53 protein-coding genes and 1 tRNA gene (2 of these 54 running past the window's edge) are annotated in these 57,671 nt (G+C 40.0%); 20 read left to right on the top strand and 34 right to left on the bottom strand.

Going from position 1 to position 57,671, the window contains the following annotated elements; all coding sequences use genetic code 11:
- Nucleotides 1–506, bottom strand: partial view of a transglycosylase SLT domain-containing protein gene (locus tag AN391_RS03140; RefSeq protein ID WP_055014039.1) — the 5' portion only. Its footprint begins 106 nt before the window's first position; only the first 506 of its 612 coding nucleotides appear in the window; its start codon is at nt 504–506; its stop codon lies off the left edge, out of view.
- Nucleotides 507–639: 133 nt separating this feature from the next.
- A complete protein-coding gene (gene gshA / locus AN391_RS03145) occupies nt 640–2,226 on the bottom strand; it encodes a glutamate--cysteine ligase (RefSeq protein ID WP_055014040.1) in 1,587 nt (528 codons plus the stop codon).
- Nucleotides 2,227–2,613: 387 nt separating this feature from the next.
- On the opposite strand from gshA, the gene AN391_RS03150 reads away from it, so the two are divergent.
- Nucleotides 2,614–4,161: a methyl-accepting chemotaxis protein gene (locus AN391_RS03150; protein ID WP_055014041.1), complete on the top strand. Its 1,548-nt coding sequence runs from the start codon at nt 2,614–2,616 to the stop codon at nt 4,159–4,161.
- A gap of 41 nt (nt 4,162–4,202) precedes the next feature.
- On the opposite strand, the gene clpB is transcribed toward AN391_RS03150, so the two are convergent.
- The 3 genes from clpB to rluD all read right to left on the bottom strand — a co-directional run bounded on the left by clpB (nt 4,203) and on the right by rluD (nt 8,584).
- On the bottom strand, nt 4,203–6,779 hold the full coding sequence (clpB, locus tag AN391_RS03155) for an ATP-dependent chaperone ClpB (RefSeq protein ID WP_055014042.1): 2,577 nt from the start codon (nt 6,777–6,779) through the stop codon (nt 4,203–4,205).
- A gap of 96 nt (nt 6,780–6,875) precedes the next feature.
- The gene (gene pgeF / locus AN391_RS03160; RefSeq protein ID WP_055014043.1) at nt 6,876–7,607 is read right to left on the bottom strand and encodes a peptidoglycan editing factor PgeF; all 732 of its coding nucleotides are present in this window, start codon (nt 7,605–7,607) and stop codon (nt 6,876–6,878) included.
- On the bottom strand, nt 7,607–8,584 hold the full coding sequence (gene rluD, locus AN391_RS03165) for a 23S rRNA pseudouridine(1911/1915/1917) synthase RluD (RefSeq protein ID WP_055014044.1): 978 nt from the start codon (nt 8,582–8,584) through the stop codon (nt 7,607–7,609). Before rluD ends, pgeF begins: the two co-directional genes overlap by 1 nt.
- Nucleotides 8,585–8,725: 141 nt before the next feature.
- Here rluD and AN391_RS03170 point away from each other — a divergent pair, with 141 nt between their 5' ends.
- Nucleotides 8,726–9,490: an outer membrane protein assembly factor BamD gene (locus tag AN391_RS03170; protein ID WP_055014045.1), complete on the top strand. Its 765-nt coding sequence runs from the start codon at nt 8,726–8,728 to the stop codon at nt 9,488–9,490.
- Nucleotides 9,491–9,757: 267 nt separating this feature from the next.
- Here the strand turns inward: AN391_RS03170 and AN391_RS03175 are convergent, their stop codons facing one another.
- Nucleotides 9,758–11,980 carry a TonB-dependent receptor gene (locus AN391_RS03175; RefSeq protein WP_055014046.1) on the bottom strand — a complete coding sequence of 741 codons (2,223 nt, stop codon included), beginning with the start codon at nt 11,978–11,980 and terminating at the stop codon, nt 9,758–9,760.
- Between the two features lie 412 nt (nt 11,981–12,392).
- On the opposite strand from AN391_RS03175, the gene AN391_RS03180 reads away from it, so the two are divergent.
- The gene (locus AN391_RS03180) at nt 12,393–12,983 is read left to right on the top strand and encodes a LuxR C-terminal-related transcriptional regulator (protein WP_055014047.1); all 591 of its coding nucleotides are present in this window, start codon (nt 12,393–12,395) and stop codon (nt 12,981–12,983) included.
- Here AN391_RS03180 and AN391_RS03185 read toward each other — a convergent pair.
- Genes AN391_RS03185 through AN391_RS03210 form a run of 6 tightly spaced genes read right to left on the bottom strand, consistent with a single transcriptional unit; the run spans nt 12,973 to nt 18,702 of the window.
- Nucleotides 12,973–13,818: a hypothetical protein gene (locus AN391_RS03185; protein WP_055014048.1), complete on the bottom strand. Its 846-nt coding sequence runs from the start codon at nt 13,816–13,818 to the stop codon at nt 12,973–12,975. The genes AN391_RS03180 and AN391_RS03185 overlap by 11 nt on opposite strands.
- Complete coding sequence (locus AN391_RS03190; protein ID WP_055014049.1) at nt 13,808–16,219, bottom strand: fimbria/pilus outer membrane usher protein; 2,412 nt, start codon at nt 16,217–16,219, stop codon at nt 13,808–13,810. Before AN391_RS03190 ends, AN391_RS03185 begins: the two co-directional genes overlap by 11 nt.
- Nucleotides 16,216–16,944 carry a hypothetical protein gene (locus AN391_RS03195; protein WP_235575937.1) on the bottom strand — a complete coding sequence of 243 codons (729 nt, stop codon included), beginning with the start codon at nt 16,942–16,944 and terminating at the stop codon, nt 16,216–16,218. Before AN391_RS03195 ends, AN391_RS03190 begins: the two co-directional genes overlap by 4 nt.
- Nucleotides 16,944–17,642 carry a molecular chaperone gene (locus AN391_RS03200; protein ID WP_055014050.1) on the bottom strand — a complete coding sequence of 233 codons (699 nt, stop codon included), beginning with the start codon at nt 17,640–17,642 and terminating at the stop codon, nt 16,944–16,946. Before AN391_RS03200 ends, AN391_RS03195 begins: the two co-directional genes overlap by 1 nt.
- Before the next feature lie 54 nt (nt 17,643–17,696).
- The gene (locus tag AN391_RS03205) at nt 17,697–18,173 is read right to left on the bottom strand and encodes a hypothetical protein (protein ID WP_055014051.1); all 477 of its coding nucleotides are present in this window, start codon (nt 18,171–18,173) and stop codon (nt 17,697–17,699) included.
- A gap of 55 nt (nt 18,174–18,228) precedes the next feature.
- Nucleotides 18,229–18,702 carry a hypothetical protein gene (locus AN391_RS03210; protein ID WP_235575936.1) on the bottom strand — a complete coding sequence of 158 codons (474 nt, stop codon included), beginning with the start codon at nt 18,700–18,702 and terminating at the stop codon, nt 18,229–18,231.
- A 511-nt stretch (nt 18,703–19,213) separates the two neighbouring features.
- Between AN391_RS03210 and AN391_RS03215 the strand changes: the two genes are divergently transcribed.
- Both AN391_RS03215 and AN391_RS03220 read left to right on the top strand, forming a co-directional pair.
- Nucleotides 19,214–20,362, top strand: coding sequence for a porin (locus AN391_RS03215; protein ID WP_055014052.1), 1,149 nt, complete (start codon nt 19,214–19,216; stop codon nt 20,360–20,362).
- A 12-nt stretch (nt 20,363–20,374) separates the two neighbouring features.
- Entirely contained in the window at nt 20,375–20,782 is a 408-nt protein-coding gene (locus AN391_RS03220; RefSeq protein ID WP_055014053.1) for a hypothetical protein, read from the top strand.
- A 226-nt stretch (nt 20,783–21,008) separates the two neighbouring features.
- Here AN391_RS03220 and AN391_RS03225 read toward each other — a convergent pair whose 3' ends face one another.
- From AN391_RS03225 to rlmE, 8 genes are all read right to left on the bottom strand, one after another.
- On the bottom strand, nt 21,009–22,634 hold the full coding sequence (locus tag AN391_RS03225; protein ID WP_055014054.1) for a methyl-accepting chemotaxis protein: 1,626 nt from the start codon (nt 22,632–22,634) through the stop codon (nt 21,009–21,011).
- A gap of 209 nt (nt 22,635–22,843) precedes the next feature.
- Nucleotides 22,844–22,928 (bottom strand) — tRNA-Leu (locus AN391_RS03230).
- A gap of 81 nt (nt 22,929–23,009) precedes the next feature.
- Nucleotides 23,010–23,357: a preprotein translocase subunit SecG gene (gene secG / locus AN391_RS03235; RefSeq protein ID WP_004587340.1), complete on the bottom strand. Its 348-nt coding sequence runs from the start codon at nt 23,355–23,357 to the stop codon at nt 23,010–23,012.
- Nucleotide 23,358: 1 nt separating this feature from the next.
- Nucleotides 23,359–24,108, bottom strand: a complete 750-nt coding sequence (gene tpiA / locus AN391_RS03240) for a triose-phosphate isomerase (RefSeq protein ID WP_055014055.1) — start codon at nt 24,106–24,108, stop codon at nt 23,359–23,361.
- A gap of 80 nt (nt 24,109–24,188) precedes the next feature.
- Nucleotides 24,189–25,529 (bottom strand): phosphoglucosamine mutase, encoded by a 1,341-nt coding sequence (gene glmM, locus AN391_RS03245; RefSeq protein WP_055014056.1) that lies wholly within the window; start codon nt 25,527–25,529, stop codon nt 24,189–24,191.
- Nucleotides 25,529–26,374: a dihydropteroate synthase gene (gene folP / locus AN391_RS03250; protein ID WP_055014057.1), complete on the bottom strand. Its 846-nt coding sequence runs from the start codon at nt 26,372–26,374 to the stop codon at nt 25,529–25,531. Before folP ends, glmM begins: the two co-directional genes overlap by 1 nt.
- A gap of 70 nt (nt 26,375–26,444) precedes the next feature.
- Nucleotides 26,445–28,388 (bottom strand): ATP-dependent zinc metalloprotease FtsH, encoded by a 1,944-nt coding sequence (gene ftsH, locus AN391_RS03255; RefSeq protein WP_004587344.1) that lies wholly within the window; start codon nt 28,386–28,388, stop codon nt 26,445–26,447.
- A 66-nt stretch (nt 28,389–28,454) separates the two neighbouring features.
- Nucleotides 28,455–29,084 (bottom strand): 23S rRNA (uridine(2552)-2'-O)-methyltransferase RlmE, encoded by a 630-nt coding sequence (gene rlmE / locus AN391_RS03260; RefSeq protein WP_004587345.1) that lies wholly within the window; start codon nt 29,082–29,084, stop codon nt 28,455–28,457.
- 88 nt (nt 29,085–29,172) lie between these two features.
- On the opposite strand from rlmE, the gene yhbY reads away from it, so the two are divergent.
- Nucleotides 29,173–29,469 (top strand): ribosome assembly RNA-binding protein YhbY, encoded by a 297-nt coding sequence (gene yhbY, locus AN391_RS03265; protein WP_004587346.1) that lies wholly within the window; start codon nt 29,173–29,175, stop codon nt 29,467–29,469.
- A gap of 135 nt (nt 29,470–29,604) precedes the next feature.
- On the opposite strand, the gene AN391_RS03270 is transcribed toward yhbY, so the two are convergent.
- A complete protein-coding gene (locus tag AN391_RS03270; RefSeq protein ID WP_055014058.1) occupies nt 29,605–30,750 on the bottom strand; it encodes a serine hydrolase in 1,146 nt (381 codons plus the stop codon).
- A 115-nt stretch (nt 30,751–30,865) separates the two neighbouring features.
- Between AN391_RS03270 and AN391_RS03275 the strand changes: the two genes are divergently transcribed.
- The 6 genes from AN391_RS03275 to AN391_RS03300 all read left to right on the top strand — a co-directional run bounded on the left by AN391_RS03275 (nt 30,866) and on the right by AN391_RS03300 (nt 36,843).
- Nucleotides 30,866–31,669 (top strand): hypothetical protein, encoded by an 804-nt coding sequence (locus AN391_RS03275; RefSeq protein ID WP_055014059.1) that lies wholly within the window; start codon nt 30,866–30,868, stop codon nt 31,667–31,669.
- An 87-nt stretch (nt 31,670–31,756) separates the two neighbouring features.
- Nucleotides 31,757–32,614 (top strand): MipA/OmpV family protein, encoded by an 858-nt coding sequence (locus tag AN391_RS03280; protein ID WP_055014060.1) that lies wholly within the window; start codon nt 31,757–31,759, stop codon nt 32,612–32,614.
- Nucleotides 32,604–32,987 (top strand): DUF3019 domain-containing protein, encoded by a 384-nt coding sequence (locus AN391_RS03285; protein ID WP_055014061.1) that lies wholly within the window; start codon nt 32,604–32,606, stop codon nt 32,985–32,987. The genes AN391_RS03280 and AN391_RS03285 overlap by 11 nt, the downstream gene beginning before the upstream one ends.
- Nucleotides 32,988–33,004: 17 nt before the next feature.
- On the top strand, nt 33,005–33,712 hold the full coding sequence (locus AN391_RS03290) for a response regulator transcription factor (RefSeq protein ID WP_055014062.1): 708 nt from the start codon (nt 33,005–33,007) through the stop codon (nt 33,710–33,712).
- A gap of 14 nt (nt 33,713–33,726) precedes the next feature.
- Nucleotides 33,727–35,019, top strand: coding sequence for a HAMP domain-containing sensor histidine kinase (locus AN391_RS03295; protein WP_055014063.1), 1,293 nt, complete (start codon nt 33,727–33,729; stop codon nt 35,017–35,019).
- Nucleotides 35,020–35,490: 471 nt separating this feature from the next.
- On the top strand, nt 35,491–36,843 hold the full coding sequence (locus tag AN391_RS03300; protein ID WP_055014064.1) for a sodium-dependent transporter: 1,353 nt from the start codon (nt 35,491–35,493) through the stop codon (nt 36,841–36,843).
- 100 nt (nt 36,844–36,943) lie between these two features.
- Here AN391_RS03300 and AN391_RS03305 read toward each other — a convergent pair whose 3' ends face one another.
- Complete coding sequence (locus AN391_RS03305; protein ID WP_055014065.1) at nt 36,944–37,393, bottom strand: GNAT family N-acetyltransferase; 450 nt, start codon at nt 37,391–37,393, stop codon at nt 36,944–36,946.
- Between the two features lie 59 nt (nt 37,394–37,452).
- Entirely contained in the window at nt 37,453–38,196 is a 744-nt protein-coding gene (locus AN391_RS03310) for a sporulation protein (protein ID WP_055014066.1), read from the bottom strand.
- Nucleotides 38,197–38,462: 266 nt separating this feature from the next.
- On the opposite strand from AN391_RS03310, the gene AN391_RS03315 reads away from it, so the two are divergent.
- Both AN391_RS03315 and AN391_RS03320 read left to right on the top strand, forming a co-directional pair.
- The gene (locus AN391_RS03315; protein ID WP_055014067.1) at nt 38,463–40,037 is read left to right on the top strand and encodes a cation:proton antiporter family protein; all 1,575 of its coding nucleotides are present in this window, start codon (nt 38,463–38,465) and stop codon (nt 40,035–40,037) included.
- Between the two features lie 405 nt (nt 40,038–40,442).
- Complete coding sequence (locus AN391_RS03320; RefSeq protein WP_055014068.1) at nt 40,443–40,667, top strand: DUF3820 family protein; 225 nt, start codon at nt 40,443–40,445, stop codon at nt 40,665–40,667.
- Nucleotides 40,668–40,976: 309 nt separating this feature from the next.
- Here AN391_RS03320 and AN391_RS03325 read toward each other — a convergent pair whose 3' ends face one another.
- The 6 genes from AN391_RS03325 to ilvY form a co-directional block, all read right to left on the bottom strand.
- The gene (locus tag AN391_RS03325) at nt 40,977–42,224 is read right to left on the bottom strand and encodes an ATP-binding protein (protein ID WP_055014069.1); all 1,248 of its coding nucleotides are present in this window, start codon (nt 42,222–42,224) and stop codon (nt 40,977–40,979) included.
- A gap of 23 nt (nt 42,225–42,247) precedes the next feature.
- On the bottom strand, nt 42,248–42,940 hold the full coding sequence (locus AN391_RS03330) for a response regulator transcription factor (protein ID WP_055014070.1): 693 nt from the start codon (nt 42,938–42,940) through the stop codon (nt 42,248–42,250).
- Between the two features lie 14 nt (nt 42,941–42,954).
- Nucleotides 42,955–43,335 (bottom strand): DUF3019 domain-containing protein, encoded by a 381-nt coding sequence (locus AN391_RS03335; protein WP_171042066.1) that lies wholly within the window; start codon nt 43,333–43,335, stop codon nt 42,955–42,957.
- A gap of 1 nt (nt 43,336) precedes the next feature.
- Complete coding sequence (locus tag AN391_RS03340; RefSeq protein ID WP_055014071.1) at nt 43,337–44,152, bottom strand: MipA/OmpV family protein; 816 nt, start codon at nt 44,150–44,152, stop codon at nt 43,337–43,339.
- A gap of 166 nt (nt 44,153–44,318) precedes the next feature.
- On the bottom strand, nt 44,319–45,365 hold the full coding sequence (locus tag AN391_RS03345; protein ID WP_171037626.1) for a GGDEF domain-containing protein: 1,047 nt from the start codon (nt 45,363–45,365) through the stop codon (nt 44,319–44,321).
- A 121-nt stretch (nt 45,366–45,486) separates the two neighbouring features.
- The gene (ilvY, locus tag AN391_RS03350; protein WP_055014073.1) at nt 45,487–46,392 is read right to left on the bottom strand and encodes an HTH-type transcriptional activator IlvY; all 906 of its coding nucleotides are present in this window, start codon (nt 46,390–46,392) and stop codon (nt 45,487–45,489) included.
- Nucleotides 46,393–46,530: 138 nt separating this feature from the next.
- On the opposite strand from ilvY, the gene ilvC reads away from it, so the two are divergent.
- The 3 genes from ilvC (at nt 46,531) to AN391_RS03365 (ending at nt 51,345) form a co-directional block, all read left to right on the top strand.
- Nucleotides 46,531–48,003, top strand: coding sequence for a ketol-acid reductoisomerase (gene ilvC / locus AN391_RS03355; RefSeq protein WP_055014074.1), 1,473 nt, complete (start codon nt 46,531–46,533; stop codon nt 48,001–48,003).
- Nucleotides 48,004–48,167: 164 nt separating this feature from the next.
- Nucleotides 48,168–50,087, top strand: a complete 1,920-nt coding sequence (locus tag AN391_RS03360; RefSeq protein ID WP_055014134.1) for a methyl-accepting chemotaxis protein — start codon at nt 48,168–48,170, stop codon at nt 50,085–50,087.
- Between the two features lie 79 nt (nt 50,088–50,166).
- Nucleotides 50,167–51,345, top strand: a complete 1,179-nt coding sequence (locus tag AN391_RS03365) for a tetratricopeptide repeat protein (RefSeq protein WP_055014075.1) — start codon at nt 50,167–50,169, stop codon at nt 51,343–51,345.
- Here AN391_RS03365 and AN391_RS03370 read toward each other — a convergent pair.
- Complete coding sequence (locus tag AN391_RS03370; RefSeq protein ID WP_055014076.1) at nt 51,331–51,645, bottom strand: GIY-YIG nuclease family protein; 315 nt, start codon at nt 51,643–51,645, stop codon at nt 51,331–51,333. The genes AN391_RS03365 and AN391_RS03370 overlap by 15 nt on opposite strands.
- Nucleotides 51,646–51,752: 107 nt before the next feature.
- Here AN391_RS03370 and AN391_RS03375 point away from each other — a divergent pair, with 107 nt between their 5' ends.
- A complete protein-coding gene (locus AN391_RS03375) occupies nt 51,753–52,112 on the top strand; it encodes an outer membrane protein assembly factor BamE (protein WP_055014077.1) in 360 nt (119 codons plus the stop codon).
- Nucleotides 52,113–52,173: 61 nt separating this feature from the next.
- Here AN391_RS03375 and AN391_RS03380 read toward each other — a convergent pair whose 3' ends face one another.
- Complete coding sequence (locus tag AN391_RS03380; protein ID WP_055014078.1) at nt 52,174–52,491, bottom strand: RnfH family protein; 318 nt, start codon at nt 52,489–52,491, stop codon at nt 52,174–52,176.
- On the bottom strand, nt 52,491–52,928 hold the full coding sequence (locus AN391_RS03385) for a type II toxin-antitoxin system RatA family toxin (RefSeq protein WP_055014079.1): 438 nt from the start codon (nt 52,926–52,928) through the stop codon (nt 52,491–52,493). The genes AN391_RS03380 and AN391_RS03385 overlap by 1 nt, the downstream gene beginning before the upstream one ends.
- A 145-nt stretch (nt 52,929–53,073) precedes the next feature.
- On the opposite strand from AN391_RS03385, the gene smpB reads away from it, so the two are divergent.
- Nucleotides 53,074–53,553, top strand: a complete 480-nt coding sequence (smpB, locus tag AN391_RS03390) for an SsrA-binding protein SmpB (RefSeq protein WP_055014080.1) — start codon at nt 53,074–53,076, stop codon at nt 53,551–53,553.
- 540 nt (nt 53,554–54,093) lie between these two features.
- Nucleotides 54,094–56,685, top strand: coding sequence for a TonB-dependent receptor (locus tag AN391_RS03395; protein ID WP_055014081.1), 2,592 nt, complete (start codon nt 54,094–54,096; stop codon nt 56,683–56,685).
- Between the two features lie 85 nt (nt 56,686–56,770).
- Here the strand turns inward: AN391_RS03395 and AN391_RS03400 are convergent, their stop codons facing one another.
- Together AN391_RS03400 and fadR are read right to left on the bottom strand one after the other, a co-directional pair.
- Nucleotides 56,771–57,376 (bottom strand): peroxiredoxin, encoded by a 606-nt coding sequence (locus AN391_RS03400; RefSeq protein WP_055014082.1) that lies wholly within the window; start codon nt 57,374–57,376, stop codon nt 56,771–56,773.
- 235 nt (nt 57,377–57,611) lie between these two features.
- A protein-coding gene (fadR, locus tag AN391_RS03405; RefSeq protein WP_055014083.1) for a fatty acid metabolism transcriptional regulator FadR crosses the window boundary here: on the bottom strand, nt 57,612–57,671 show its 3' end. 654 nt of this gene lie beyond the right edge of the window; the window shows 60 of its 714 coding nt (coding positions 655–714); its start codon lies off the right edge, out of view — the gene reads right to left on this strand; it ends in the stop codon at nt 57,612–57,614.

The following is a 57,671-nucleotide window of genomic DNA, read 5'->3' on the forward strand; positions in this document are numbered from 1 at the left end:
CTCATCAGCCACTTTTTCTTTTTATAAGTACCGCGTTTATAACCGCCCCACCCTTCGTGATAATTTAAGTATTGGGCATAAGCATCCCATTTAGAGATTTTATTTACTTTATGTGTTTTATAAACAAACCACGCCATAAAGTCGATTGCATCATCAAAGTCATCCCTATCAGCACCGCTATTACCCGTTTCACGAATATAATCAGACCATGTTGGGGTTTTTGCTTGTGAGTACCCGTAAGCATCACTGGCACGCCCTGTAGGGATAATCCACAAAAAATATTCCATGGGAGGGGCAGCATCATGACGAAACGAGCTTTCTTGGTACATCATACTCATAAGGACATGTTTAGGCGAACCCCACTTTTCTTGTGCGTCTTTTGCATCAAAGTACCAGTCCGGCTTTTCTTCAAAAATTTTACAAAGATCATTAGGTTGCTTTGGTGGCGCAGTGGCACACCCTGCTAAAGAGAGGGCAAAAGATAAAATAATTGCATTTTTTTTCATTTTTATACGATCTCACTGAACTTTTTAAAAAAGTGTGGGTCTGAGTATATGAATGCAGCAGTATAGCATTGTTTCATCCCTGAAGAATATTTACGCAGCCCACTTGGGCTGCGTTTTTTTTGCTTAAAAAAGCTTAAACAACAGCTTTAGCATTAAAATATTCATCTAAAAAGTCAGTAAAGCTTAGCGTATCGGCGCGCTCTATTTCTTCACGCGCTTTATTTGAAGAAACAACTTGTTGCTCAAGCCATTGCTTAGAAAATACGTTGTAGTTAGATTCTGCATGACTTTGCTTATATTTATTAGCTAATTGAATAGCAAACACACCATTATCTATACCTGCACTTTCCAGTTCAGATACATAACGCCCTGAAAAAGTCAGCATTGGGTTATCAACCCAGGTAGCCATTTTTGTTATGGTTTCGCTGTAATAGGTCACCCCATACGCCTTATCCATATACTTAGCTACTTCACTTAATTGATCAAAAATCTCTTTCCCCCAACTTTGCAAGGTACGCTGTTGATTATTGTCATTAAGCATAACACCTAACTGACGTCCTTGATTAACCACTGTATCTAAGTTCTCTGTGCTGCGGGCTTGCTCTTTCCACAACATTTCTGGCGAATCTTTTAATAAACAGTACGTCAAAAAGACATCTAAAAAGTGTATTTGATCTATATCAATACCGGTTTCACTAAACGGATTTACATCAAGTGCTCTAATTTCAACATATTCAATGCCGGCTCTTAATAAAGCATCCGTTGGTTTTTCACCACTTTTAGCATTACGTTTGGGGCGAATTGGCGAGTAAAATTCGTTTTCGATTTGAAGAATGTTTTTGTTAAGTTGCTTAGGCGCGGCCGTGGTGTAATCATCAATATCACCGTATAAATCAGAAGGCGTATTGATTGCCTCTTTAAGCCCAGCAACGTACTCATCTAGCGAGTTATACATGACGCGTAATGAAGATTGTGCACTATTAGTATAGCCTAAATCTCCCAAGCGAAGTGCCGTGCCTACCTCTAAATAAAGTGTACCTTTACCTAGTTTTTTAAATGGTAAGTCAGTTTTTCGCCCTTGTAAAAAAGAGTTACATAAGGCTGGTGAGGCACCAAACAAGTAGCTAATTAACCAAAGCTCACGCTTAAAATTACGGATAAGCGCCAGATAACCATCCGAAATAAATGCATCTAGGCTTTGCTCACTTTGCTTTAGGGTATGTAAAGACTGCCAAAAAGACTCTGGGAAAGAAATATTAAAATGCACACCTGCAATTGCTTGCATCATACTGCCGTAACGGTTTTTTAAGCCTTCACGGTATAACGTTTTCATGCGTGCGGTATTTGAGCTACCAAATTGAGCCAGTACAATATCATCTTGATCTTCAATAAAGCATGGCATACTGATAGGCCATAAAAGCTCATCGCCCATGTGTTCAAGTGTAAATTTTTGAAGGTCTTTTAATTGTGCTAAAGTTTCTGTCGCAGATTCACTAACAGGGGTAATAAACTCAAGTAATGACTCTGAAAAGTCAGTAGTAATGTGCCCGTTTGTTAATGCACTACCTACACCTTTAGGATGCCCTAAAGTGGAAATGGCACCATTACCTTTAATGCGTAGCGACTCTCGCTCAATGCCACGTTTGATCCCTTTAATTGCCTGCTGATGCGGTGTGGTAGATAACGCGTTAAGCGCGCTAGATAAATCATGTATAGTCAAAAAATGCTTCCTCGGCCACGTGGCTTAATCTTACGGTTATGGGGGCTAATTGCCCATACTCAAGACTAAATTGTTAAGAACAATATAATTTTTCAAAATTGTTAACTATTTACCCTATTGAGCATGCGCTCGATACAATTAGCATCAACCAGCTAGCTAATCTTGCCACTGCTAACACTATTATACAATCGCTTTACTAAAGCCTAAAGACCGTTAATTACTAGATTAGACTTCACAAGCCTTAATATTTTAAGCGCAAAATTTGATATAGATCATAAAAAGTCGCAATTTTAGTAACATTATTATTCAGTGCGTTGCCTTTACTTCACCTCATTAAGTTTACCCAATACAATAACAAGTTAATTAAAAAGGATGATTAAAACTAACATGCGTCATAATCAAAGCTTAATAAATGAAGAAGTCCACTTTAGTGATTCTCAACAATTAGTCTCTACTACCGACTTACGGGGAGTTATTACCTATTCAAATAAAGCATTTTGCGATGTAGCAGGCTTTAGTGAGCAGGAACTCACTGGTAAAAATCATAATATTGTACGCCACCCTGATATGCCCAAAGCAGCATTTAAAGAAATGTGGAGTACGTTAAAAAGTGGCCATTCATGGCGAGGGATAGTCAAAAATCGTTGTAAGGATGGCCGGTATTACTGGGTTGATGCTTTTGTAACACCTATTTTTGAAGGTAGTCAATTAGTTGGATATCAATCTGTACGTACAAAGCCAGATAAAAAACATGTTTTAACAGCCCATAAACTATACGAGAAATTAAATAACGGTAAAGCCACTTTTAATTTTAAAGAGCACACAAGCTTGCGCCAGATGCTTACATTGGCTGTTGTATTTAGTTGGGTAATTATGAGTGGGTTTGCTTTTTCGATTTTGGCAGCAGTTATCAACGTATTAATTTGCGTGTTTATTTTAGCCTTAAATTATCAAGAGCTTGTGGCAACCCCTGCTAAATTAAACGCCTATAAACAGCATTCTGACTCTATCTCGCGCTATGTTTTTTGCGATAACTCGCCGCTAAGTGTGAGTGACTATAAAGAGCAAATGTTACTTGCTAAGCTCAGAACCGTATTGGGGCGCGTAAAAGATGCCACCTATGCCTTTAATAACATTGCTGAAAACCTCGATGATAAATCGACGCTCACCGAAAAGGGGATTGAGGCACAAAGTACACAACTTGAACAAATCGCTACCGCTATAGCGCAAATGACCGCTACGATTGGTGATATTTCAACTAGTACAACAAATACAGCCGATAAAGTTAACTCTACTCAACATAGTTGCGCAGATATAAAACAACATATTGTTGATAACAAAAAAATGGTCTCTGAGCTGGCTACTCATGTAGATCACGCCGCTAATACCGCAAATAACCTCGCGCAAGAAGCGGATAAAATAGGCCAAGTAATGAATGAGATTGAAGGCATTGCTGAGCAAACCAATTTATTAGCACTTAATGCAGCAATAGAAGCCGCAAGAGCTGCAGAGCATGGCCGTGGTTTCGCCGTGGTAGCCGATGAAGTACGTGCACTGTCGTCTCGTACGCAAAGTGCTACAGGGCAAATTCACAGCTCAATTAAGGATATACAAGATACGTTAGTTAATTGGTCTAAGGTAATGCAAAATACAAAACTTCAAGCAGAGGGCTGCGTTCAAACAACCGAGCAAACACACCAAGAACTCGATAGTATATTCAATCAAATTAGTGAAATAGCATTACTTACAAACAGTATATCAACGGCTGCAGGGCAGCAGCAGATGGTGAGCCATGATATTGCTAAAAATGTAGATAATATAAAAGAGGTGAGTAACGACAACTTAGCGCTGAGCTTTGACGTTGCTAAAGATGCCGCAGAATTAGTTGCCGGCTCACAAAAAGTAAACAACTTGCTTTATACATTTAAAGTATAAAGCAATAAGCCGCCTGCTTGGCGGCTTATTGTGCGCCTATATTAGCGTTTTGAAAAAATCAGGCCTTGCTCGTTTGCATCTATCACAACAATATCGCCAGGGTTATAATCGCCCCCTAATAGTTGCTGCGCCAGTGGGTTTTCGATTGTTTGCTGAATAGCTCGTTTTAATGGCCGAGCACCGTAAACAGGGTCGAACCCGCTGGAGGCAATTTTTTCAAGCGCCGCATCACTGATCTCTAATAAGTAGCCCATTTCTGTTAAACGCTCACGCAATTTAACAAGCTGAATATCGGCAATTTCTTTAATATGCTCATTGGCAAGCGGATGAAATACGACGGTTTCATCAATACGGTTTATAAATTCTGGCCTAAATTCGTTAACGAGCACATTCATAACCTTGCTCTTAAGCTTTGCGTAGTCGTTTGTGCCCGCTTGCTCTTGAATAATGTCTGAGCCTAAATTTGAGGTCATAATAATAACCGTATTTTTAAAATCAACCGTGCGTCCTTGCCCATCAGTAAGGCGGCCATCATCGAGTACTTGCAATAAAATATTAAATACATCGGGATGCGCTTTTTCTATTTCGTCAAGCAAAATGACAGAGTAAGGCTTACGGCGAACGGCTTCGGTTAAATAGCCGCCTTCTTCGTAACCAACATAACCGGGAGGTGCGCCCACTAAACGTGCTACAGCGTGTTTTTCCATAAACTCAGACATATCGATACGCACCATGGCATCTTCTGTATCAAACATAAAACCTGCAAGCGCTTTAGTAAGCTCTGTTTTACCCACCCCAGTTGGCCCTAAGAATAAAAACGAACCTATGGGCCGATTAGGATCGGCCAGCCCTGCACGAGAGCGGCGTATCGCATTTGCTACTGCAACAACTGCCTCATCCTGCCCTATCACTTTGCTGTGTAGTTGCTCTTCCATTTTTAACAGCTTTTCTCGCTCACCTTGCAACATGCGCGATACTGGGATCCCAGTCCAACGAGAGAGTATTTCTGCAATTTCGTCTTCGCCTACTTGGTTTTTTAGTAAGCTCATTTCTTGCATTTCAGCTTGCGAGGCTAAATCAAGTTTTCGCTCAAGCTCTGGTATTCTTCCGTATTGCAGCTCCGACATGCGCTGTAAATCGCTTGCTCGGCGGGCAACCTCTAAATCAAGGCGCGCTTGTTCAAGCTCAGCTTTAATTACTTGCGTGCCTTGTAACGAAGCTTTTTCTGCATTCCATACTTCATCAAGCTCTCGATATTGCGCTTCTAAATCGGTAATAAGCTGCTGCATTTCGCTGCGCCGCTTTTGGCTTGCATCGTCTTTTTCTTTGGCTAAAGCGTTATCTTCAAGTTTTAATTGAATAATACGGCGCTCAAGCTTATCTAAAGACTCAGGCTTTGAATCTATTTGCAGACGAATTGACGAGCCAGCCTCATCAATTAAATCAATGGCTTTGTCGGGTAACTGTCGGTCGCTAATATAGCGATGCGATAAATGCGCAGCAGCAACAATGGCCGGGTCGGTAATATCCACCGAATGATGTAACTCATAGCGCTCTTTTAAGCCGCGTAAAATGGCAATCGTATCTTCAACTGAGGGCTCTTCAACCAATACTTTTTGAAAACGACGCTCAAGTGCAGCATCTTTTTCTATGTATTGACGGTACTCATCAAGCGTAGTGGCGCCCACACAGTGTAGCTCGCCTCGAGCCAGCGCTGGCTTTAACATGTTGCCAGCGTCCATAGCGCCGTCGGTTTTACCGGCGCCCACCATGGTATGAATTTCATCAATAAACAAAATCACTTGGCCTTCTTCTTTGGCCAGTTCGTTGAGCACCGATTTTAAACGCTCTTCAAATTCACCGCGGTATTTAGCACCCGCCACCAGCGCGCCTAAATCTAACGATAAAACACGCTTACTTTTTAGGCCCTCTGGCACTTCCCCATTTATAATGCGCTGGGCTAACCCCTCTGCAATGGCGGTTTTACCTACTCCAGGCTCACCAATAAGCACGGGGTTATTTTTGGTACGGCGCTGCAAAACTTGAATAGTGCGGCGAATTTCGTCATCGCGCCCAATAACGGGGTCGAGCTTACCTTGCTCTGCGCGCTCGGTTAAATCAATGGTGTATTTTTCAAGTGCTTGTCGGGTTTCTTCGGCGTTAGGGTCATCGACCTTTTGGCCACCGCGAATTGCTTTTATGGCGCTTTCTATTTTAGTTGCGGTAATATTAAGCGCTCTAAAAATATCACCTAAAGGGCCTTTGTCGTCACAGGCCGCTAATACAAATAATTCGCTCGAAATATACTTATCTTTGCGCTTTTGCGCGTACTTATCACATAAGTTAATAAGCGAAGCCATGTTATTAGAAAGCTGTACGTCGCCCCCTACTCCTTCAACTTTAAACAGCTTTTCTATTTCTTGAGAAAGCTTGGTGTTGAGCTCATCCGCACTCACGCCTGCTTGAGCAAGCAAAGCACGCACACTAGAGCCATTTTGCTGTAAAAGCGCATACATTAAATGTACAGGTTCAATAAATTGATGATCGCGCCCTAATGCTAGCGACTGAGCATCTGAAAGCGCAGATTGAAATTTACTTGTGAATCTATCTAGACGCATGAGGGTTTACCTATTTAATAAACTAATTGCTTAATAAATGGGTATGTTAATAGAATTGTTCAAGGTGTTAAGATGAATATTGTGGGGAAATAGTGTTTATTTGCGCCAGATCAAACTTGCCATGCGCCCTGTTTTGCCCTCTCGCCGATAAGAGAAAAACAGTGACCGCTGAGAAACAGTACAATAATCGCCTCCACTAATATTTATAACGCCTAATTGCTCAAGTTCAATGCGAGCGATTAAGTAAATGTCGCACAAATATTTTTTATTGCTTTGCAATTTAAACGCCTCTTTAAACAGCGGGGATTTTGCAATAAACCGCGAAGCGACCTCGTCGCCAACTTCAAATCGCTCAGCACCAATAGCAGGCCCAAGCCACGCATATATTTGCATACTAGGCGCGCTAAAACAGGCAAGCGTATTTTTTATGATCCCTTTTTCGAGACCACGCCAACCACCATGCACTGCTGCAACTTCGCGGCCATCATGGCTTGCAAGCAAAATAGGTAGGCAATCTGCACTCATAATAGCAAGAGGCTGATTTTTAACTTGGGTATACAACGCATCAGCAGTGTGTAATGTTTGAAAGTCAAAATCTGCATCAACACAGAGCACATCAGCACTGTGCACTTGATTAAGCCAAAGTGCCGGTTTTGGAAGGGATTGCTCTACCAAAGCACGGTTTTTTAGCACGTGCTCTGGAGTATCATCAACATGTAAGCCTAGATTTAAGCTGTTAAAAGGCGGCTTTGACACGCCGCCTTCTCGGGTGGTACTGCACGTACCTACCGAGGTTAAATTAGGCCATGGTGCTGACAAAAAAGTCATTAATACTCTATGTCAGGGTTAGCTTTTGTATCTTCTCTAAGCGCCTGAGTCATTGCCACCATGTCATCTGGAATAGGCGCTTGCCAGGTCATCATTTCTCCCGTAATAGGGTGCGCAATACTTAATTTTACTGCATGTAAAGCTTGGCGATTAAATGTACGTAACATTTCAAATAGCTCTGGCGTAGCACCTTTAGGTGGACGAGGACGGCCGCCGTAGGCTCTATCACCAATTAACGGGTGGTTTATATACGCCATATGAACACGAATTTGGTGTGTACGCCCGGTTTCTAGGCGGAGGCGTAAACGTGTATGAGCACGGAATTTTTCAGCAACACGATAATGTGTAATGGCAGGCTTACCCATTTCGTGAACTGCCATGTGTGTACGCTGCGTAGGATGGCGGCCAATCGGCTTTTCAACCATGCCACCTGCTGTCATAGTGCCATTACATAGAGCTTCGTATTCACGCGTAAAGTTTTCACGTTTTTGCAGTGCTTTAACTAGATGTGTTTGCGCCTGAATAGTTTTAGCCACCACCATTAAGCCTGTGGTGTCTTTATCTAGACGGTGCACAATACCAGCACGCGGTACGTTAATAATATCCGGAAAATGATGTAACAATGCATTTAACACTGTGCCATCTGGGTTACCTGCACCAGGGTGAACGACTAGGCCCATGGGTTTGTTGATAACCAAAATATCGTCATCTTCATAAACAATGTTTAATTTGATATCTTGTGCTTCGTATTCGCGTGGTGCTTCAATGCTGGTTTCAACATTTACAACTTCACCTCCGAGTAGTTTTTCTCGCGGCGTGTTATAGATTTCACCGTCAACGGTGATTTTATCATCCAATATCCATGTTTTTATACGTGAACGTGAATAATCAGGGAACAATTGCGCTAATACTTGGTCTAGACGTTTACCACCTAACTCGGTAGGAACCTCGGCTTGAAGTGAAATTTGTTCTGACATTAGTAACTTTACCCAATTTACCAGTGCAAGCTGTGCCTGACTGGGTTAGAATCGCTTTTAATAAAAGCATAATATAATACGCATAGTTTACTCGGTTTTACCGCCGTGGCCTAGCCGAAGACATCGAAGGTAACAAATAAAATGATAAATAAAATAGGGAAACGTGCATTCGCCATTGTTTTTTCAGCTTCTGTACTTACTTTAGGGGCCTGTTCTTCTGCGCCTGACCAAGAAGATATCCAACGCGTTCCTAACAAATCTGCACACGCTTTGTATGAAGATGCAAAACAAACGCTTGATTCTGGTTTATACGCCCGAGCAATTGAGTTATTAACCGCTCTTGATTCACGCTACCCATTTGGGCCTTTCTCAAAGCAAGTACAAATGGATTTAGTGTATGCCCATTACCAATCAGGTAATACAGAACAAGCATTAGCGACTATCGACCGCTTTATTCGTTTAAACCCAAATCACAAAGATTTAGATTACATGTACTACATGCGTGGTTTGGTTAATATTAAAGCTGATAAAAATGCCTTCCAAGAGTATTTTGGCATAGACAGAGCTGACCGCGATGCCAACCGTACCCGTGTTGCATTTACCGATTTATCAACGCTTGTAAAACGCTTTCCAAAAAGTGATTACGCACCAGAGGCTAAACGCCGCTTAGTGTGGCTATTAAACCGCATGGCGCGCTACGAGCTAAAAGTAGCAAACTACTATTACGAACGTGAAGCTTACCTAGCGGCCGCTAATCGTGGTAAGTACGTTGTTGAGCATTACTCGCAAAGCAGCTATTTAGATCCAGCCCTTGAGATGATGGAAAAAAGCTACGAAAAGCTTGGCTTGAAAGATTTAAGTGAGCACGCAAGACTAACGCGTGAATACAATAAGTCGAATAAATAAGTTTGATAGCGGTTTTTAATCAAACCTAAATTGTTTAAAGCCCTCACTGAGGGCTTTTTTATTACCTAAAAACAAGGTTACCTGATGCTAATAGTGCTTTATATTACTTAGTGGTTACTTCGCACCACACAGGGTATATCAATAGCACAGCACTACACGCTTGTTACAAAGAGGTTCAGCATGTGGCCCCAAGCTTGACTTTTTACTGGCGCAAAAGAAAAAAAAGGTAAGCCTAAGCTTACCTTTTGTTTAACTCATTGTAGGTTATTAAAGTTCAAAGTCTTTTTTGAATTTTAAACCAAACTCGCTACGGTCATTACTGCGCATTACACCAACAAAACCTGACTGCTGCAAACGACCTACATCGTAAACCTCATTTAATACGTTTTCACCGTATAAGGTTACTTCCATATCGCCATACGGGTTAGTGTAAGAAATATTAAAACCAACTAACTCACGTGAATCGATAGTTTCACTTTCATTGTAAACTGACTGGCCTTGCATTTCGCTTCTGTAAGAATAGTTAGCATTAAATGCAACGGTTGCACCGCTATCTAAATCCATAAAGTAAGAAGGGGCTACCATTACAGTCCAACGTGGCGTTAATGCTGGCGAATCACCTTTACCAATACCTTGTACGCCTGCATCTACTTCTGTAATTTCAGAATCTAAGTAACCGACAGAGCTGCGAATTGTAAAATCGTCTGTAATGGCAACAGTGGTTTCAAGCTCAATACCTTGCGCTTTAGACTCACCGGCATTTTCAACAATCGTTACAAAACCACCGCCTGCAGTAGGGTCTGAAAATGGTAAAGCAAGGTCAGTATAATCTGTTACAAATACAGCCAACATCATAGACACATTTTCGTGTACTTGGCCTTTTAAGCCCATTTCGTAGTTAATCGCTTTGGTTTCATCAAACGATACAAACTGATCTGGGCCACCAAAAGGACGCGGAGGGAAGCCACCGGTTTGGTATCCTTTTTGAATTTGACCATATACATTCATATTATTGCTGATTTGATACGATGCGTTTACATCCCACGTTACAGCGTCAAACTCTGCACTTACGTATTTACGTTCAGCAAATGTAGGGAAAATCGCATCGGCATCTTTCTCATCTTTTGAATAACGAAGTCCACCGCCAATACTTAAATCATCTGTTAAATCATAACTTGTATTAAAGTATACAGCGTATGAGTTTGTTTCTTGGTTAATTTCAAATTCGCCATAACCACCAAATGACGGTGTAACACCATCGTTTAATAAACTATTTGGTGTATTAAATGGGCTAAATACAAATGGACCTGAACGTGTAAAGCCATCCTCATTAAAGAAATAAAGGCCTGATACAAAGTCCATATTGTCATAGGTAGCATTTAGTTGAATTTCAAACGAGTATTGGTCTGCACCACCCTCTTCTGGGAACTCAGATAAATTAAGTGGTGACGCATCATCATCAAGTCCACCTTCGTATTCAGAAGTACGGTAACTTGAAATAAATTTAGCCGTGTACGTATCATCAATTGCCCAATCAGCGGTAAATGACGTCCCCCACCCTGAGTAAGAGGTAGATTCAATACCAGCAACTGTAGTGCCTAAATCATCTGGGTCAGAAGGAATTAGATCCTGTGTTAATAGTGGGAAGTCACCATTAAATACATCGTTTGCATCAAGCGGCTCAGTTAACTCAATAGTGTAAGGTGATTGACCTGATTCGTTATCAACACCGTCAAGTGAAAAAGTTAACGCTAAATCACTAGTGGCCTGCCATTTAAGGGCTACGCGACCACTAAACTCTTCTTCTTCACCAATTTCTTTTTCTGGGTTAGCTAAATTAACTGCTTCACCCACACCGTCGCGTGTTTTGTAAGATGCACTTGCAGACATGCTCACGTCATCAGTCAACGAGTTATTAAAGTAAACATCGCCCGCAATACGTCCGCGGCTACCAATTTTAGCCGAGGTTGTAACAATCCCTTCGTCACCGGGCTGCTTAGTAATTACATTTACTGCGCCACCTAATGTATTACGACCATATAATGTACCTTGTGGACCACGAAGAACTTCAACACGCTCTACATTTGGTAACGATAAGTTTGACCCCATTTGACGGCCTAAGTAAACACCATCTAAATAAACACCGACACCCGGATCGGTTGTAATTATGTGATCTTGCAGACCAATACCTCGAATAAACACAGAGGCATGCGCCGCATTACCTACACCGTAGCGAGTAATATTTAAGTTTGGAACGTATTTACCAATATCTTCTAGGTTACTCATATTGGCTTTATCAATTAAGTTTGCACCAATAGATGTGATAGCGGTTGGAGATTCAAACAAGCTCTCTGTACGTTTACGAGCTGTAACTTCGATTTTTTCAAACGCGTCTTGTTTTGCTGTTGTTTTAACTTCTTCAGCATTTACAGAGGTAGTGAGTGCAGCAACAATTGCTAGGCTTAACTGTGAGAGTTTGCGTAGTTTCAAAATATTCTCCAAAGGATACCGTATAATTTAATTATGCGAACTTATTGGCTAAGGCAATAAGTTTTGGGCATAAAAAAAGACGCTTAATAGCATCTTTCCTCTGGAAGGGCATTATATTACATATTTGTGAAGAAATGTATAAAACTTTTCATTTAGTAAACATAAAAGTACTAATTAATTATAACTTTTGCTTTTTATTGGATAACTTACGTGAAAAAACTCCCTCTATAAAATGTAGTCGCTGCTATTTTTTATATTAACTATGCTACCTCTGCTGTTCACATACAAAGCCTTCATTATTCCATAAAATACACCAATCTACGCTAGGTATAGCTTATCGGACTATGCACTATGATTGATATTAACCAAAAATAGCAATATAGTATTAATAATGCATCTACGGACAGAAATTATGGATATTAAAAATACTCCAATACGCAATATAAAGTGCTTTAATAGTCCAGACTATACTTCACTTTTCTGTGTAGCAGCTAACTACAACATTCTATTAGTTAATTACCAAGCACTTAACGTAATAACAACCTACGAACTTATCAATCAGTTTATGCAAGATAACGGCTACACAAGCTTAGTTATATTTGATGTACCCAAAAATAGTGACGTATTAGCCTTAAAAGAATGGCCTAATTTAAAAGGGCTTTTTTACGAGAATTCTGATGACTCACTTTTGCAGCAAGGACTTGAAGCGATTGAGCAAGGCAAACTTTGGTTTCCACGTGATGTCACTGACAGCTGGATGAGACAAATGTTAGCTTCTGAACAACAAACCACCTTGCAATCTAGTAATCTCACTTGTAAGGAAATTAAAGTATTAAATTTGCTTTTCTCTGGTTTACACTCTAGCGCCATTGCAGATAGTCTATTCATTAGTGAAGCCACTGTAAGAGTGCATTTACATAAAATTTATCAAAAAATATCTGTAAAAAATAAGCAACAAGCATTACTTTGGTGTCAAAAAAACCTAAGCAAAGTCAATAGTTAAGCGGGCTTATTTGAAAGCGTATTACATCTGAATACTCACCAGCAGCTTGACGTGTAAAGTCCTCCAACTGAATACTAAGCGGTATAAAAAACTCCGTCTGCCCAGAGTAAGAGAAGTTTAAACTTGCAGGCTTTGCTAAGTTAATTTCTTCTGCGCCTAACTGCAATGTATAGTTAATACCGTATTTAGTACTATAAATAGCATGTATTAAACGACTTTTATTTTCTGAAGCTACATTAAGTTGGACATCAGTGTTGGTTACTATTTGTAGACTGGGTAACATTGAATAGGTTTGTGCAGGCTTTAACTCCCCCAAATAAACTGTGTTAGAAAAAGTGTTATAGCCTAATAAAGATAAACTAGTGCGTGGTTGGATGTTCGTTTCAATTTCAATCTCTTTCTCATCCATAATTTGTTTACTTTCGTCATAGAGAATCAACTGAAGCCTATCATTGTAGTTCCCCGCTTTCACGGGGGTCCCTGCAGGTATTACCAAGCTAATATCAACTACGTTATTGCTTAATTTCACATGACTAATTGTCCTGCTTAATAACTGGTTTTCTAATAGAATTTGATAATCGATAACTTGAGAGTTACTTTTGAAGTAGCCTTGATTTTGAGAAAAAATACCAAAATACAAGGTACAACCCGCTGTATTTACTGTACTTATACGAATTACTTTCTCAGCATCGACTCGTGATCTTATGTTGTAAAAAGACAAGTCATCAAACAAATATTCAACTTCACCAATACTTGCATCACACTGAGCATTAACTCTACAAGCTAAAGATAGTGTAAATATACTTATTGCTAAATACACAATTTTAATGAACATAAATAACCCCTTTTCTTTGAAGTTGTTCTGCATCACGAACGTCTATAAAAAATTTAGTATTGTCTTTATTTTGCAAGGTTACTTCATAGCGGCAAGGAGCAAGACCTGTTATAGCAAAGCGGCCTCGCTTATTTGTGAAAAAGGTATATTCTTTACCAGATGCATCACTTGAACAAGTGGCCTTTCCAACCATTAAAGCTAAGGGAACCTCGTCCTTGCTTCGAAGAGTTGCAATAACAGAAATATTTGCTGCAGTGCCAATTATTGCTTTGTGCCCAGTTTTATACTGCGGGTAAAAACTGAGCATGCCAGAGCCTATGTCATAGCCAGGAGCTAAATCATCAATATCAACAGGAATGTTTATGCTGTCATATGAGCTCAAGTCATTGAGCAATATAGTTTTAAAGTCGCTGTTATCGGCTCTATACTCGTCCTCAACTCGGCCTAATGTAATTACTTTATTTTCTAAGCTTTTATGGGCGTTAACGAGTGCAAAACTATCGTATATAGGTTTTCCGAATGCCCACGTATCGTCTGCAAAAGCGACGCTCGATGCTACACTTAAACGACTTTGATGATAAGCAGAACGGGCATTTAAATCTTTGTAAAAACTTGCATGCTCTAGGTTAGCAGCAAAACGATTTGCGTTATATTGCATGTTTAGATCAAAGATAGTTTTATTTAAATCATTATTTTCGAGCCCTGCTCGTAAGTTCAACGCACCAACAAACCGTTGGTTACTATCTTGAGTAAACTCTAGTCTTGTTTTGTCACGTTTGGAGCGATGAGATAATTTAATCCTGTGCTGATTATTGAATTTATAGGTCAATGACAAGCTGAGCCCCCACTGCTTTTCACCTCTTAAGTCATCCCATTGCGCGCCAGCTGTATACCTCCACTGACTGTTAGCTAAGTCTCCTGAAATATTTAAACCCATAGATTGATCAAATTGTTCACCCTCATGATCACGAGAGATGTTTGCAAAGAAAGATGCTAATGTCCTACTGTTAACATAGTAGCTATAACTCGCTTGCGCATAATGCTCTGTGTAACGGTTATTGAACGCTTCCTGGGTCCTAAACCCCAAAGCTGTAAAGTATTTTGAAGTGTATTCATAACCAAACGTAAACTCACTTCCTAGGTTGCTCATATTATAGCTACTATAAACTGTACGATAGGCATAACCTTGGTGTTTAGCGAAGCTAAGTGCCCCCTCAAAAGCCAGCTGACCCACCTTAGCAGCATAAATTTGTTTAGTGCCTATTTGCTGAGCGTATTTATCTCCTTGGACTGTAAAGCCTGCAGTCCAACTTGGAGTGAGACCATAATCTAGGTAAGCACTAAGGAAGGGGGCATTTTCCTCATATTTGAGCCTATCGCCAGCTTGCGCAGGTACACCTAAGTGAATTTCATATTCAAGCTGTCCTTTAGCAAATAAATCTAAACCAGTTGCAACATCAAAGTTTACATAGCGAACAACGCCTGCTATATCAGTAATTTTTAGAGAAATATTATTACTACCTTCGCTTATAGGTATATCATCTAAAGAATAAATGCCCGCAACTAAATTAAGACGCTGAATAATACGGCCATCTACATATACCTCCACACTTGAAGGACTTTGCAGGGTAAAGCTTTGTGAAGCAGTCGGTCTTATAGGCCTATCTGATAATAGAGAAAAGTCATGTGCGAGTGAAAAGCCCAATAAACGAGAGGAATTTTGAAAATAGCCACCTGAACTAAAGTTATCTCCAATAGAAAGGCGCATACCTAAGTTTGGTAAATCATGAATTAACCGAGTGCCCCGGCGTTTAAAAATTGAAGAGGAAGGCTGAGATATTTTGTTATATTCAAGCTCATTTTCTACCACCCAGCCTTGCCAACTAGCCACGATTTCGGAGCGTAACGCGTATTGCTCTTGAATTTGCTGCTGTTCTTGATCATCTTGATGAACATAGCTTGCATAAGCGTTGACAAACCCACTGGCTTTTGCTGGTTCAATAGCCTTTAATTTTTTTCTACGTTTTTGCGCACTTAATTTTTGAGGACGAGTTAACTCTACTGGAACAATAATATCCAAGCTAAAATCACTCATATCAAATACAACACTAAAACCCAATTCTTTTAGTGAAGTTACCGCTAATGAACTACCTTTTAACACCTTGAACAGTTCCTCCTCTTTTTCTTCAAGTAATACTTGGCGAAAATGAGGCTCTAACTCATTCCACTTTAAAAAAAGTGCATCATCTTTATCGACTTTAAGTAAAACCTGACCGATTGGACTTTTATTCAGTTGAGCAGACACATTAAGCTCAATTGTCCTGTTAGAAGGATTAATTTTTGAAAACACAGTAAGTGGAAAAAAGAACATAGCGAATAAAAACGCAGCTGTAATTTTCATTGCACTAAATCTAAACTTAAATGCTCCACCTTGCCTCTTTCAATATTTTCTGGGAGCTTAATTTTTATGGTTTGTGTAGCATACGGCGCAAAAAAAACATCGTATCCATTTTCTAATAAAGCTTGCTTTTCAAACGTAGTCACAACTGATTTATTAGTAGTCACTTTAACTTCGTAATCCCTGAGACGAGTTGCGCCCCTTCCTTCATTTTTTACTTGAGTTAAAAGCTCCCCACTTTCAATTGTTGATGTGAGTATTTTTAATTTTGGTAAATACTCATCCATGTGCACGTGAACAACTAAATTTACATTCATTAATATTTTAAGTTGCGAGGTATCACTATCGATATTAGAAGCCAAAGGCTGCTCAACTAAACTTACTTGATAGCTTTTATCATATTTCGGAAAACTCTCGGCAATCCACCTAAATTGAATTTTCTGGCCTTGCCCCTCTTGTAAAAATAAAGAGGGAGGAAAGACCCATAACGGGGAGTCTTCCAGCTTTTTTAAAGATGGGTTGGGTGTGGAAAAATCAATTTCGTGTACTTCAATATCAAATGCAATTTCTCTGGGTAATTGATTATAAACCAGACTAGATGGTATTTTTGAAGGCTCCTGCGGGGATAGTGTAACCACCATAGGTGTTACTTCAAGTGCATCAACCGAAATAGTAATACTCCAAATTAATATTACTAAACATCGACTGAGCCACTGAATACTAGACATTAGAATACAACCTCTAGCTGACTATCATCAGCTTGAAATTCTTTAGGTATCGATATTGCAATATTACTTTTTGAATTGGGTAGTAGAATTTTCCCTGAAAGAGCTTTGCTTAGCTCCATACCTTCTAAAGTTAATACTTTACCTTTAGATTTAATATTCCATTGACCTTTAGAAAGACGTAAGTATTTATTCCCTCGATTCTCTAACGACACACTCCATTGATTTTCTGCTAATTGTTTTTTTTCTTTAACTATAAGGTTAGCTTTAGCATTTTCAGGCACAACATTAAATAGGGTTCTAAAACTAAGTGACATACCAACCCCAGACTGCGCATTATCATTTAGATCTACCGACACTTGTTCTACGGTAATTCTGTACGACTTGGAATGTTTAATAATAGGCTCCCCGATATATCTAACGATAATCGATTGACTATTTCCAGGTGGGATGATTGTTGTCATAGGAATAATTAAAAAATCGTCTTCATTTTCCTCTAAAGACTCGACTCCTGTATCACTTATACTCATATTATATGCAGAAACATCGATAGTTAACGGTTTATCTGACGGGTTAATAATGCGAAGCGTCTGCTGTGATTGACTACCCTGAGAGCTAAGATCAGCTACCATTGGCCTCACTTGAAAGGCGTTAGCCGAAAAAGAAAACAAACAGAATATTAATATAAGTAAAGCATGCATAGAATTCCCTCCTAAATAAAGGCAGTGGTTATTCACTGCCTTTTTAATTTAACTTTAGTTTGCTGTCACTGTTAGCATTAATGTATCTGCATACGTACCAGCATATACAGGTGCTTGAGTAACTTCTAAATCAATCATCCCTGCTACGCCTGTAGTTGCTAAAGTATTACTTCCGCCACTGCTTTGAAATGCACTTTGATCATTCGTTCCATTCTCGGCTGACAAAGTAAAGTCATATGGGCCTGCTGTTAAATGAGCAGTGTATCCTACACCTCTGTCTTCATGATCAGCGTTTTGAAGGTGCCCTTCAGAAGTAGTTAACGTAAGTGTTGCACCATCTACATCATTACATTTCAAATCAAAGTTAACTGTTTTTGTATTGCCTAGAGCAAGTGCTGGAAAGTAATGAGTTGTTGCGATATTGCTTACTTCACATATAGACTCAACTGCACCACCTACGTTTAAGTTTTCTGCTAATGCTGAACCTGAAGATAGTGCCGCGATTGCTGATATTACGATTAGTTTATTCATTGTTATATTCCTTATCCATGTGACATATAGTTTGTTATGTTTAATAAATGTGCGCTTAAAGCACCCCACCTGATACTACTGATGGTGTCATTTCTATGCGGATCACATCCTGGTAACTTCCTGCATAGATTAAGGGGTCATCTAGAGTTAACTGAATCTGAGCAACACTATCAAAAATAATTTCATTAATATCAAAACTGTAGGTCGATTTGATTGCCTGTGCCGATACAGACACAACATTTTTGGCACCTTCCAGTGACCAGTTAATATTATATGAACTTATTTTATTGCTTTGCTCATGACTTAATCCGCCATTGAGAGATTGCATTGATATTCGCATTGGCGAATTACAGTTAATTACTAATGTTGTATTAGCAATGCCATTAGAAGAAAACGCTAGGTTATTACTTTGTGGAGTAAATTCACACACTGGAGCGATATAGCCCAGCAATGTAATACTTACCTCATCGTTACTATATGCATTGGATGCAAAGCAACATAATACTAACCATGTTAGCCTCTTCATCATTGCCACTTCCTTTGAACTACCTTGCTGATACAGGGGTAATGTTAAGCTAAAATTCAGGTTTAGGAAGTTGTTATTTGATTACAAAACAAGAAGGTGAACTAAATAAATAATGTGAATATATAGCGCCTATTATAAACATTTGAGTGGCTATGAACCTTTAGAGGTAATCATATTGTGACTATCTTTCTCTTTAAGTCCGCTGTAGCGCTATGTTTAGTGTTTATAAACTATTAAAATATAAAACAAATCAAGCATAAACAGCAAAATAAACAGTAATTACTATTTCCTAAATCATTAGCTAAACAAACTCAATAAATTTAAAAGTTTTTTAACTTTAATAAAATCAATAACTTCGTTCTAGTAAAAACCCATGAGTTAACAATTGTAAACTCGAAATAAACTAAATTCTCAGTTCTTTTTTAACTAACTAGCTAAAATTATTAGATAAATACTAAATTCACTTCTATAATCCCCCTGAAATCAACATCTAAATAACAAATAGGAAATACATATGAAAAAGCTATCTGTAGCAGTAGCAATATGTGCCGCACTTGCAACAAGCGCTGCAAGCGCTGAAGTTCGTATAAATGGTTTTGCATCTATAGTAGGTGGTAAAACCCTAGACAGTGATCAGACTTTATACGGATATGATGATGACATCTCTTTTAAAAACGAGAGCAAGTTCGCCTTACAACTCTCTGCTGATCTTCAAGAAAAACTGACTGCGACAGCGCAAATTATTGCGCGTGGAGAAGATGACTTTGACGCAACATTTGAATGGGCATATGTTACCTATGAATACAGCGATGAACTGCAATTAAGCGCGGGTAAAATGCGTGTTCCTTTTTACAAATACTCAGACTTTTTAGACGTTGGCTATGCTTATCGTTGGGTTCGTCCACCGCGTTCTGTATACGGTATTCCATTTTCTACTTATGAAGGACTTAGCGTAGTATATAACAGCCAATTAGGTGACTGGGATTCTACATTACAAGGGTTTTATGGCGCTTTTGATGGCGATATAGATGTATTTGGAAATGAGCTACCTGCAGAATTGAATAACTTAGGTGGTATTAACTGGAGCGTTTCTTACGACTGGTTTAGCGCAAGAGCTGCATACATTGTGGCCGACACTAGCATTTCTATAGATAACAGTGATTCAAGTAACTTAAGTGCCCTAAATGGTATTATTGATGTACTTAATGCAAGCGGTTTAACCAGCACAGCGAACGACCTTATCACTGACGAAGATGAAACAACTTTTTTCGGGATTGGTTTCTCTGTTGACTATGATAACTTTTTATTTGATGCCGAATATACTCAGTTTGAAGTCGAGGGAAGTATTTTGGCTGAGCAATCACAATACTATGCCTCAGCTGGCTACCGTATAGATAATGTTATTGTTCATGTAACTTATGAAAAAAATGATGATGAACATGATTCATCACGCTTTAATACACTCGAATCAATTCCGTTATTAAATACAAACGTAAACCTCGCCCTTGATAGCATGCGAGCAGAGAGTAACGTATACACCATTGGCGCGCGCTATGACTTCCACCCTTCAGCTGCATTTAAAATTGATTTTAGTCGATTTGACGATGACGTAACGAACCTTGAAACTGATGTAGTAGCTGTTGGCGTTGACTTAGTATTCTAATTGGAGCGAAATATGAAAAAATTAATCCTAGCAAGTGTACTATCGCTATGTACGTTTAGCGCCTCAGCTGAAGTAGCGGTGATAGTAAACCCAGGCAATGCAAGTGCACTTGATGCCGATACAATTAAAAAGATTTACCTAGGAAAAGCAAAATCATTTGCTAACGGTAATAAAGTTAGCCCTGTTACTCAAAATGGTACCGCTGTGGCTGATGAATTCAATTCTAAAGTAGTTGGTAAATCAAGCAGCCAATTAAATGCCTATTGGTCAAAACTTGTTTTTACAGGTAAAGGTACACCACCAGAAAAATTTGATTCTGACCAGGCTGTTATTGATTTTGTTGCTAGTAATGGCGACTCAATTGGTTACATAGATAGCAGCAAGGCAACAGATAAAGTTAAGGTAGTTGCTACGTTTTAAGTGCGGTCGCTAGATATAAAAAAACCACCGATTAGGTGGTTTTTTTATATCTAAATATTATGGCTATATACTAATATACTTAAACAAATGAGCAGTTATGTGGCGGACAAGTGTGTAGATAGCGAGGCAAAAAAAACGTTATTTAGTTGCTCTAAATAACGTTTTTTGAATGCAACTAGCGCTTGGCTTAGCCTCTAAAATGATTAAGTATTATTACAGATTAATATTACTCAATTTTAAACTTCGCAGTCGCATCTAATAGGTTATCTGAAAGGTAGTGCAGGTTTTTCGCTACATCCCTTACCGCCGCGAGTGAGTCCATTGTATCTTCAAACGATTCATGCATATTCGTCACATTTTCTACAACCATCGCAGCAACGGATGTTTGCTCCTCTGTAGCAGCGGCAATTTGTGAATTCATACCATTTATTTCTAGCATTTGCTCTGCAATTTTTTCTATCGACACACCAGTTTTCTCTGCGGCTGTTGCATTATCTGTGGCCATATCTCGCGCAGATGTCATCGCCGTTACCGACTCATTTGCAGCCTCAGTCAATGTGCTCAGTAACTCACGAATTTCATTTGTAGAGTGGGCAGTACGTGATGCAAGCTCTCTTACTTCATCTGCAACCACAGCAAAACCGCGACCATGCTCACCCGCACGGGCCGCTTCTATAGCAGCATTTAGAGCTAATAAATTAGTTTGCTCAGCAATAGATGTAATTACATTAAGGATTTGAGACACATTTTTTGTATCATCCGCTAGCTTATTAATTGTCGAAGCTGCTTGATTTATTTCATCACTCAACGTTCGTGAGGCGCTGACTGACATTTGAACTTGAGTTCTGCTTTGCTCTACCTCTTTTTCTGCGGTTTGCGCTGCATTTGATGCACTTGCCGCTGATTGAGAAATATCACCCACACTTTGCTTCATTTCTTCCATAGACTGTTTAACCACCTCAGCCTCAGTTGTTTGCTTTGTGGTTGCGCGCTCAGCCTGCTCCATACCTTGCACTAAGCGAGTTGAGTTTTCCATTAGTGGCTCACATACCGCAATTACCTCAAGGACTGTTTTTTTCAGCAGAGCGATAAATGAGTTAAAGTTAATCGATACTTGACCAATTTCATCCTCTGAATTTACGCTCAGATTAGTGCTCAGTGACCCTTTACCATTCGCCAGTAAACTCAGGTTATTAGCCGCATCACTCGCAGAAGCAGCAATACGTTTAGCAATCCAAATAGCCATAAATAGCAGTAAAATTAACGAAACAATAGATACCACTAACATAAGTGTAAGGGCGTGATCAGAACGTTCTTTTGTACTTGCAACTAGCTCAAAGAAACGAGCGTCTGCTTTAGCTTGCGCGGTTTTAAACTTTTCAAGTACATCATTATAAAGGGCTGTTTTTTTCTGCGCTTGTTGTTGGATTTTACTAAAATCGGCTGTCCCATTAACCATACCATTCGCAATGCTGGATGATATTTTTTCGTAATTGGCTAATTGTACTTTTGTATCGCTATGAATATACGACGCGTTTATTTGCTCAACCGCATTTATGTTGTTACTTAGTGCATTGTATGTATCTGCTGCTTTTTCTACTAACTCCTGCTCACCAAAAGTAACAGCTTGCGTATAAAGCTCATCGAGCTTTTCTAAAAGGCTTACATTTGCCGATGTTAATTTAACAACCTGATACGAAGACTTTTCCATTTCATCAAGTGCGATTCTATTATCATTCATTGCAAAGTAATTAATCAAAACGATCGCTAAAAATGCTAGAACCGCAATGCTGGTAATAGCATGAATTTTTTTACTTATGCTGAGGTTTTGAAAAGAGAAGCCTGAAGCCATTGTGTATACCTTATTTTGTTGTCTATATCTATTATCGGCTTATTACCTATAAGTGTTAACTAAATTTGTAATATTTCTAGTTTTTTTTACAAATACAGCGAGTATTCAACAACTGGTAAGCTCAAAAAGGGCAAGGTGGTTAATAAGCAAGCAAAGTGAAATTTTTCCATAAAAAAACCAGTAGCATTACTGCTACTGGTTTTATAATTTGGTGCGGATGGGGGGACTTGAACCCCCACGCCCGAAAGCACTACCCCCTCAAGGTAGCGTGTCTACCAATTCCACCACATCCGCATTTTCAAGCTTTCGCTTAGGTGTTAAACTTATTGACTTATTTGAGGAGTATAAGTCGCTTAACGTTAGCTTTACGCTAAATTAGTTTGGTACGTCAGAGCTCTGCTGTTGAGTAACAGGTACATCTTCTTCTGCTGGCGCTACAGTTTCTACTGCAGGTGCCGCTTCAAGGTTTTCCCACTCATCGGTCTTTTTGATTTGACCGGCAGTTAAGTTACCTAACACAATACTTAAAACAAAAAACACTGTTGCTAAGCTTGTTGTTGTTTTGGTCATAAAGTTACCTGCACCTGATGAGCCAAAAACTGTGCCCGAAGCACCGGCGCCAAATGAAGAACCCATGTCCGCGCCTTTACCTTGCTGGATTAAAACCATACCAACTAAAGCTAAAGCAACAACTAAATAAACTACTAATAAAATTTCGTACATCTTATACGGTCCCTTTTGCACTGTTACAGATTGCAGTGAACGAATCTGCTTTAAGACTAGCACCGCCAATAAGGCCGCCGTCTATATCTGGTTGTGCAAATAATAATTCGCTATTTTTTTCGTTAACGCTACCACCATATAAGATGGTAAGCCCTTGTGCTAAATCGCTGTCTAAAGAAGCAATTTTACCACGGATAAATTTATGAACAGCTTGTGCCTGTTCTGGCGATGCAGTCTTACCTGTGCCTATGGCCCAAACGGGCTCGTATGCTATCACAGAATCTTTCAGTGCTGCTACACCTAATTTCTCAATTACCGCATCAATTTGTGCAGCAACTACGTGTTCGGTTTGACCGTTTTCTTGCTCGCTCTCGCTTTCCCCAATACACAAGATTGGTGTTAGTCCTACTTGCTGTGCACGGGCAAATTTTGCGGCTACGGTTGCGTTACTCTCTTTGTAGATACTGCGTCGCTCTGAGTGGCCTACGAGTACGTACTTAGCTCCTAAATCTTTAATAAGCTGAGCATCCACTTCACCGGTAAAGGCGCCTGGGGTATTTTCGCTTAGCGTTTGAGCCCCCGTGGTTACACCGCTTTCAACTAGTGCTGGTACTAATGGGAATGGAGGAAATAAAACAATGTCTATCTCATTTGATTTAACACTGTTAATGGCATCAGACAGTTGAGTAACAAGTTCTAAAGAGCCATTCATTTTCCAGTTGCCTGCGACCATTGCCTTACGTATTGCCATTTTCCACTCCAGATTAGAAAGCGGGCGAGATATTAACTTTTCTCGCCCTAAGTTACAAGAGGTTATTGTTATCAACCAGTTTATTTGCTCATAGATTCGACAACTGCTGCAATTTTTTGCGCACTGTCTATGACTATTTTTTCTTGTTCGGCTTCAACCATAACACGTACTACCGGTTCAGTGCCTGATTTACGAAGTAAAACACGGCCTTTGTCGCCTAAAGCTTGCTCTACTTGCGCAACCGTATTTTGTACTTCTGGTGCTTGTGTGGGATCTGTGCCAGGTGTGTAGCGTACATTAATCATTTTCATTGGGTACTTTGTGAAACCTGCCCCTAAATCTTGTAATGTACGATTTTGAGCCACCATTGCAGCCAATACCTGAAGGCTCGAAATGATACCATCGCCTGTGGTGATTAAATCAAGATTTAATACATGCCCTGAGCTTTCACCACCAATTTTCCAGCCTTTTTGCTGCAGCATTTCCATAACATAACGGTCGCCAACTTTACTGCGTGCAAATTCAATGCCTTTTGCTTTTAATGCATTTTCAAGCCCCATGTTCGACATAACCGTGCCAACAACACCACCACCTAGCATGTGATCTTCAGCCGCTTGGCAGGCGATAATGTAAACTAAATCATCACCGTCAAATACACGACCGTTATGATCAACCATCATTACGCGGTCGCCGTCACCATCGTAAGCAATACCTACATCGGCTTTGTGCTCTAGCACTTTGCGCTTTAACGTATCAACGTGTGTAGCACCACATTCATGGTTTATATTCACCCCATTAGGCTCGCAAGCATGAGTAATCACTTCAGCGCCTAGCTCACGCATCACCGACGGTGCAATATGGTAGGTTGCGCCATTGGCACAATCTAGTACAACTTTTATACCTTCAAGTGATAAACCTTGAGGGAATTGGCTTTTACAAAACTCAATATAGCGCCCATCAGCACTTACTAAGCGCGAGGCTTTACCAAGCTTATCGGAGGCAACACATGTCATTGGTTCATCAAGCATCGCTTCAATTTGTAGCTCAACGTCGTCGTCCAGTTTTAAGCCTTGGCCATTAAAAAACTTAATTCCGTTGTCGTAATAAGGGTTATGCGATGCACTAATTACGATACCCGCTTCGGCCCTAAACGTCTGCGCTAGATAGGCAACTGCAGGCGTCGGCATTGGCCCAAGCAATACAACATCTATTCCTGCGGCGATTAAACCAGCTTCAAGCGCGGTTTCTAACATGTAACCTGAAATACGGGTATCTTTACCTATAATTACTTTTTTTGTTCCACTAAGTGACAAAACTCGGCCAGCGGCCCAGCCTAATTTCATTGCAAACTCAGGGTTAATTGGCGCTGTGCCCACTAAACCACGTACCCCATCGGTACCAAAATATTTTCTTTCGCTCATTATAAAGCTCCTTTTTCGCATGCCTGGAGGACACCAAGCACATCTGCCGTTTCTTTTACATCGTGTACACGAATAATTTTTGCGCCATTTTGCGCGGCAATTAGCGCACCGGCTAAGCTGCCCGCTAATCGCTCATCTGTTTTTCTGTTTAGCAAATTACCTATCATCGACTTGCGTGAAAGACCCGCTAAAAGTGGTAGTTCAAACTTATTAAATGCATTAAATTTAGCCAGTATTTCAAAATTATGCTCAAGGGTTTTACCAAAGCCAAAACCCGGGTCGAGGATAAGTTGCTCTACCTTAATACCCGCTGTTTCGCATGCCTTTATACGCTGCTCAAAAAAATGGTTAATTTGTGCTAATAAGTCAGTATAAGTGGGCGAATTTTGCATTGTGCGGGGCTGCCCTTGCATGTGCATCAAGCACACTGCAACATCAGGGTAATTAGCGAGTGTACTTAGTGCACCTGGTTCTTGCAATGCACGCACATCGTTAACTATATCTGCACCTGCTAAAATGCCCTGCTCCATAACCTGCGCTTTACTGGTATCTACCGATATAACACAGTCACTTTTAGCTCTAATGGCTTTTATTGCAGGAATCACACGATTAAGTTCATCGTCTAAACTAACATCTGGTGCGCCTGGGCGTGTAGATTCACCGCCAATATCAATAATAGTTGCACCCTCATCTAACAACTGCATTGCCTGCCTTACCGCGTGCGCTGTATCTAAAAACTTTCCGCCATCAGAAAATGAATCCGGAGTCACATTTAAAATACCCATCACACATGGTTTTTCTAAATTTAATTTACGCCCGCGGGGAAGGTTTATTGTGTTAGTCATCGCCAACCTTTAAGTTATTTGATACAAAAAAGCCCCGAAGTACGGGGCTTTTAAAACATTATTTTAACGATTATTCAGCTTTATCATCAAGGTTTGTTTCATCTTTTTTCGATGAATCATCCGGTTTTTGGCTTTCATCAACCGGCTTTTCTTGAGGTGCCACTGTTTTAGTTGGCTTATCGTCTAAACGATCATGTGCATCTCGTGGTTCACGCACAGGCTGACGCGCCATTAAATCATCAATTTGTTTAGCATCAATTGTTTCGTATTTCATTAATGCATCTTTCATCGCATGAAGAATATCAATATTTTCTTTTAATATATCTTCTGCTCTTTGATAATTGCGGTCAGAGAATAAGCGTACTTCAGCATCAATGACTTTAGCTGTTTCATCAGACATGCTCATTGCGCGACCACCGCCGCCGCCCATGTACATCTCGTTTTGATCTTCAGCGTACAGTAACGGACCTAGTTTTTCACTCAAGCCCCACTGCGTTACCATTTTACGTGCAATATCTGTTGCACGCTCAATGTCATTACTCGCACCCGTGGTTACTTTGTCTTCGCCATAAATAAGTGCTTCAGCAATTCGGCCACCGTAAAGGCTAGAAATCATTGACTCTAAAAGCTCTTTAGAATGGCTAACACGGTCCTGTTCAGGTAAGTACATGGTTACACCAAGGGCACGGCCACGTGGAATAATCGACACTTTATAAACTGGGTCGTGCTCTGGCACCATACGGCCAACAATAGCATGCCCTGCTTCATGGTAAGCCGTCATTTCTTTCTCTTGCTCACTCATCACCATGGTCTTGCGCTCTGCACCCATCATGATTTTGTCTTTAGCAGCATCGAATTCAGCCATACTTACAACACGCTTATTACCACGTGCGGCATAAAGTGCAGCTTCGTTTACAAGGTTTGCTAAATCAGCACCAGAGAAACCAGGTGTACCACGTGCAATAACTGCCGCTTCTACGTTATCGCCTAATGGCACTTTACGCATATGTACTTTAAGGATTTGCTCACGGCCACGAATATCAGGTAAGCCAACCACTACTTGACGGTCAAAACGACCAGGACGAAGTAATGCAGGGTCTAGTACGTCAGGGCGGTTAGTTGCCGCTATAACGATAATACCTTCGTTACCTTCAAAACCATCCATTTCGACTAGCATTTGGTTTAGTGTTTGTTCACGTTCGTCGTGTCCACCGCCCATGCCAGCGCCACGCTTACGCCCTACAGCATCAATCTCATCTATAAAGATAATACAAGGTGCAGCCTTTTTAGCTTGTTCAAACATGTCACGTACACGCGATGCACCAACACCAACAAACATTTCAACAAAGTCAGAACCTGAAATAGTGAAAAACGGTACTTTTGCTTCACCGGCTACGGCTTTAGCAAGTAATGTTTTACCCGTACCAGGAGGACCTACCATTAGTACACCCTTAGGAATACTACCACCAAGTTTTTGGAACTTAGAAGGGTCACGTAAAAAGTCTACTAACTCTGTTACGTCGTCTTTTGCTTCATCGCACCCTGCTACATCAGCAAAGGTTGTTTTAACTTGGTCTTCGCTCATCAGGCGAGCTTTGCTTTTACCAAACGACATTGCGCCTTTACCGCCACCGCCTTGCATTTGACGCATGAAGAATATCCACACCCCTATAAGCAGCAACATTGGGAACCAAGAAATAAAAATACTTGCTAAAAACGATTGTTCTTCAGGCTGAACGCCTTTCACATTTACATCATTTTTAAGTAAATCATTAATTAAGTCTTCATCGTACATTGGCATTGTGGTTTGAAAACGCTCACCACTGCTTTTAGTACCGGTTATATTACCCGTTCCACGGTCAATAATAACTTCTTGTAAAGAGCCGCTACGCACGTCTTTTACAAATTGAGTGTAACTTGTTTGACGATCAACTTGATCGCCACCATTAAAGCTCTGAAATACTGACATTAGCACAACTGCAATAACCAGCCAGAGTATTAGATTTTTTGCCATATCGCTCAAGGGGTTAACCTCTTGTATCCAATTAATTTAAATTCAACTAAACGCCAAGCAACTGTACTACAGTTTGTAGCCGGTCGCTACTATATATACTTCCCGAGAACGGGCACGTGAGGCATCAGGTTTGCGTATTTTCACTGCTTTAAAACTATTACGAACGTCTTGCAAGTATTGATCAAAGCCTTCACCTTGAAACACTTTAACAACAAATGCACCATTTTTCTTTAATACTTGATGACACATATCAAGTGCTAATTCTACCAAATACATGCTACCCGCTTGATCTACCGAGTTATTCCCACTCATATTTGGTGCCATGTCAGAGAGTACCACATCAACATTTTTACCATCAATGCGTTTTAACAATGCATCAAGTACGGCTTCTTCACGAAAATCGCCTTGTAAAAAGTCGACCCCCGCAAGTGAGTCCATGGGTAATATGTCACACGCAACAACCTGACCTTTATCAGATACTTTCTCGGCTAAGTATTGTGACCAGCTGCCAGGTGCAGCACCTAAATCAACAACGGTCATACCAGGGCGAAGCAGTTTATCTTTATTTTGGATCTCATCTAATTTGAAAACAGCTCGAGAACGCCAGCCTTTTTTTTGCGCTTGCTGAACATATTGATCATCAAAATGTTCTTTCAGCCATCGCTTTGAACTGGCTGAATGTTTTTTATTTGTCATAAATTAACACGCAACTAATTAGTAATATTCTTTAGATGGCGTTAGAATACCCTTAATTCAAGCCATATTCAGCAAAATTTGTATAAACATGACATTATCAAACAAACAAAAGCAGTTTTTAAAAGGCCAGGCACATAGCCTTAAGCCTGTAGTTTTACTAGGTTCTAACGGTTTAACCGAGGGCGTAGTCGTTGAAATTCAAAGTGCATTAGAGATTCACGAATTGATTAAAGTAAAAGTACCTACTGACGATCGTGAAACAAAAGCACTTATTTTTGATGCAATTGTTCGTGAAACCGGCGCTACTAAGCTACAAACAATAGGTCACACTGTTGTATTGTATCGTCAAAGTGCAGAAAAAAAGATTCAATTACCACGTGCATAAGTTAATTGTGCAGTGAGCTTTTTATAAAAAAACCAGCATTAAGCTGGTTTTTTTATTATAGGTGCTTAATTATACTTTTTACTTTTAAAAATAAATTTAAAAGTACGGCTCTGTTTAAGCAATTTAAGGCCTGTTTTATTTAGTGCGTTTGTATTTTAATAAACGGTCTAAAAATTCAGTGGTTAATTCATTTATAACGCCGGTTTCCGCGTTTACAATCAAGCTAAACCCCACATTTAAATGCGGTATAACAACCAAATCACTACGATAACCTTGCACCCAACCACTATGATAGTACAGCGTTTCATCGTTATAGTTATAAATACGCCAGCCTAAACCATAATAAGCTTGTTCTAATTTCCTTTTCCATACGCGTCTATAACGTTCTTTTTTTGTAAGTGTAAAAGGGCGTGCTTGTGTAGCAAGTGCTTCTAAAGAAAGTACATCTAGGTTTTGCCCTAATTGCGCTTTTAACCATTTTGCCATATCGGTTGCGCTTGCATTTACGCCCGCAGCTGGGCCAACTTTATAATAGTTTTTTTTCAGCTTGGCTGTGTACCAACGTTTTTTTCCTCTAACGTGCGGCAACGCATAATTTTTATCCTGCACCATTGCATCGTAGCCTAAGCTGGTGTCGTTCATTTTTAATGGTGTAAAAATCCCCTCTTCCAGCCACTGGTCATATTTTTTATTGGTACTGCGATAAATTACATCATCAATTAAACTAAACATCACATTCTGATACCCATAGCATTGGCCGGGTTCGCAAATGGGCTTTACTGTTAATAGCTTTTCGACAATATCGGGGTAACTCATTCTTGATTCGATTAAATTGTCATATGCATTAGGGACCAAACCGCTGGAGTGGCTTAATAAGTGAAACACTTTTAAATTGTCTTTATAAACAGTGTCTTTAAAGGCAGGTATATACTCGCTTACCGGTTTAAATAAATCGATTACCCCTTCACTTGCAAGCTTTGCAGTTAAGGACCCAGCAAAGGTTTTTGACACCGAAGCCAACCTAAAGCGGGTGTGGCGATTAACCTGAGTACCACTTCCTGCCTTAGTGCGGCCCATGGTGTGAATATAATCAGCGTTACCAATACTCACTATAGAGAGCGCAGCGCCAGGTATACCTTTACTGTTAAGTTTTTTTTCTGCGTAGCGTCCATACTGTTTTACGAATCCATCCCAGTTTGAGTCTGCTTTAGCTATTGCCTTAAGCGGAAGAGATAGACAAATAGCGACCCAAACATACATAAAATTAGTGAGATACTTCATTCGTTACAAATTTATTCTTTTTTAACTACATCTATGAGCATAATATCATGAAGTTTTAGTGGGACTAACGTACAATGTTGCGATTATTGGCTTTTTAAGTGGATGTTAAGTAGTTATGCGTTTTATAGTTGTATCACTTTTTATATTATTATCAGCAGGTTGTGCAATTACCAAACAGCCGGCCGAGCCTTTGGCTTTACCGTTAAAGCCAACATTAAAGAGCGAAACTTACCAGCTTGAGTATAAAACAGAGCACGCATCGCCAAAAGTTAAGTCTGTACAGTTACCGGCGCACAAAGTAACACGCGGCCAAACAGTGCGTATTACAACAGATAAAGCAAGCGTAACAGACACACTATTAAAACAAATAACACAAGCCTTAAACGATAAAGGCTTAGAGGTGACTAATAATAAAAGCAGTGATTACACGCTCGCTATTCATCAGTTAGACCTAGCATTTACTGACGATACCAAATATGCGTTAACCCAGCCTGAAAACCCTTACCCTTTATTTGCAAAAGTAGCGCAGCAATACCCTACTCAGCAATGCGCCACCATACTCGCGCAAGTAAGTATGCGCATTACGCACCGTGCTTCAGGCGATGTGGTATGGTTTGCAAAATCATCAATAGACAGCGCAAGCTTCCACCGTGAGCCTTTATTGTTTAGCTTTGCCCAAGAGCAAAAAATTACTAATGAGTTAGAAGTCGCAACATTTGTACATCAGCAAAATACCGAGCAAGCCCGTATAGCGCGCGCAGGTAAAGAAGTAACTGTACCGCCTTTTAAAACCATTACTAAATTAAGCAGCTTAACTAAATTACAAGGTCCATGTACGCGTACCGAAGTGAGCGCCTTAACACCTATGATGCAATATTACTTAAGCAGTATTTTAATTGACAAAATAAAAGTGCAATAACGTAAAAAACTACATTTTTTTACAGATTCAAGGATTCACTTACTAATATACTACGTTTAATAACACATAATAATTAGGTCCCCAGGGATGAAAATCGCTTTCTTACAGCATACTTTAATTAATAGCGTATTGCTTTGCGCCAGTTTTTTGAGCTTTCAAAGCCAGGCAAGCAATCGATACTATGCTGATAACACGCTAGAGCCTACCCAAGGTTTTGCGTGGGATTGGAGCGCTGGGGCTGGTTATTATGTAGAAGACTCTTACCTAATTGGCCTTGACTCATACGACGATGGTATTGAACTCGATTTAAGCCTGGCCATTTCCTACGAAAACTTTTACCTCGACTTTGACCATAACCAGTTAAGCGGCGGTTTAGTCGTCGGTTACAGCCTTATAGATAAATTTGATTGGGGCCTAGATATATTGGGCACTAATACACAAGCCGGATTTGACGAAAAAGGCTTAGGTTTTTACAACCACGGTGTCATAGAAGAGCTTGCGGGTATAAAATCGCGTAATTACGATTTTGATGCCGGACTTAGATTAACGCGCCGCTTTGAAAACTCGCAAATTTCGTTTGAGTTTTTACATGACATTACAGGTACACATAACGGTTGGGTATTAAACACCTTTTTTAGCCACATTTTGCCATGGCGTAATTGGGAGTTTAGATCAGGGGTGGGTATAAGCGCTTACTCGGGCAGTTTTACAAACTATTATTTTGGTATAGACGCCGACGAAACCACCGCTAATCGCCCTATTTACACCCCGAATGGCAGCACCAGCATTATGTTTGAATTTCATGCTGAGTACCCTATATCTCAAGATTGGGTATTTTTGTCTGGCTGGTTAACAACGTGGTTTTCAAAAGAAATAGACGATAGCCCTATTATTTCACAAGGGTATCAGCATAAAGCCAAGGTAGGCCTGCGTTATGTATTTTAAATGGATCTGTTTATTATTGATCTTCCCTGCTATTTCATCTGCAAAAACGACAGATAAAACAGCCCCTTTAACCGCGCTTCCAGACACCTGTGTAGCACTGCGTGAGGGCCGCAATTGCTATGCTGATATTACACTTAGTTGGCAACAGCCGACTATTGGAAACTACTGCTTACGAGACGCAACATCAAAATATATTATGCAATGTTGGTTAAAACAACAACAAGGCGTATTTGAATATACATTTGACTCCCAGCAAAGTATTTCTTTTGAACTGTTTGATAGTAATACAGCCCAAATTATTGCCACCACTGAAGTTAAACTTCAGTGGGTTTATCAAAATAGACAAAAAAAACGCCGTTGGCGCCTATTCTAATCTACTAAGGAAGCTTTATGGATAATTACGGCACTATTTTATTAGTCGAAGATGACACCTCTCTAGCTCAATGGGTGGCAGAGTACTTAACCGAACAAGGCTATACGACCCATGTTTGCCACCGCGGTGATGAAGTTATAAGCCAGGTAAAAAACTTAAACCCTAACATTGTGCTACTCGACATTATGCTGCCAGGCCAAGACGGTATAAGTGTGTGCAGAGAGCTACGTAGTTTTTACACTGCCCCCATTATTATGTTGACCGCCCGCGATGATGAAATGGATGAAGTTATTGGCTTAGAAGTAGGGGCAAGTGATTACATCATGAAACCGGTGCGCCCTCGCGCATTATTAGCCCGTATTAAAGCAGCGCTGCGCCTGAGCAGTGAACCAACTAAAGTGCCCAATGACAGTGTGATAAAAGTCGGCGAACTCAGTATCGATACTCAATCTCGCAGTGTAACATTTAACAAGCAAGATATTACTATTTCCAGTGCTGAGTACCTGTTACTACACTATTTAGCAAATAATGCAGGCCAAGTGGTTTCAAGGGATGCAGTGTTTAAAGCAACGAAAGGCCGTGAGTATGATGGACTTGATAGAAGTGTGGATGTATTAATCTCCGCGCTTCGCAAAAAGTTTCATGATGACCCTCAAAACCCAGAAAAAATAAAAACAATTTGGGGGCGTGGTTATTTACTTGTTGCCACTGCGTGGGAAGAGTGACCGTGGCGCTTTAAATGAAAAAATTTTACATTTCACTACTCGGTAGTGCGCTACTATCTATTGTTGTATTGGGCTGGCTAATTGATGCATTTAGCCAACAAACACAAACACCCCATGATGAATTTAGCGTACAAAGCCAAATGATCAACGGCTTTAGTAAGCATTTAGCTAATGTAGCTACCTCTGAACGCGCAGCTTATGTAAAGCAACTGGCAAGCGACTTTAATGTAAAACTCGATTATAAAAGTAATGAATCTCTTGCATTAACCCCGCCCTTAATACTACAGATGCATGCCCAAAGCGGGCTTATTTTAGAAGACCAACAAGGTTTTTATATGCTCTACAGCAGTGAAGTGTTGTCGCCTTATCATCTTTCTATGCGTCTAGATAAAGGGGTTGAGGCAGAACAACGCAACGATATAATACTTACTTTGCTGTTTTATGCAGGGCTATGCGTTTTTATGGGCTTTATTATTGCCCCACTTGCCAAACGCTTAACAGTGTTAAACGAAGCGGCTAAAAAATTTGCCGCAGGAGATGTGCAAGCGAGAATAAAGGTCTCACACTTTACCTATATAAGAGACGTTGAACTTACATTTAACCGCATGGCGAGCCAAATAGAAAAGCTCGTGGCGGAGAATAAGTTAATGGCATCGAGCTTATCGCACGATATCAGAACCCCTATCGCTTGTTTACGCTTTGGCTTAGATGCCGCTTTAGAGACGGAAGACTTGCCTAAAATTCAGCAGTACCTTGGGCGTATGGAAAACGACCTTGACCATATGGAGTCGATGCTTAAAAGCTATTTAGCCTTTGCAACACTTGAGCAAAATGCCAATCAACTTACCTACTCGCAAACTCATTTATCGCACTATCTTGAGGACTTACTCACCCAGCTTTCGCCAAAAATTGAAACCAGCCACCTCAAAGTACAATTAAATAGCAGTGACGATATAGTTTTTGCTGATTTACATTGGCTTGCTCGGGCTATTAGTAATTTAATTGGCAATGCCTGCGACTTTGCAAAAGACACTATTTATGTCAGTGCAAAACGTGATGAGCATTATTTATATATTACGGTTGAAGATGATGGACCAGGCATTGCACCAGAGAACTTTAATAACGTTTTTAGCCCATTTTTTAGAGAAGAGAGCCACCGTAACCGTGCTGATAAAAGTTATGGTTTAGGCTTAGCAATCGTTGCTAAAGTGGCAGATTGGCATCACGGCAGTGTAAGTGTTAGTAAAAGTACGCGACTTAACGGGGCCTGTTTTACCCTTAAAATTGGTCAGCACCACGATACGTAAAAAAATATTTACACAACTGTATTTAGGGCTAGTTGGCCTTTTAGGGTTATAATTTGTTCTATCTAGGGGCTGTTTAATCGCGGCGCGAGGTTTGTAACCTAGTGGGCTACGTAAAAACCGAGTAACAAAGAGTAAATAGCCCCTAGGCAGAACCCTTAGGGCAGCGCCTGTTTGGCATTTATACGTCGTTATCGCCTATTTATGGGGAACAACCACACTACATAGGCTCTGCCTTGCCTAAACACCAAACAGACTGCTGCAAATTTAACCTCGAAAGGTAAACAGGCCCTAAAATTTATTACACAAAATCAACTCCTTATTCTAAACCTGTTGATAACATTAATTAAATGCATCGCGCGACAGACACATCAGACGATAATTATTGTCACAATTGGGTAAATAAGTGCTTTTTATTTATTTGTAATTCCAGTAGATTGTCAGCGCCGTCAAAAAATAGAGAAGTATAACAATATGAGCGCAGTTAGAGGTGAGTTTAGCTCTCGCTTTGGATTTATAATGGCCGCCGCAGGCTCTGCAGTAGGTCTAGGTAATATTTGGGGGTTTCCGACCCAAACAGCAAGCAATGGTGGTGCAGCTTTTTTAGTCGCTTATTTGATACTAGCGTTTTTTTTAGCATACCCCGCACTTATGGCTGAGCTTATAATTGGCCGACACGGACAAGCTAATGCGGTATCCTCTTTAACAAAAATAACATCACACACGTGGCAAAAGCGCTTTGCTTTTATTGTTGGTTTTGGCGGAATTTTATGTGCGGGCTTTATTTTAAGTTTTTATGCTATTGTGGCAGGCTGGATGCTCAGCGCTACAGTCGAGCCTATCACTACGTTGGCTGGCGCAAACGGTGCTTCAACGTGGTTAAGTGAGCAGTCACTCTCACGAAATATCTTATTTACAGTTACATTTATTATACTCACCGTGGCGATTATTAGCCGTGGCGTAGAAAACGGCATAGAAAAATGGTCTAAGCGCCTAATGCCCGCTCTTTTAGGTATTTTATTTGCCCTAATTGCCTACGTTATGACTCAAGAAGGTGCTATGCAAGGGCTAAAAGCCTATTTAGTACCTGATTTCTCATCGATATTTGATGCAAACTTACTCGTAAGTGCACTCGGTCAAGCGTTTTTCTCATTGTCGCTAGGCACCAGCGTGATGATTATTTATGGCTCGTACATTAGTCAAAAAGAAAACCTTGTTACACTGGGCGCTTATGTAACGTTAATAGATGTGTTTATCGCGTTTGTAGCGGGCCTTTTAATTATACCCGCCATGTATGTAGCACAAGCACAAGGCGTAGAAATTTTTTCATCTACTGGCACACTTCTTTCTGAAGACACATTAGTATTTCAGGTATTGCCAGCTTTATTTGATGGTATGGGCTCAGTAGGTTTATTTATTGGTTTTGCATTTTTTGCCCTAATGAGCATAGCCGCACTTACCTCTTCTATTTCAATGTTAGAGGCGCCCGTGTCGTATACTGTGGAGCGCTTTGCAATGAGCCGCCTGCAGGCAACATGGTTAATTGGTGCGCTAATAAGTGCAGTGAGCATTACCATAGTATGTAACTTAGGCAGCTTATTTGGTTTAGTGATCACCTTAACAACTAAAGTCGCTCAGCCTTTACTTGGCTTAATGTGTTGTATTTTTGTTGGCTGGATTTGGTACCGTGGCTCGCTACTAAAAGCAATACAACAAGGTAACCCTGAGGTTCATAACACGCTCTTTTGGAAAATATGGCCTGTATACACAAAGTTTGTGTGCCCTATAGCCATTGGCGCTGTGTTTTTACACTCAGTGTTAAGTTAAAACGTTTTTAACTAACCTGAGTTCAGGTTAAATACTACATTAAGCAAAAAGCCCATGCATTAAGTGGGCTTTTTAATAGCTTAAATTTATCCCTAATAAATTAGTTTAGAGTATTTAACACCATATCCTGATGGGGAATGCCATCTTCTAGGTATTGCTCTCCTACTTCTGCAAACCCAAAAGAGCGATAAAATGCTAACAAATAGGTTTGTGCACCTATATAAATAGGACGCTGTGGCCACTGCTTTTTACAACATGCTATAGCCGCATTGACAAGCTCAGTAGCCCGCCCTTTACCACGCTCACTTTTACAAACCAGTACACGGCCTATTGCACTGTACTGCTCATTTTTTTCATAGCACCGGGCATAAGCTAATAAATAATTATCTGAAATTACATATAAATGCTGAGTACTAGCGTTAATGTCTACTTCATCGAGTTCAGGGTAAGGACACGTTTGCTCTACTACAAATACATCAACGCGACCGCGCATTATCGTAAACAAAGTACGCGAATCAAGCGCATCAAAATGCGCACATTTAAACGACATATAAAATCCTAAAATAAAAAACCCAGCCTGAGCTGGGTTTAATTAAACTACGGCATCACTTAGGCAAACAAACGCTCTAATTGGTCACACAACTGCGATAAATTAACATGGTCGTGCTCTATGGTTAAATCAACATAACCATCGCCTCTAAATGCTCTATCCAGCTCAATTAGAACATGTGTTTTGTGTGCTTCTGGTACAAACGATAATTCAATTTCTTGAATACCGAATAAGCTGCGGCTATTGGGCTTATACTCTAACTCTTGATAACACCCCGATACCGACTGAAAAGTAGGCGCGCGTAAATGGCCTTTTTCAACATCAGCTTTTAATAAACTAAACCCTAATTTATCCATTGCTTGCATACAGGTTTTAACGGCTTCGTTAGGGTAAATATGCAAATGGTCTTTATCTGTTGGATCTAGTGCTAAATCAATATCAAGGCCCGTTTCAATCCATACATGTGATTGGTTGTAGCCGGCATTAATTTCGGTAATTGGCGTTTCTGGATGAAGGCGCGCTTCAAATGGAATACTTTTAACTTCGCCTGGCTCAACAGTGCCTATGTCGGTTATACGCCACTGATCAATCACGTGGTTAGTAAAGTATTCACCATCTTCGCCATCAACTTTAACGCGTGTCATTAAAAACAAATCAAGACCCGCGATTTCTTGAGCCACATCGCCTGCAGTTATAACGATATTAGCGTTAAAAAGTTGCCCCGGCTGAAGATGCTCAGTTTCTAAAATTGTATCTACTTTTGCAGCGCCAATACCAACCGACGCTAAAATCTTTTTAAACATATCTATCTCCTTAAGCTGAGCGGCTCAGTTTGTTGCTCAAGCTTAAACTCCTTCGTTAAGGCATCTTAACCATATTTAAAAGCCAATGTCAGTGAAAAAATGTTATTTACATGCTATTTACTATTAAATACACGCTTAATGTGCATTTTTTATACATGGCTAGACAAGTAATTGATTAAAGGCGCTCAATTTTAGGGCTATTTTTATTTTCAATGGTATAAAATTTTCGCTACACTGCAATCCCAAATGAAGTGATATTAAGAATTATGGAACTAATCTATTTTGCCGCCGCATTTGTGTGTGGATTTGGTGTTTATCAATTAAAACTTCCCCCTCTTATTGGCTTTTTACTTGCTGGTTTTGCATTAAATTTATCTGGCTATAAAAGCACCGAGCTACTCGATACCATTGCCGCCTTGGGCGTAACACTTCTTTTATTTAGTATTGGTTTAAAACTTAAAGTAAACAGCTTAATAAAGCCCCAAGTTTGGGCACCTGCAACCCTGCACATTATTTTTAGCAGTGCTTTATTTAGTGGTTTTATGTTACTCCTCGGTATTTTTGCTGTGCCTATGTTTGTTGATTTAAGCTGGCAAAGTGCGTTATTAGTTGGTTTTGCACTAAGTTTCTCGAGCACTGTATTTGCCGTAAAAGTACTTGAAGAGCGAGGCGAAATGGCAAGCCTGCACGGAAAAATAGCCATTGGCATCTTAGTTATGCAGGATATTTTTGCGGTTATATTTTTAGCCATTAGCACCGGCAAAGTACCTAATATGTGGGCACTTGTTATAATTATCTCACTTCCTTTAATACGCCCGCTTATGTATGCCGTGCTTAACCGCTCTAAACATGGAGAGCTATTACCCTTATTTGGCTTTTTCTTTGCATTGGTAGCCGGTTATAACGCATTTGATTTTGCAGGTTTAAAAGGTGATTTAGGCGCACTTATTATGGGGATGATGTTTGCACCACATAAAAAGGCGGGAGAGCTTTCTAAATCACTACTTAATTTAAAAGATATTTTGCTCGTCGGTTTTTTCTTAAGTATTGGTTTGAACGCAGAGCTTACAGCTAATTCATTAATTGTCGCGTTAATCCTTATACTTGTGCTGCCAGTTAAAACCTTACTTTATTATGTGTTTACGAATACCTTTAAGCTCAGAGCGCGCACCTCGTTACTCACTGCGTTTAGCCTTGCCAATTTTAGTGAGTTTGGCCTTATTGTGTGTGCTGTGGCAGCTTCTACGGGTATGATCACCTCAGAGTGGCTGGCCGTAATGGCTATTGCGGTGTCTATTACGTTTGTTATTGCATCGCCACTTAATAAACGCTCAAACGAGTTATACGTTAAAATTGAGCGCTGGCTATTAAAGTTTGAAAGCAAAACTCGCTTAGCTGAAGAGCTACCCGTTAATTTAAACGACACTAAAATCGTTATATTCGGTATGGGGCGTATAGGTACAGGTGCATACGAAACAATAAATGCGACTCACCCTAATGTAGTGGCGGGCATTGATATAAAACCAGAGGTGGTCGAAAAACATATTAAACGCAATCGAAAGGTACTCCTTGCTGATGCCACCGACCCTGACTTTTGGCAGCGCGTTAACCACTCCCATGTAGAAATGGTGATGTTAGCTATGCCAAAACATATGCAAAATATTTTTGCATTAGAACAATTACAAGCCTCAGGCTATAACGGTCAAGTAACAGCTATCGCCAATTACCCAGATCAGCAAAAAGAGCTCGAACAAATGGGCGTTAACTCCACCTATAACTTTTACCTAGAAGCAGGCAGTGGTTTTGCTGAGCATGTTAAGCAAGAGCTATTTGAAAAATAATACTTTAAAACTAAAAAATAGAGTAAGCAAAATAAAAAAGCCTTATTATTAATAAGGCTTTTTTATTAGTTTTTGTTTAAAAAACCATTTTATTTACATTCCTTTACATTACTTCTCTCTATCAACAAGAAAAACAGATAAACTACCGGTGTTGCTTAAATAAACGCCTTCGCACCTCTGTCAGTTAATTAGACTCCAGCTAGTTAATGTAAGGTAAGCATTTATTTATCAACATAAATTTATTCAATTAGAGGGCCTACTCCCTCATTCAATAGGCTGTTTCTTGCCCGTCACAGCCTATTTTATTTATTTTTTCTCGCCCATTTTTAAAACCCAGTATTTAATGCGTTTTTAGCCAAAAAGCAGTAGTATTCCCTCCTACTTTTTATTAATGACTGACTCATTATGGATACAGCAGAACTCAAGCTCGCCATTAATACAATCATGCCCTTCGGGAAGTATGCTGGCAGGCCACTGCTTCTTTTGCCGGAGCCTTACCTAGTGTGGTTTAAACAACAAGGGTTTCCAGAAAGTAAACTCGGGGCGCAGCTGGCGCTGATGTACGAGGTTAAATTAAATGGGCTTGAGCAAATGCTGATGCCTTTACTTAAAAAAATGAAAAATAATTGAGAACTTTTTTCGCGTAGCCGGGTCTATTATTTTGCTACTTGTTGATTTTGGTTTTTAACCACAAAAAGCGCCTTAGGCGCTTTTTTTATGTCTGGTATTTTTAGGTGAGTTGCTTTTATACCAATCCGTATAACTAAGTCATCTATCTTGTGGATAGACAAACGTGTTGATAGCTAGGCAAAAAATTTGCTATTTAGTTGTTCTCGGCAATTGCTTCTGCATTGCTCTACCTTCTGCATCCATGCAGTCGTAAATGAGGATTTTTTAACGTAGGTAGCGACACATCTGCCCCCACAAAATGATTAAGTATTATTGTGGGTAGGTATTAGGTAAGGTAACTATAAACTTAGCGCCACCAAGCGATGAGTCAGTGATTGAATAGTGCCCTTTATGCCACGATACAATTTTTGCCACTATTGCTAAGCCTAAACCAAAGCCCCCTGTGCTTTTATCACGGCTTTTATCTAAACGAGTAAAAGGTTTAAATACGCTTTCTCTGTCGCTTTTTAAAATTCCTTCACCGTCATCTTCCACAATAAAGTAAATTGCATCAGCCTGCGCTTTGAGTGTCACATCAACACGACTAACAGCGTACTTTAACGCATTGCCCACCAGATTTTGCATTACACGCGCAATAAAGTGTGCGTCACACTTGTACACTAGAGCCGGTGGTAACACCGCATTAAATTCTATGCCGCTTGCAAAATTTAGCTTATCAATGACCGATTTTGTTAAGGTAGCCAAGTCAACGTCGCTTGTCGCTAAACTTGGTTGCTGCGAATCAAGCCGAGCATATTCAAGCATTTCACACACAAGCGCCTCAAGTTCGCTTATATCTGCCTGCATATTAGTTAGGTAATGCTGCCCTTTTTCTGATTGCAGTGTTTCTTCTAGCATAGCTATGCCAAATTTTAATCGTGCAAGTGGCGTTCTAAACTCATGAGATACAGAGGAAGTCAGTTCTTGCTGTGCACTAAGAAGATGCTCTATGCGCTGCTGCATTACTTTTAAAGTATCAGTAACAGGTAAGAAAAACGACTTAGAAGGAGTACTTACAGTAAAGTCTTGCGAGCCATCTACCGCTTCGCACGCATGGCGTAACTTAGAAAAATCACGCCATAGTAAAAAGCTCCAAAGCCCCACAGGTAACCCTACAATAGCCAGTAACATTAAATACGGGATAACAGAGCTTTCAGGTGCTTTTAAAACGCCTACAGGGCCAATTTGAAGTAGCTTGTTATCACCAAGCTCAACATACCACACTATGCGCTGCTTTTTATCATACAGGTACAGGTAATGATTTTTATCTAATGAGGCTTGCTGCTTAAGGGGTAAAATAAGATCTTTACGGGCAATAACATGGCTTTCAAAACTGTGTTTGAGCTTATCTAATCCATCATCAGTTTGCGATAATAACCAAAGAGCTTGGCCAAACTCATCATCTAGCAGCACTTGCTGCTGCGTCTCTTCGTAAGGCCAAATTTGTTCTATAACACCACTAACAATAAATAAAGAAACAATGATATAAACATATAAACTTATAAATAGTTTGCCCATTATTCCTTGTTTACCTTCATATATTATTTTTCCCAAGCATCAGATACAAACAAGTAACCTTGTCCCCACACGGTTTTTATACGGTAAGGTTTATCACTATTATCACCTAACTTTTTGCGAATGCGTGATACACGTACATCAACAGTGCGGTCAAGCCCATCGTATTGGCGACCAATCATATGCTGATGAACCTGTTCACGGCTTAGCACTTCGCCTGCATTTGAGGCAAGTAACCATAATAGCTCAAACTCATGGGATGTAAGTACTATTTCGTTTTCATTTAACTTAACAATTCGGCTAGTTTTATCAATGACTAAATCACCAAATTGAATCTCTTCGGCCGCTTTAACTTCTGGTTGCCCGCGACGCAGTAAAGCATTTACACGCGCCAGTAAAACACGCGGCTCAGCAGGCTTTACAACATAATCATCTGCACCTAGTTCTAATCCAATCACTTGGTCAAAATCTTCACCTTTTGCAGTAAGCATTAAAATTGGCAACGAAAATTTATCACGGACTTGACGACATACGCTAAAACCGTCTTTACCTGGCAACATAATATCTAAAATCATTAAATCAGCAGCGTTATTCTCAAGATAACTAAATACTTCATCACCACGGCTCAATACATCTACTTCTAAGCCATTATGTTCAAGATAATCTTTTGTTAATTGTTGTAATCCTAGGTCATCTTCAACAAGTAAAATTTTTGGCATGAGTTGCTCCTAAATTAAAAATAGCTCCATGGAGAGCGAAGTCTGCGCCTACTTTTTTTAGCATCAGCACTTTGCACTTCAACGTGTGTTTTAGCAATTAACACACCGGTATGAGGATTGATTAAGGAGTATATGGTCTCTACCTGAACACGCGCTTTATACTTAAACTCACCAATAGCCTGCTGTTGCCAGCATTTAATAAGTTTACTTTGTTGGTACAGACATACATCGCTTGGCGATGGCTGCTGCCAATCAAACGTTAAATCGAGATCGCAAAATGCTTGCTGCTTAGACACAACGCACACTTTAGGGGAAACCTTTAAAAACGCATTTTGCGCTACAACGGGAGGGCTAAACAGAAAAACTGTAAGCACAATCAACATTAAATACTTCATATCAAAAAGTATGATCGAATCCTATAAAAGCAGTCATTGAATAGTTACGTTCAAAAAGCGGACTGCTATCCATAGCTGAATAGTCATAATATGCTACATGAAAACGAAGACTGTTAGCCTCACTTAATGGCCAACTGGCGTCGATTTTAGCATAAGGTTGCCAGCTACTACCAACGTCAATTTTACCTAATGAAGTTTCGTGTGCTTTTAAACCATAAAAGTGGCTATTTAATTCAGCCGATTTGTAGTTAACACCCAGTGTTGGTTTTAACTTTAAACGCCCTATTCTACTGTGGTACTGCCATTGTACGGCGCCACGAATACCATTATAAACATTACTTACATCGTGCAATAACTGTATCGATAGCACATGGTTTTGCTGCACATAATGATAGCTACCCCCAGCATCTAAGGCTAAATGGCGTTTATCAATATTATCGACATGTATTTTTTTAGGCTGGGGCTTGTTTTGCGCTTGCGCGAAGGCTGCCCCTCCCGTGGAAGTCGGTAAAACAAAAAGGTTATTAGGATGCCAATTAATAAAAAACCGAGACTCTGCGTTGAGTTCTGAAACAATATTAAAATGATGTTGTTGATTTTCTTTAAGTGTATAGCCTAGGCGGCCATTATCAAAAAACCAACGTTCACCATAAAAAGCAATTCGCGGTATCAAAGGAAGTGGGACATTTTTGCCGCCATGCAGTGGGTTGGTAATAACACCCACGCCAGCGCTAAGACTTACATGCCATTGCTTAACAGTAATATGTTGCTGCGCATATTTTTGCTCACTATTAGCCTGTGACGCTTGGCTGGGCAAACAAACGAAGCAAACAACAAAGTAAAAAATATAAACTAAAGGTTTTAGCCGCATTAAACTAATCTGAGTGAGTAAAAATAAGTAAGTGACTCATACTAGCAAGGTAAGCACAAATGTGCGCCACCTGATTACAATCATTCACAAATTTTACACACCTAAATAACATTTAAATATCAGGCGCTATTTCAATACGGTTACGTCCATGGGTTTTAGCAATATACAAAGCACGGTCGGCACGCTCAATAAGCACCGAACCTTTGGTAAAGGGCCGTAAAATTGCAAGCCCAAAACTTGCAGAAATTGCACGTTTAGAATTTATATCGTCTTTTTTACGGATAGTTAATGAGGCAATATCTAGGCGAATTTTATCAGCAAACACCATAATGTCGTTGATGCTGTCAAAATACCCGGTAATACAAAATTCCTCTCCGCCATAGCGGTAAACATTTAGGCTATCACTGATATTTTGCGACACTTTTTTGGCAACCAATTTAAGTACTTCATCGCCCTTTTGATGACCAAAATCGTCGTTAAAACGCTTAAAGTGATCAATATCAAACATGATGAGTACCGCCAAAACGCTGTCATCAGCTTGCTCTGAATAGTTTTGACAGAACTTCTGAATATCATCATCAAACTTTCTTCGATTAAAAAAGCCTGTAAGAGGGTCTGTATCTGCCGCTTCTTGAGAAAGGTTTAAAGCTTCTTTTAAATCTTTAATTTCATTATAAGCTAGAGCAAGCTTAGTCTGGAACTCACGCGCATACTCTTGCATAGCCACTGACTCATCTGTCAAGCGCTCAACACAACCAAGTATCTCATTAAATGAATTTACATTAACTAAACTTGCCAGCTCATTTTGAGAATCTACCAACGAGGTGGTAAAGCTTTTAGAATGATCGAGGGTTACGCTTATATCATGTTGTACTTGCTGCATAGTGCCATGGAAGCGATCAGCCATCTCTTGAAAAAACACTAAGTCATCTTCGCTTAAATGCTTATCAAAAATTTCTTTCGCCCTATTTTGAGTACATGTTTGTTGCTCAGCAATGACGTGATCGAGCTCAGCATTTAATGCCGGCTTACTCCCTTGCACATAGCAATACCAAATTGCGTAGTTGATAGGCGTTACCGGCATCCGGTACTTTACCATCAAAGGAATTGCTTTTTTTAAACATTGAGCAGAATGAGCGAGCGATACAGCATGATCCATAATTATTATAAACTCTCGTGCGTCATTATTTTTTATTATTAAGCTTTCATGTTAAGTAATAGTAAACTCATACGCAACTGTTAATCATACTATTTACTGAATTATATTAACCGTTAAAATATTAAATAACATTTGCGCCTAAAGTTTGCGCAATATTCCATAATGCACTGATTGCAGGGTCGTTGAGCTCTTTTTTAAGTACCGCTAAACCAATATCAAACCCTTCTGGTTGGTAATTTTTGCTCGGCAGTACGTGTACCTTATCTTGCAGTGGACTATTATCTAGCACTATTTTAGGAACCATGGCGACACCCAATCCCAAACTCACCATAGACACCATTGCTTCGTGCCCAGCCACCTGCGCATAAATTTTTCCATGTACATTGTTTTTTCGCCACCATTGCTCTAATCGCTGCCTAGAAAACCCTTGCTCTGGAACAATGAACTCCAATTCTGACCAATCAATATCAGGGGCATTTTTAGCTATGTTTTCACTGATTGGACAATGAATTTTAGGGCCTATAAGAACTAATGGAGAGTGGCCTATATTCACAAATGCAATTTGGGCAGGGAGTTTACTAGGCCGTGCAGCAATCGCCATTGACTCATGAGCATCCAGCACTCGGTTTATTGCCAGCGCTGGATCGCCTGTATTTAGCGTTATTTCAATATGCTGATGCTGCGCGCGGAGTTGCTCTAATATTTGGTGTAAAAAACTATACGAGGCAGTGACAGAGCAATAAATACTCACATTGCCGTAAATATGCTGAGTGGGATCTTTAACATTCGCTTTAAAGCGCTGCCAATTGGCTAACGTAGAGGTGGCGTAATCAATAAATGACTCCCCTTCTTTAGTTAACTTTACACTTCTGTTATCGCGTATGAATAATGCAACACCCACTTCATCTTCAAGCTGCTTAATATTTCGACTTAATGTAGGGGCGCTTATATGACAGAGCTCGCTCGCGCGGGCAAAATGGAGCGTTTTAGCTAACGCTAAAAAGTAATTTAAATGCTTATGATCCATAACCGCTTCCATGTTTCATTTTTTGAAATACTTTAGTGCAAATATATCATTTTACGCAAGCAAAGTTTTTTTTTATGGTGTGTTTAAGCAAAGCAAATAGGCTTTGCATCTAACAAACACGAATTATAGGACACTAACATGGCGAATTATTTTAACACTTTACCTTTACGCGAGCAGTTAGCGCAGTTAGCTCAATGTGAGTTTATGGACCCAAGTGAATTTACCGACGGTGTAGATGCACTAAAAGGTAAAAAGCTAGTTATTGTTGGGTGTGGCGCACAAGGTCTTAACCAAGGTTTAAACTTACGCGATTCAGGTCTAGATGTATCATACACGTTGCGCCAATCAGCAATTGATGAACGTCGTCAGTCATACTTAAACGCATCTGAAAACGGCTTTACTGTTGGTACATACGAAGAGCTAATTCCTAGTGCTGACGTAGTATTAAACCTAACTCCTGATAAGCAACATACGGCCGTTGTTACTGCCATTATGCCTTTAATGAAACAAGGCTCTACACTTGCTTACTCGCACGGTTTTAATATTGTTGAAGAAGGCATGCAAATTCGTGAAGACATTACTGTTATCATGGTTGCACCAAAGTGCCCAGGCTCTGAAGTACGCGAAGAATACAAACGTGGCTTTGGTGTACCTACGCTTATTGCAGTACACCCTGAAAACGACCCACAAGGTCATGGTTTAGCGCAGGCTAAAGCCTATGCCGCGGGTACTGGTGGTCACCGTGCAGGCGTACTTAAATCATCATTCATTGCTGAAGTTAAATCAGACTTAATGGGTGAGCAAACAATTCTTTGTGGCATGTTACAAACGGGTTCTATTTTATGTTTTGATAAGATGGTTGAAAAAGGCATTGATGCAGGTTATGCATCAAAACTAATTCAATACGGGTGGGAAGTAATTACCGAAGCCCTTAAATACGGTGGCGTAACGAACATGCTTGACCGTTTATCAAACCCAGCAAAAGTAAAAGCATTTGAACTAAGTGAAGAACTTAAAGTTATTATGCGCCCGCTTTATAACAAGCACCAAGATGACATTATCGACGGTACTTTCTCGCGCGTAATGATGGAAGATTGGGCAAACGATGATGCAAACCTACTAAAGTGGCGCGCTGAAACAGCCGAAACTAACTTTGAGAAAACCCCTGCTGGTGATGTAGAAATCTCTGAGCAAGAGTTTTTCGATAACGGTATTTTAATGGTTGCTATGGTTAAAGCGGGCGTTGAGCTTGCATTTGAAACCATGACTGCAGCGGGCATTATTGACGAGTCGGCTTATTATGAGTCGTTACACGAAACACCGTTAATTGCCAACACAATAGCACGTAAAAAGTTATTCGAAATGAACCGTACTATTTCTGATACTGCAGAATACGGCTGTTACTTATACAACCATGCGTGTTTACCATTATTGGCCGATTTTATGAAAAACATCGACACCGATGTTATTGGTAAAGGTTTAAATGAGCAAAGTAACCAAGTAGATAACCAAACATTGATTCAAATTAACACGGCACTACGTGAGCACCCTGTTGAAATTGTTGGCGCAAGACTGCGCGGCTACATGTCAGCAATGAAGAAAATTGTATAACTAGTTTCGCTTGTTAGAAACCAAGCCCACATGCATATGCTGTGGGCTTTTTCGTGCTAGTAATAATAAAAAGCGAGTATACCCTTTTAGATATATTGCAATAATTAGCGCTTAATTAATAATGTGCTAACATGGCTATCTACCTAGTTGTAAAGTTAAATAATATGACGATAAAAAACCTAACTATCACTCAAAAAATCACCATTTTAGGCAGTACCATTGCAATATGTGTCGCTGCATTAATTGGTTTGACGTCTTTATATAGCTCTGAAGATATTATAGAGCAACGTATGATTGAATCGGAGCTACCCAGCAAATTACATAGCATTAGTAATCAAATTGGTGGCGAAATAAACGAACTACTAGGCGCTGCACAGCAACTATCATCAAATGAATTTATTTTAGCGTGGGCACGCTCAAATAACCAAGACGACACACTACTGCTCCAAGAATTAAACCGCGTAGCAAAGCAGTTTGATTTAGCAACGGCGTCGTGGGCCAACCGTGATACAGCACAATATTGGAACCAAGACGGTTTTTTACGCGTACTTAAAAACGATGCGGCAGATGGTTGGTTTTTTGGCTTTACCAATTCAAATAATCCGTACTCAATCAGTATTTATCAAGAATCCCCGACTGATGTAAAAATGTTTGTAAATCATCAACAAACAAATGGCCTTGGATTAGCGGGGCTTGCAAAAAGCATCACCGACATGCAAAAGCTATTACAACAATTTAAAATTGAGCAAACAGGTTATGTATTTATCGCAGATAAAAGCGGCCTAATTCAGTTACATAAAGATGCAAATAAAGTGGCTAAAGTAAACATAGACACACTTTATGGCCGTAATGTACATAGCAATTTGCTCAACCCCTCTGGCTTCGCAATTACAGAATTGACACTAAATAACGAAGCCACATTCTTAGCTGCAATGCCAATAGCCAATACCGACTTATACGTATTAGCTCAAGTACCAAAAAGTGAAGTTTTTGCAACTGTAAGTACATTGGAGTGGCAAATTTTTACCTTTACGCTCGTTATTGCACTTGTGGCTAGTATTCTAAGCTACTTGTTAGCTCGCTCTTTAGCGTCGCCGCTTTCTGATATGGCTGAACTGTTCTCACGTTTAGGATCAGGCGATGCTAATTTAGCCTACCGTTTGCCAGAGTCTAATCAGCCCGAACTAAATAATTTAAGCCATGGCTTTAATCAATTTATTGATAAAATTGAAACTGCCATCAAGCAAGTGGCTAACGAAAGTACCGAAATACGCCAAAGCTCTAACCATGTATTTGAACAAGCAAAAAACAACTCGCAGTCTATTGATAATCAAAAAGAGCAAACCATTTCGGTGGCTGCAGCCATCAACGAAATGGGCGCCACCGTACAAGAAATAGCACAAAGCGCAGCTAATGCAGCCAAGCTCACTCAAAGCAGTCAAGAAAACACCAGTCAAAGCCATCAGCAAGTACTGCAAAGTCAAGCCACTATTTCAGCGCTTGCCACTGACATTGATGGTATTACCGAGCAAGTAACACTGCTTTCTAAAAAAACAATTGATATAGCAAGTATTGTTGATTCTATTCGCGGTATTTCAGAGCAAACTAATTTACTGGCCTTAAACGCAGCCATTGAATCGGCTCGTGCTGGTGAGCACGGTAGAGGTTTTGCCGTAGTGGCCGATGAAGTACGCGCACTTGCTAATCGTACCTCGCAATCAACCACCGAAATTCAGTCTATGATTGAAGAGTTAACCACTATTTCTGAAGATGTGGTTAGCGATATTAGTCAATCAAAACAAAAGGCCCAACAAAGTGTAGGCGCAATGCAGAGCTCTGTTGAGCTGCTTGATGCGATAAGCGAAACAGCAAATCAAATAAACGATATGGCTACTTTAATTGCCACCGCTACTGAGCAACAAAGTAACGTGGTTGCCGATGTAGGACGTAATATTGAGCAAATAAGTGAAATTAGCGACCGTGCTATGAATGAGCAAATAAACACAGAGCAAGCAATTCGCGATTTAGCAAATAGCGCTCAAGCGCTAGATGCACTCGTGGCCACCTTTGAAAAACACTACTAAACACGTTTTGTAACACTTTAATAAACTACCTTCGCATATTGCATCTACACTTATAGATGTAATATGTTGGAGGTGGTTTATGAGCATATCTTGTTTTAACGCATTATTACTCAGTAGTTGCTTATACTTAAGCGCATGTAACAGCACAGTGCGTGAACCGCCTCCGCTGACCCTTGCAAACCATCCAAGCTTTAACCGTATTAACGTTGAAACCGAGCAAGACATATTTAAGCTCGATAAAACAATCACCTCCCAACTTGATGCCCACCTAACCAGTAAGCGAAGCGCGCATTACTTAGCAAACAGTATTTTAAGTTTTTTATTAAAAAACGGTGATAGCTCGTTAACTTATCAAAGTGGCGCCACGCTGAGTGCATCGCAAACCTACGCTAATTTAAACGCTAATTGCCTGTCGTTATCGATATTAGCGTATAGCTTAGCCGATTATTTAGGCATAAAAGCGCGCTTTCAAAAAGTTCATATTCCTGAATATTGGGCAATGAATAAAGGGGTTAATTTACTAACAGGACATATTAACTTATCAATTGACAATGCGCTTATGCAAACAATACCAGCCACAATGGTTTATCAACGTGATAAACAGTTAACCATAGATTTTGACCCGAATATAAGAAAACAACGATTTAAAACCACCCCATTAAGCAAAGAGTTTGTTACGGCTATGTTTTATAACAATAAAGGCGCTCTAGCTTTAGTAAATAAAAATTATAATTTAGCTTATAGCTACTTTAGTGCCGCAGTTGAAGCCGCCCCATTATACAGCGGTGGCTGGGGGAATTTAGGCATTGTATTTAGGCAGCTTAATTATTTAAAAGAAGCCGAACAGGCTTATAACTATGCTTTATTGCTTGATAAAAATAACCACACTGCCATAGGTAATCTCGCAGTGCTGTACACCTTAAGTAACCGCGCTAAACAGGGCCAACAAATGCTAAAACAGCTCAATAAAAAGCGCCAAGCTAACCCGTATTACCATATATCACTGGGTAATAGTGAGCTGGCACTTAAAAACTACTCTCAAGCGATTAAGCATTTTAAAAGCGCTTATAAAATTGACGCTAAACTACACGAAAGCCACTTTGGCCTTGCGCGAGCGTATTATTTTACCGGCAATATAAAGCAGGCAACACATTATATGCGCTTGGCGGGTATAAATGCCGAATTTAATTATGACAAAGCCCGCTATCGTAATAAATTAAATGCATTAAAAAATGCCACAGCCCTACTTAATCATTAGATGCTGGACGTAATGCTCTTTTTGAGTCCTACTTAATTTTTTAATTTGCCACTCTAACTTACTGGCTTCACTCTTTGTGCCTACCTTTTGTTGATGAATTAGAACCAAAGGGCCTTTGCCTTTTAGGTTTTTTGCACCTTTACCTGCTTGATGTGCAGCTATGCGCTTATCAACATTTGTTGTTATACCTGTATACCAGTGGCCTAAACGCGTTTGCACTATATACAAATACCACGTTGAGGGTACTTTGTGTTCTTTGCTTATATTTATACTTAAACTTTTGTGTGTGTTTGTGGTCAAAACCTTGCCCTAACCCTCGTAACTAAAAACAATTTCTTAAAAGGGTTTTACCTTCAGTGACTAATCGGTATTATGCAGATTATAAAAAATAAGGATCACAACTAACAATGCAGTCGTTAAAAACTTTTTCTCTTTGGCTTATCGTTGCTCTCACATTCAGTTCTTTAGCAGGTTGTTCTAGCTGGGTATATAGAATCAATATCCCACAGGGTAACTTTTTAGAGCAATCAGATGTAGATAAGCTTCGTGTAAATATGACGCGAGAGCAAGTTATTTATGTACTAGGTCGTCCCATTGCAGAGGATGCCTTTGATAATAGCACCTGGCGTTATGTGTATAGCTTTAACAAAGGCCGCGATAATGAGCAGCATAAAGAATTGGTGATTAAATTTGAAAATGAAAAACTGGTTGCTGTTTCGGGTGATTATGATCAACCCGAAAACTTTGATACTCCTCTAGAGCAGTAAACGCTTTAGGTATTAAAAAGGTGAGCATGGCTCACCTTTTTAATACCTATACTGGTTACTTTTATAAAGGACGACCACCGGTAATTTTATTTGCTCGACCTTCCTCTTTTGCTTTTTCTGCACGCTTTCTTCGAGCATCTTTAGGGTCTGCGATAAGTGGGCGATAGATTTCAACTCTGTCACCATCTTTTAATTCGTAATGCGCTTTTACTGTTCTATTCCATACCCCTAGTGTAAGCGCAGTTGGATCTATTTCAGGGCACTTATCAATGATCCCCGATTGAATAACAGCTTGTTCGGCTGTGGTTCCTTGCGCTACTTCCACCGTTAATGTGGTTGCTTTAGTCGGTAATGCAAAAACTATCTCAACGCTAATCATTATCTTGCTCCGTATACATCTTTTGCACGTTGCGTGAATGCACTAACCATATTTTTGGCTACATCATTAAATATTTTACCAAACGCCAATTCGATAAGCTTGCTAGAGAATTCAAATTCAAGCTTAAGCTCAACTTTACATGCCTTATTATCTAACGCTTGAAAATGCCAACGCCCCTTTAATGTTTTAAACGGGCCATCAACAAGCCTTAATTGAACAGTTTGTTCATCTATAAAGGTGTTTTCAGTGGTAAACCACTTTTTTATACCGGCCTTAGATATTTCTAAACTCGCGGTCATGTTATTATTGTGCTGCGAAACGATTTTAGAGTCTGAGCAATTAGGTAAAAACTGCGGATAAGCTTCTACATCATTAACTAGGTCAAACATCTCTTTAGTGCTGTACATAACCAGCGCACTTTTTTCTATTTGTGGCATACTCACTCCCAACTGTGTGGGCGAATTTTAGCAAGCTTTGCGCGTTTCCCCAAATTTTCATGGTCTTAAGTTCACTTGATTATTTTAAAGGCGCATGTAAAAAATCGATGTAAAACATCTCTTAATACGTATATTATAGGGCACTATGGCTAAGAAAAAATCATCAAAATCGAACAGTAATACCATCGCGCTTAACAAAAAAGCGCGTCATGAGTATTTTTTACACGATAAGTTTGAAGCAGGTGTTGAACTACAGGGCTGGGAAGTAAAAAGTATCCGAGCTGGTAAGGTAAATATCTCAGAAACTTATATTCATCTTAAAAATGGCGAAGCTTTTTTGTTAGGCAGTCAAATCCAGCCTTTAAATAGCGCTTCAACCCACGTTATCTGCGATCCTATGCGTTATCGTAAGCTACTATTAAGCCGCAAAGAGCTTGATAGATTAGTCGGTGCCACTGAGCGAGAGGGCTACTCACTTGTTGCCACCGCCATGTATTGGAAAAAATGTTGGGTGAAACTTGAGTTTCACTTAGCTAAAGGTAAAAAAATGCATGACAAACGTGAAGATGGCAAAAATAAAGATTGGTCGCGTGAGAAAGAACGCCTCATGAAACACAAAGTATAAGCACAACGCCTAATTTATTTAGGCGTTTTTTTAAGTTCTCATCGGTTGAATTTAAAACAACCTGATCAAATTACCCTCAGCTTTATTTAATTCATCCCCGTGCGTAGTATAAATAAATTATTACATTTTATTTATATTTTTAACTTCTTTAGATACACGCCCATTTTAGTGTGCAAAATTTATAGTGCAAAGCGAGTAATTTAGCCTTGTCTATCCTTTTTCTTTGTTTCTACTATTGAATATTTTTCCCTCAATACTCTTCAAAAACTCATACTAAAATCGCAAAGGGTGAAGATTGATAACACTTAAGTTACATGATATTAATATCAGCGCTTGTAATACCAATTCGCTTAATTAATTGTTCTATTTTGAGGTTGGAAAAACGTGTTGATAGCTAGGCAAAAAGTTCGTTATTTAGTTGTTCTAAAAGAGAATTTTTTAACACAGATAGCGACACGTTTAGCCCCGCAAAATGATTAAGTATTATCGCGAATTGGTATTAAGCAACTAAATTTATAACATATCAACAAGGACTTAAGGATGAAGCAATCAATTGCATTTACACCTAGCATAATTGCAGGTGCTACAATCGCACTCTCAGCAGGTTTTACAACAACAGCTTATGCTGCTGAAGAAGCAAAAAAAGTAGAACGCATTGAAGTAACAGGTTCGCGCATAAAACGCACCGATATCGAAGGACCTTCGCCTGTACAATCTATTGGCAAAGCAGATATCGAAAACATGGGTTACGATAACCTTCAACAGCTCCTCGAAAGAATGCCAGTGGCAGGCAGCGGTACTTTCTCTACTCGCGGCAACAATCAAGATTCAACTGCAAATGGATCTGCGGCGGTCAGCCTACGCGGTTTAGGTGCTGATGCTACCTTAGTATTGATCAACGGCCGTCGTGTGGCTATTAGTGCCTTTGCCGAAGGTATTACAAACTCATTTGTCGATATTAATAGTATTCCGGTATCGGCGATTGAACGCATTGATATTTTAAAAGATGGCGCATCAGCAATTTATGGCTCTGATGCAGTAGCGGGCGTTGTCAACGTTATTTTGAAAAAAGACATAGATGGCGTTGAACTAAACTTAGGCTACGGCGGTACCGATGGCCCTAATTACGAAGAAACAACAGCAAGTTTAGTATGGGGTACGACTAGCGAAAAAAGTAGCGCCTCAATTATTATTGACTACTTTAAAAACACTTCGCTTTCATCAGACGAAATGGGCAGTTTAGGCACCGCTAATCAATCGCCTTATGGCGGCGAAGACTTTCGCTCTTCTCGTGGCTTTCCAGGCTACTTTTATGTTGATGGTGTAAAAACAATTGACCCTGATTGTCCCGCAGAAAACGCAACAGCAAGCGGCAGTTGTTTATTTGATTACGGCCCATTTGGTTATATTGCCCCTGAGTCTGAGCGCGTAGGTGCTATTTCTCAATTTGAATACAATTTTGATAACGGCATTACTGGCTTTTTAGAAATGGCAGTACAGCATAATACCTCTGTGGCAGCCGGCGCCCCTACGCCACTTGATGAAGACGCAGGTTTAACTGTACCCGCTAGCCACCCAAATAATCCGTTTGGTGAAGATATCCAAATTGGCCGCTACCGCACAGTGGATGCAGGCGCTCGCCAATGGGATATTGAGTCAGACACACTACGATTTGTGGCCGGTCTAAGAGGTGAAATAAACGAATGGAGCTGGGAAGCTGCTGTTCAAAAAGGCCGTAGTAAGTCAATGCAAACGGGCGATCGCTCACAAGGCTGGGTACGCACCGACTTTTTACAACAAGAGATTGATGCCGGTAACTACAACCCATTTGGTGGCACCTATAACAGCCCTGAAGTCATTGACAGAATTACCACAAGCCTAGTACGCCGCGGTGAGTCTCATATGACCTCATTCGACGCTAACATCTCTGGTGAAGCATTTAGCTTTGGTGATGATGTGGTTATGATGGCCGCAGGTATTGAATACCGTGAAGAAGATGTAACCGATACACCGGATGACCAATTTCAGCGCGGTTTAATTTTTGGTACTGAGTCTGTGTCTGCTGCAGCAGAGCGCGACCAATACGCAGCCTATGTGGAATTCTCAATCCCACTTGCTGAAAACCTAGAGCTACAACTAGCTGGTCGTTACGATGATTACAGCGACTTTGGTAATACAACAAACCCTAAAGTCGCTTTACGTTGGGCACCGACTGACGAAATAACCATTCGTGGTTCGTGGGCACAAGGGTTTAGAGCGCCATCGCTTGCACAAGTAGGTTTAGGTCCATCACAGGAGAGTCAGTTTTTTGTAGATACATACCGCTGTGAAGCAACCGGCCTTGATTGTGACGCGCTAGATTACAACATTGAATTTGCTGGTAACCCTGACCTAGAAGCCGAAGAGTCAGAATCGTGGAATGTTGGCTTTATTTGGGCCCCTTCTGCTGAGTTTGGTTTAAGCGTAGATGTGTGGAGTATTACTCAAGATAATAAAATTGATGAGCAAGAATTTGGCCCAATTTATAACTCTGAGTGTAATAACCAAAATAGCACTGTATGTGTACGCTTAGCCCCTAGTGGCGGTAATAGCTTAGGGACTATTCAAAAAATATACAGCACCTTTGAAAACGTCTCTTCGCAAGAAGTGTCTGGTGTTGATTTATCAGCAAATTACAACCACTCATTGGATGATTTAGGCTTACTTAAATTTAACTTAGAATGGGCATACCAGAACAAGTTTGAAAAAGATGGTCGTGATTACACGGGTGAATACTATTATCCAGAGCACCGTTGGATTTTCTCTACTAACTGGGAAATTGGCCAATTTAATACCAACGTAAATATTAGCTATGTAGGCGAGTTTGAAGATACCCCAGATATAGACTTTGACGGTAACTTAGACTTTGATAGTAATACATCACGAATGGTTGACTCGCAAGCACTGGTAGATTTACAAACATCTTACCGTGTAAGTGATGCAACGAAAGTGTCGCTGGGTGTAAATAACGTGTTTGACGAAGAGCCACCATTTGCCATTGGTGATGGCGATTCGGATCTCTACGGTTATGCGTCGGGAGTACACAACCCACGTGGTCGTTACTTCTACACTAAAGTAACCTTCTCGTTTTAATTTAATATAGCCCATTATTAAATGGGCATACTAAAAACAAAAAAACCGCCAATTGGCGGTTTTTTATTAAAAACGTAGGGCTAGATTATAGCTCGCCTTCGTTTTCAGATAGGAATTTAGCAACACCTTCAGGGCTTGCGTCCATACCTTTTTTACCTTCTTCCCAACCAGCTGGGCATACTTCGCCGTTTTCGCTGTGGAATGCTAGTGCGTCAACCATACGAATCATTTCGTCGATGTTACGGCCAAGTGGTAAGTCGTTCACTACTTGGTGACGTACGTTACCTTCTTCATCGATTAGGAAAGAGCCACGAAATGCAACGCCCGCTTCTGGGTGCTCAACGTCGTACGCTTTACAAATTTCGTGCTTAACGTCTGCAACTAGTGCGTATTTAACTTTACCAATACCGCCGTCTGCTACAGGCGTGTTACGCCATGCGTTGTGTGAGAACTGTGAATCGATAGAAACACCAATTACTTCTACGCCACGCTTTTGGAATTCTTCATAACGCTTATCAAATGCGATAAGTTCTGAAGGACATACAAACGTGAAATCTAGTGGGTAAAAGAAGATTACTGCTTTTTTACCTTTAATTGTTTCATGAAGGTTATAGCTATCTACAATTTCACCATTACCTAGAACAGCTGCAGCGGTAAAGTCTGGTGCCTGGCGGCCTACTAATACACCCATTTTATTCTCCAAATATTTTGAGTTTGTTGTCGATTGCATACGCAATGCTGATACTTATATGGGCGCTAAAAATTAAAAAACAATAGCGCCAACACATAATTACATGGCATTTTAAATTTAATAAGGAAAAAAGAACAATCGTATTTAGCGATGTATACAATCGAAAATACCGAACAGATATTAAAACTTTATTACGGCTATAAAAAAACCTGCATCTGCAGGTTTTAAAAAGTATTTAATCCATGATATCGGAAGGCATATCGCCCTTAATATTTTGCCAAATTTCACCCGTTTG

This window comes from Pseudoalteromonas sp. P1-13-1a, from assembly GCF_001401875.1.
Lineage (GTDB): Bacteria > Pseudomonadota > Gammaproteobacteria > Enterobacterales > Alteromonadaceae > Pseudoalteromonas.

Bases quoted from the DNA above. Each gene is read 5' to 3' on its own strand.
- AN391_RS03375 (WP_055014077.1), top strand. From the start codon at position 51,753: ATGCAGTCGTTAAAAACTTTTTCTCTTTGGCTTATCGTTGCTCTCACA.
- AN391_RS03285 (WP_055014061.1), top strand. From the start codon at position 32,604: ATGTATTTTAAATGGATCTGTTTATTATTGATCTTCCCTGCTATTTCA.
- rlmE (WP_004587345.1), bottom strand. From the start codon at position 29,084: ATGACAAATAAAAAACATTCAGCCAGTTCAAAGCGATGGCTGAAAGAA.
- AN391_RS03360 (WP_055014134.1), top strand. From the start codon at position 48,168: ATGACGATAAAAAACCTAACTATCACTCAAAAAATCACCATTTTAGGC.
- AN391_RS03280 (WP_055014060.1), top strand. From the start codon at position 31,757: ATGAAAATCGCTTTCTTACAGCATACTTTAATTAATAGCGTATTGCTT.
- AN391_RS03345 (WP_171037626.1), bottom strand. From the start codon at position 45,365: ATGGATCATGCTGTATCGCTCGCTCATTCTGCTCAATGTTTAAAAAAA.
- AN391_RS03210 (WP_235575936.1), bottom strand. From the start codon at position 18,702: ATGATGAAGAGGCTAACATGGTTAGTATTATGTTGCTTTGCATCCAAT.
- secG (WP_004587340.1), bottom strand. From the start codon at position 23,357: ATGTACGAAATTTTATTAGTAGTTTATTTAGTTGTTGCTTTAGCTTTA.
- AN391_RS03295 (WP_055014063.1), top strand. From the start codon at position 33,727: ATGAAAAAATTTTACATTTCACTACTCGGTAGTGCGCTACTATCTATT.
- AN391_RS03330 (WP_055014070.1), bottom strand. From the start codon at position 42,940: ATGCCAAAAATTTTACTTGTTGAAGATGACCTAGGATTACAACAATTA.
- AN391_RS03185 (WP_055014048.1), bottom strand. From the start codon at position 13,818: ATGTTCATTAAAATTGTGTATTTAGCAATAAGTATATTTACACTATCT.
- AN391_RS03395 (WP_055014081.1), top strand. From the start codon at position 54,094: ATGAAGCAATCAATTGCATTTACACCTAGCATAATTGCAGGTGCTACA.
- clpB (WP_055014042.1), bottom strand. From the start codon at position 6,779: ATGCGTCTAGATAGATTCACAAGTAAATTTCAATCTGCGCTTTCAGAT.
- AN391_RS03385 (WP_055014079.1), bottom strand. From the start codon at position 52,928: ATGCCACAAATAGAAAAAAGTGCGCTGGTTATGTACAGCACTAAAGAG.
- smpB (WP_055014080.1), top strand. From the start codon at position 53,074: ATGGCTAAGAAAAAATCATCAAAATCGAACAGTAATACCATCGCGCTT.
- yhbY (WP_004587346.1), top strand. From the start codon at position 29,173: ATGACATTATCAAACAAACAAAAGCAGTTTTTAAAAGGCCAGGCACAT.
- rluD (WP_055014044.1), bottom strand. From the start codon at position 8,584: ATGTCAGAACAAATTTCACTTCAAGCCGAGGTTCCTACCGAGTTAGGT.
- AN391_RS03400 (WP_055014082.1), bottom strand. From the start codon at position 57,376: ATGGGTGTATTAGTAGGCCGCCAGGCACCAGACTTTACCGCTGCAGCT.
- AN391_RS03205 (WP_055014051.1), bottom strand. From the start codon at position 18,173: ATGAATAAACTAATCGTAATATCAGCAATCGCGGCACTATCTTCAGGT.
- AN391_RS03215 (WP_055014052.1), top strand. From the start codon at position 19,214: ATGAAAAAGCTATCTGTAGCAGTAGCAATATGTGCCGCACTTGCAACA.
- AN391_RS03180 (WP_055014047.1), top strand. From the start codon at position 12,393: ATGGATATTAAAAATACTCCAATACGCAATATAAAGTGCTTTAATAGT.
- AN391_RS03170 (WP_055014045.1), top strand. From the start codon at position 8,726: ATGATAAATAAAATAGGGAAACGTGCATTCGCCATTGTTTTTTCAGCT.
- ilvC (WP_055014074.1), top strand. From the start codon at position 46,531: ATGGCGAATTATTTTAACACTTTACCTTTACGCGAGCAGTTAGCGCAG.
- AN391_RS03225 (WP_055014054.1), bottom strand. From the start codon at position 22,634: ATGGCTTCAGGCTTCTCTTTTCAAAACCTCAGCATAAGTAAAAAAATT.
- AN391_RS03305 (WP_055014065.1), bottom strand. From the start codon at position 37,393: ATGTCGTTTAAATGTGCGCATTTTGATGCGCTTGATTCGCGTACTTTG.
- tpiA (WP_055014055.1), bottom strand. From the start codon at position 24,108: ATGGCAATACGTAAGGCAATGGTCGCAGGCAACTGGAAAATGAATGGC.
- pgeF (WP_055014043.1), bottom strand. From the start codon at position 7,607: ATGACTTTTTTGTCAGCACCATGGCCTAATTTAACCTCGGTAGGTACG.
- folP (WP_055014057.1), bottom strand. From the start codon at position 26,374: ATGACTAACACAATAAACCTTCCCCGCGGGCGTAAATTAAATTTAGAA.
- AN391_RS03190 (WP_055014049.1), bottom strand. From the start codon at position 16,219: ATGAAAATTACAGCTGCGTTTTTATTCGCTATGTTCTTTTTTCCACTT.
- AN391_RS03290 (WP_055014062.1), top strand. From the start codon at position 33,005: ATGGATAATTACGGCACTATTTTATTAGTCGAAGATGACACCTCTCTA.
- AN391_RS03270 (WP_055014058.1), bottom strand. From the start codon at position 30,750: ATGAAGTATCTCACTAATTTTATGTATGTTTGGGTCGCTATTTGTCTA.
- AN391_RS03310 (WP_055014066.1), bottom strand. From the start codon at position 38,196: ATGTTTAAAAAGATTTTAGCGTCGGTTGGTATTGGCGCTGCAAAAGTA.
- AN391_RS03335 (WP_171042066.1), bottom strand. From the start codon at position 43,335: ATGAAGTATTTAATGTTGATTGTGCTTACAGTTTTTCTGTTTAGCCCT.
- AN391_RS03320 (WP_055014068.1), top strand. From the start codon at position 40,443: ATGGATACAGCAGAACTCAAGCTCGCCATTAATACAATCATGCCCTTC.
- glmM (WP_055014056.1), bottom strand. From the start codon at position 25,529: ATGAGCGAAAGAAAATATTTTGGTACCGATGGGGTACGTGGTTTAGTG.
- AN391_RS03315 (WP_055014067.1), top strand. From the start codon at position 38,463: ATGGAACTAATCTATTTTGCCGCCGCATTTGTGTGTGGATTTGGTGTT.
- AN391_RS03220 (WP_055014053.1), top strand. From the start codon at position 20,375: ATGAAAAAATTAATCCTAGCAAGTGTACTATCGCTATGTACGTTTAGC.
- AN391_RS03150 (WP_055014041.1), top strand. From the start codon at position 2,614: ATGCGTCATAATCAAAGCTTAATAAATGAAGAAGTCCACTTTAGTGAT.
- AN391_RS03325 (WP_055014069.1), bottom strand. From the start codon at position 42,224: ATGGGCAAACTATTTATAAGTTTATATGTTTATATCATTGTTTCTTTA.
- AN391_RS03300 (WP_055014064.1), top strand. From the start codon at position 35,491: ATGAGCGCAGTTAGAGGTGAGTTTAGCTCTCGCTTTGGATTTATAATG.
- AN391_RS03195 (WP_235575937.1), bottom strand. From the start codon at position 16,944: ATGTCTAGTATTCAGTGGCTCAGTCGATGTTTAGTAATATTAATTTGG.
- AN391_RS03275 (WP_055014059.1), top strand. From the start codon at position 30,866: ATGCGTTTTATAGTTGTATCACTTTTTATATTATTATCAGCAGGTTGT.
- AN391_RS03200 (WP_055014050.1), bottom strand. From the start codon at position 17,642: ATGCATGCTTTACTTATATTAATATTCTGTTTGTTTTCTTTTTCGGCT.
- AN391_RS03365 (WP_055014075.1), top strand. From the start codon at position 50,167: ATGAGCATATCTTGTTTTAACGCATTATTACTCAGTAGTTGCTTATAC.
- ilvY (WP_055014073.1), bottom strand. From the start codon at position 46,392: ATGGATCATAAGCATTTAAATTACTTTTTAGCGTTAGCTAAAACGCTC.
- AN391_RS03380 (WP_055014078.1), bottom strand. From the start codon at position 52,491: ATGATTAGCGTTGAGATAGTTTTTGCATTACCGACTAAAGCAACCACA.
- ftsH (WP_004587344.1), bottom strand. From the start codon at position 28,388: ATGGCAAAAAATCTAATACTCTGGCTGGTTATTGCAGTTGTGCTAATG.